The 57,008-nt window shown below is 69.3% G+C and carries 51 protein-coding genes (2 of these 51 running past the window's edge); 24 read left to right on the forward strand and 27 right to left on the reverse strand.

Annotated elements, in window-relative coordinates:
- A protein-coding gene (gene hisI, locus NVS89_RS12515) for a phosphoribosyl-AMP cyclohydrolase (protein ID WP_258733090.1) crosses the window boundary here: on the forward strand, positions 1-449 show its 3' portion. 43 nt of this gene lie to the left of the window's left edge; 449 of the gene's 492 nt are visible here — the last part of the coding sequence; the start codon falls outside the window, past its left edge; the stop codon is at positions 447-449.
- A gap of 135 nt (positions 450-584) precedes the next feature.
- Here hisI and NVS89_RS12520 read toward each other — a convergent pair whose 3' ends face one another.
- A complete protein-coding gene (locus NVS89_RS12520) occupies positions 585-1,016 on the reverse strand; it encodes a CBS domain-containing protein (RefSeq protein ID WP_258733091.1) in 432 nt (143 codons plus the stop codon).
- 178 nt (positions 1,017-1,194) lie between these two features.
- Positions 1,195-1,965, reverse strand: coding sequence for a rhomboid family intramembrane serine protease (locus tag NVS89_RS12525; protein ID WP_258733092.1), 771 nt, complete (start codon positions 1,963-1,965; stop codon positions 1,195-1,197).
- A gap of 252 nt (positions 1,966-2,217) precedes the next feature.
- On the opposite strand from NVS89_RS12525, the gene NVS89_RS12530 reads away from it, so the two are divergent.
- Positions 2,218-2,883 carry a transglutaminase-like cysteine peptidase gene (locus tag NVS89_RS12530; RefSeq protein WP_258733093.1) on the forward strand — a complete coding sequence of 222 codons (666 nt, stop codon included), beginning with the start codon at positions 2,218-2,220 and terminating at the stop codon, positions 2,881-2,883.
- Between the two features lie 73 nt (positions 2,884-2,956).
- Here the strand turns inward: NVS89_RS12530 and NVS89_RS12535 are convergent, their stop codons facing one another.
- The 6 genes from NVS89_RS12535 to NVS89_RS12560 form a co-directional block, all read right to left on the reverse strand.
- Positions 2,957-3,487 carry a gamma carbonic anhydrase family protein gene (locus NVS89_RS12535; RefSeq protein ID WP_258733094.1) on the reverse strand — a complete coding sequence of 177 codons (531 nt, stop codon included), beginning with the start codon at positions 3,485-3,487 and terminating at the stop codon, positions 2,957-2,959.
- A 15-nt stretch (positions 3,488-3,502) separates the two neighbouring features.
- Positions 3,503-3,718, reverse strand: a complete 216-nt coding sequence (locus tag NVS89_RS12540) for a DUF3126 family protein (RefSeq protein ID WP_258733095.1) — start codon at positions 3,716-3,718, stop codon at positions 3,503-3,505.
- 171 nt (positions 3,719-3,889) lie between these two features.
- Positions 3,890-4,738: a serine O-acetyltransferase gene (gene cysE, locus NVS89_RS12545; protein ID WP_258733096.1), complete on the reverse strand. Its 849-nt coding sequence runs from the start codon at positions 4,736-4,738 to the stop codon at positions 3,890-3,892.
- Between the two features lie 218 nt (positions 4,739-4,956).
- A complete protein-coding gene (locus NVS89_RS12550) occupies positions 4,957-5,709 on the reverse strand; it encodes an alpha/beta fold hydrolase (protein ID WP_258733097.1) in 753 nt (250 codons plus the stop codon).
- 48 nt (positions 5,710-5,757) lie between these two features.
- Entirely contained in the window at positions 5,758-6,771 is a 1,014-nt protein-coding gene (locus NVS89_RS12555; RefSeq protein WP_258733098.1) for a hypothetical protein, read from the reverse strand.
- Between the two features lie 65 nt (positions 6,772-6,836).
- Positions 6,837-7,535, reverse strand: a complete 699-nt coding sequence (locus NVS89_RS12560) for a hypothetical protein (protein WP_258733099.1) — start codon at positions 7,533-7,535, stop codon at positions 6,837-6,839.
- 154 nt (positions 7,536-7,689) lie between these two features.
- Between NVS89_RS12560 and NVS89_RS12565 the strand changes: the two genes are divergently transcribed.
- Both NVS89_RS12565 and NVS89_RS12570 read left to right on the forward strand, forming a co-directional pair.
- The gene (locus tag NVS89_RS12565) at positions 7,690-7,938 is read left to right on the forward strand and encodes a zinc-finger domain-containing protein (RefSeq protein ID WP_258733100.1); all 249 of its coding nucleotides are present in this window, start codon (positions 7,690-7,692) and stop codon (positions 7,936-7,938) included.
- A gap of 15 nt (positions 7,939-7,953) precedes the next feature.
- Positions 7,954-9,129: an FAD-dependent monooxygenase gene (locus NVS89_RS12570; protein WP_258733101.1), complete on the forward strand. Its 1,176-nt coding sequence runs from the start codon at positions 7,954-7,956 to the stop codon at positions 9,127-9,129.
- A gap of 5 nt (positions 9,130-9,134) precedes the next feature.
- Here the strand turns inward: NVS89_RS12570 and NVS89_RS12575 are convergent, their stop codons facing one another.
- Positions 9,135-9,449, reverse strand: a complete 315-nt coding sequence (locus tag NVS89_RS12575; RefSeq protein ID WP_258733102.1) for a DMT family transporter — start codon at positions 9,447-9,449, stop codon at positions 9,135-9,137.
- Positions 9,450-9,600: 151 nt separating this feature from the next.
- Between NVS89_RS12575 and NVS89_RS12580 the strand changes: the two genes are divergently transcribed.
- Positions 9,601-10,527, forward strand: coding sequence for a LysR substrate-binding domain-containing protein (locus NVS89_RS12580; protein WP_258733103.1), 927 nt, complete (start codon positions 9,601-9,603; stop codon positions 10,525-10,527).
- Between the two features lie 208 nt (positions 10,528-10,735).
- Complete coding sequence (locus NVS89_RS12585; protein WP_258733104.1) at positions 10,736-11,641, forward strand: DMT family transporter; 906 nt, start codon at positions 10,736-10,738, stop codon at positions 11,639-11,641.
- 27 nt (positions 11,642-11,668) lie between these two features.
- Here NVS89_RS12585 and NVS89_RS12590 read toward each other — a convergent pair whose 3' ends face one another.
- Positions 11,669-12,697, reverse strand: a complete 1,029-nt coding sequence (locus NVS89_RS12590) for an LLM class flavin-dependent oxidoreductase (protein WP_258733105.1) — start codon at positions 12,695-12,697, stop codon at positions 11,669-11,671.
- A 267-nt stretch (positions 12,698-12,964) separates the two neighbouring features.
- On the opposite strand from NVS89_RS12590, the gene putA reads away from it, so the two are divergent.
- Positions 12,965-16,822, forward strand: coding sequence for a trifunctional transcriptional regulator/proline dehydrogenase/L-glutamate gamma-semialdehyde dehydrogenase (putA, locus tag NVS89_RS12595; protein WP_258733106.1), 3,858 nt, complete (start codon positions 12,965-12,967; stop codon positions 16,820-16,822).
- Positions 16,823-16,906: 84 nt separating this feature from the next.
- Here the strand turns inward: putA and NVS89_RS12600 are convergent, their stop codons facing one another.
- Both NVS89_RS12600 and NVS89_RS12605 read right to left on the reverse strand, forming a co-directional pair.
- A complete protein-coding gene (locus tag NVS89_RS12600) occupies positions 16,907-17,764 on the reverse strand; it encodes an alpha/beta fold hydrolase (RefSeq protein WP_258733107.1) in 858 nt (285 codons plus the stop codon).
- Positions 17,765-17,934: 170 nt separating this feature from the next.
- Positions 17,935-18,777 (reverse strand): helix-turn-helix domain-containing protein, encoded by an 843-nt coding sequence (locus tag NVS89_RS12605; protein WP_258733108.1) that lies wholly within the window; start codon positions 18,775-18,777, stop codon positions 17,935-17,937.
- Positions 18,778-19,199: 422 nt separating this feature from the next.
- On the opposite strand from NVS89_RS12605, the gene NVS89_RS12610 reads away from it, so the two are divergent.
- From NVS89_RS12610 to NVS89_RS12630, 5 genes are all read left to right on the forward strand, one after another.
- Positions 19,200-20,666, forward strand: a complete 1,467-nt coding sequence (locus tag NVS89_RS12610) for a PAS domain-containing sensor histidine kinase (RefSeq protein ID WP_258733109.1) — start codon at positions 19,200-19,202, stop codon at positions 20,664-20,666.
- On the forward strand, positions 20,666-21,316 hold the full coding sequence (locus NVS89_RS12615; protein ID WP_374114570.1) for a response regulator transcription factor: 651 nt from the start codon (positions 20,666-20,668) through the stop codon (positions 21,314-21,316). The genes NVS89_RS12610 and NVS89_RS12615 overlap by 1 nt, the downstream gene beginning before the upstream one ends.
- A gap of 120 nt (positions 21,317-21,436) precedes the next feature.
- Positions 21,437-21,811: a response regulator transcription factor gene (locus tag NVS89_RS12620; protein ID WP_258733111.1), complete on the forward strand. Its 375-nt coding sequence runs from the start codon at positions 21,437-21,439 to the stop codon at positions 21,809-21,811.
- A gap of 90 nt (positions 21,812-21,901) precedes the next feature.
- Positions 21,902-22,417: a hypothetical protein gene (locus NVS89_RS12625; protein WP_258733112.1), complete on the forward strand. Its 516-nt coding sequence runs from the start codon at positions 21,902-21,904 to the stop codon at positions 22,415-22,417.
- Between the two features lie 169 nt (positions 22,418-22,586).
- The gene (locus NVS89_RS12630) at positions 22,587-23,105 is read left to right on the forward strand and encodes a Dps family protein (protein ID WP_258733113.1); all 519 of its coding nucleotides are present in this window, start codon (positions 22,587-22,589) and stop codon (positions 23,103-23,105) included.
- 81 nt (positions 23,106-23,186) lie between these two features.
- Here the strand turns inward: NVS89_RS12630 and NVS89_RS12635 are convergent, their stop codons facing one another.
- The 6 genes from NVS89_RS12635 to NVS89_RS12660 form a co-directional block, all read right to left on the reverse strand.
- Positions 23,187-23,732, reverse strand: coding sequence for a DUF924 family protein (locus NVS89_RS12635; protein ID WP_258733114.1), 546 nt, complete (start codon positions 23,730-23,732; stop codon positions 23,187-23,189).
- On the reverse strand, positions 23,729-25,534 hold the full coding sequence (locus NVS89_RS12640) for a monovalent cation:proton antiporter-2 (CPA2) family protein (protein WP_258733115.1): 1,806 nt from the start codon (positions 25,532-25,534) through the stop codon (positions 23,729-23,731). The genes NVS89_RS12635 and NVS89_RS12640 overlap by 4 nt, the downstream gene beginning before the upstream one ends.
- A gap of 525 nt (positions 25,535-26,059) precedes the next feature.
- A complete protein-coding gene (locus NVS89_RS12645) occupies positions 26,060-26,782 on the reverse strand; it encodes an SDR family NAD(P)-dependent oxidoreductase (protein WP_258733116.1) in 723 nt (240 codons plus the stop codon).
- Positions 26,779-28,047, reverse strand: coding sequence for a M20/M25/M40 family metallo-hydrolase (locus NVS89_RS12650; RefSeq protein ID WP_258733117.1), 1,269 nt, complete (start codon positions 28,045-28,047; stop codon positions 26,779-26,781). The genes NVS89_RS12645 and NVS89_RS12650 overlap by 4 nt, the downstream gene beginning before the upstream one ends.
- 2 nt (positions 28,048-28,049) lie before the next feature.
- Complete coding sequence (locus tag NVS89_RS12655) at positions 28,050-29,828, reverse strand: hydantoinase B/oxoprolinase family protein (RefSeq protein WP_258733118.1); 1,779 nt, start codon at positions 29,826-29,828, stop codon at positions 28,050-28,052.
- A 12-nt stretch (positions 29,829-29,840) separates the two neighbouring features.
- Positions 29,841-31,898, reverse strand: coding sequence for a hydantoinase/oxoprolinase family protein (locus NVS89_RS12660; protein ID WP_258733119.1), 2,058 nt, complete (start codon positions 31,896-31,898; stop codon positions 29,841-29,843).
- Between the two features lie 210 nt (positions 31,899-32,108).
- Between NVS89_RS12660 and NVS89_RS12665 the strand changes: the two genes are divergently transcribed.
- On the forward strand, positions 32,109-32,699 hold the full coding sequence (locus tag NVS89_RS12665) for a helix-turn-helix domain-containing protein (RefSeq protein ID WP_258733120.1): 591 nt from the start codon (positions 32,109-32,111) through the stop codon (positions 32,697-32,699).
- Between the two features lie 57 nt (positions 32,700-32,756).
- On the opposite strand, the gene NVS89_RS22940 is transcribed toward NVS89_RS12665, so the two are convergent.
- The 4 genes from NVS89_RS22940 to NVS89_RS12690 form a co-directional block, all read right to left on the reverse strand.
- The gene (locus NVS89_RS22940; RefSeq protein ID WP_309486547.1) at positions 32,757-34,550 is read right to left on the reverse strand and encodes an amino acid ABC transporter permease/ATP-binding protein; all 1,794 of its coding nucleotides are present in this window, start codon (positions 34,548-34,550) and stop codon (positions 32,757-32,759) included.
- Positions 34,551-34,668: 118 nt separating this feature from the next.
- Positions 34,669-35,532 (reverse strand): ABC transporter substrate-binding protein, encoded by an 864-nt coding sequence (locus NVS89_RS12680; RefSeq protein ID WP_258733121.1) that lies wholly within the window; start codon positions 35,530-35,532, stop codon positions 34,669-34,671.
- A gap of 219 nt (positions 35,533-35,751) precedes the next feature.
- Positions 35,752-36,771: a succinylglutamate desuccinylase/aspartoacylase family protein gene (locus NVS89_RS12685; RefSeq protein ID WP_258733122.1), complete on the reverse strand. Its 1,020-nt coding sequence runs from the start codon at positions 36,769-36,771 to the stop codon at positions 35,752-35,754.
- Between the two features lie 13 nt (positions 36,772-36,784).
- Positions 36,785-38,281, reverse strand: coding sequence for a 4-hydroxyphenylacetate 3-hydroxylase family protein (locus NVS89_RS12690; protein WP_258733123.1), 1,497 nt, complete (start codon positions 38,279-38,281; stop codon positions 36,785-36,787).
- A gap of 163 nt (positions 38,282-38,444) precedes the next feature.
- Here NVS89_RS12690 and NVS89_RS12695 point away from each other — a divergent pair, with 163 nt between their 5' ends.
- A complete protein-coding gene (locus tag NVS89_RS12695) occupies positions 38,445-38,975 on the forward strand; it encodes a MarR family winged helix-turn-helix transcriptional regulator (protein WP_258733124.1) in 531 nt (176 codons plus the stop codon).
- Here NVS89_RS12695 and NVS89_RS12700 read toward each other — a convergent pair.
- On the reverse strand, positions 38,972-40,420 hold the full coding sequence (locus tag NVS89_RS12700; protein WP_258733125.1) for a 4-hydroxyphenylacetate 3-hydroxylase family protein: 1,449 nt from the start codon (positions 40,418-40,420) through the stop codon (positions 38,972-38,974). The two genes, NVS89_RS12695 and NVS89_RS12700, sit on opposite strands and share 4 nt — an antisense overlap.
- A 118-nt stretch (positions 40,421-40,538) precedes the next feature.
- On the opposite strand from NVS89_RS12700, the gene NVS89_RS12705 reads away from it, so the two are divergent.
- Positions 40,539-41,435 carry a polysaccharide deacetylase family protein gene (locus tag NVS89_RS12705; RefSeq protein ID WP_258733126.1) on the forward strand — a complete coding sequence of 299 codons (897 nt, stop codon included), beginning with the start codon at positions 40,539-40,541 and terminating at the stop codon, positions 41,433-41,435.
- Complete coding sequence (locus tag NVS89_RS12710) at positions 41,432-42,388, forward strand: NAD-dependent epimerase/dehydratase family protein (RefSeq protein ID WP_258733127.1); 957 nt, start codon at positions 41,432-41,434, stop codon at positions 42,386-42,388. Before NVS89_RS12705 ends, NVS89_RS12710 begins: the two co-directional genes overlap by 4 nt.
- Here the strand turns inward: NVS89_RS12710 and NVS89_RS12715 are convergent.
- Positions 42,310-43,827 (reverse strand): 4-hydroxyphenylacetate 3-hydroxylase family protein, encoded by a 1,518-nt coding sequence (locus NVS89_RS12715; RefSeq protein ID WP_258733128.1) that lies wholly within the window; start codon positions 43,825-43,827, stop codon positions 42,310-42,312. The genes NVS89_RS12710 and NVS89_RS12715 overlap by 79 nt on opposite strands.
- 179 nt (positions 43,828-44,006) lie before the next feature.
- On the opposite strand from NVS89_RS12715, the gene NVS89_RS12720 reads away from it, so the two are divergent.
- The 8 genes from NVS89_RS12720 (at position 44,007) to NVS89_RS12755 (ending at position 52,738) form a co-directional block, all read left to right on the forward strand.
- Positions 44,007-45,173, forward strand: a complete 1,167-nt coding sequence (locus NVS89_RS12720; protein WP_258733129.1) for a M20 aminoacylase family protein — start codon at positions 44,007-44,009, stop codon at positions 45,171-45,173.
- A 25-nt stretch (positions 45,174-45,198) separates the two neighbouring features.
- A complete protein-coding gene (gene ggt, locus NVS89_RS12725) occupies positions 45,199-46,791 on the forward strand; it encodes a gamma-glutamyltransferase (RefSeq protein WP_258733130.1) in 1,593 nt (530 codons plus the stop codon).
- A 235-nt stretch (positions 46,792-47,026) separates the two neighbouring features.
- Positions 47,027-48,112 (forward strand): ABC transporter substrate-binding protein, encoded by a 1,086-nt coding sequence (locus NVS89_RS12730; protein ID WP_258733131.1) that lies wholly within the window; start codon positions 47,027-47,029, stop codon positions 48,110-48,112.
- Between the two features lie 44 nt (positions 48,113-48,156).
- Entirely contained in the window at positions 48,157-48,951 is a 795-nt protein-coding gene (locus NVS89_RS12735; protein WP_258733132.1) for an ABC transporter ATP-binding protein, read from the forward strand.
- Complete coding sequence (locus NVS89_RS12740) at positions 48,948-49,724, forward strand: ABC transporter permease (protein ID WP_258733133.1); 777 nt, start codon at positions 48,948-48,950, stop codon at positions 49,722-49,724. Before NVS89_RS12735 ends, NVS89_RS12740 begins: the two co-directional genes overlap by 4 nt.
- A 203-nt stretch (positions 49,725-49,927) precedes the next feature.
- Entirely contained in the window at positions 49,928-50,866 is a 939-nt protein-coding gene (locus NVS89_RS12745) for a heme/hemin ABC transporter substrate-binding protein (RefSeq protein WP_258733134.1), read from the forward strand.
- Positions 50,863-51,954, forward strand: a complete 1,092-nt coding sequence (locus tag NVS89_RS12750; RefSeq protein ID WP_258733135.1) for a FecCD family ABC transporter permease — start codon at positions 50,863-50,865, stop codon at positions 51,952-51,954. The genes NVS89_RS12745 and NVS89_RS12750 overlap by 4 nt, the downstream gene beginning before the upstream one ends.
- 4 nt (positions 51,955-51,958) lie before the next feature.
- Positions 51,959-52,738, forward strand: coding sequence for a heme ABC transporter ATP-binding protein (locus tag NVS89_RS12755; protein ID WP_258733136.1), 780 nt, complete (start codon positions 51,959-51,961; stop codon positions 52,736-52,738).
- Positions 52,739-52,759: 21 nt separating this feature from the next.
- On the opposite strand, the gene NVS89_RS12760 is transcribed toward NVS89_RS12755, so the two are convergent.
- The 3 genes from NVS89_RS12760 to gad all read right to left on the reverse strand — a co-directional run.
- The gene (locus NVS89_RS12760; protein ID WP_258733137.1) at positions 52,760-53,362 is read right to left on the reverse strand and encodes a biliverdin-producing heme oxygenase; all 603 of its coding nucleotides are present in this window, start codon (positions 53,360-53,362) and stop codon (positions 52,760-52,762) included.
- Positions 53,363-53,399: 37 nt separating this feature from the next.
- Complete coding sequence (locus NVS89_RS12765) at positions 53,400-55,517, reverse strand: TonB-dependent hemoglobin/transferrin/lactoferrin family receptor (protein ID WP_258733138.1); 2,118 nt, start codon at positions 55,515-55,517, stop codon at positions 53,400-53,402.
- A gap of 502 nt (positions 55,518-56,019) precedes the next feature.
- Positions 56,020-57,008, reverse strand: partial view of a glutamate decarboxylase gene (gene gad / locus NVS89_RS12770; protein ID WP_258733139.1) — the 3' portion only. The gene runs 418 nt beyond the window's last position; only the last 989 of its 1,407 coding nucleotides appear in the window; the start codon falls outside the window, past its right edge — the gene reads right to left on this strand; it ends in the stop codon at positions 56,020-56,022.

Here is a 57,008-nt window from a genome sequence, read left to right on the forward strand (position 1 = left end):
CCGCGGTCGAGGAAGGCGATCGCCTCGCGCCGAAATTCGATGCCGACGGGCTGATCACCGCCGTCGCCGTCGACGCGCGCGACGGCGCGGTGCTGATGCTCGCCCATATGGACGCGCAGGCGCTCGCCCTCACCATCGAGACCGGCTTCGCCCACTACTACAGCCGCTCGCGCCGCCGGCTGTGGAAGAAGGGCGAGGAAAGCGGCCATGTGCAGAAGGTGGTCGAGCTTTCCATCGACTGCGACCAGGACGCGGTGCTGATGCGGGTGGAGACGGCGGGCCCGGGCGCGGCCTGCCACACCGGGCACCGCTCCTGCTTCTTCCGCTCGGTGCCGCTGGGCGCTCCGCCCTCGCCCGAGCTGCAGCTCACGGTCAATGACGGCGGCAAGCTGTTCGACCCCTCGCAGGTCTACGCCGCGGCGAAGAAGACCGACACCCCGCGCTTCTGAGCGGCGACAGGCGCATTGCGGCACGCACCGGACGAGCACGCGGCGTCTAGCGCGCGAACACCCCTCGCGAGCATTCCGCCCTCGCACGCCGCCTGCCGGCGGCGCCGGAACCCGGTCCAGCGCCCGCGCGGGTCTTCAGGTCGACATGATGTATTCGCGCATGGCGACGCTCTCGCGCTCCATCTCGGCGAGGCGGTGCTTCACCACGTCGCCGATGGAGATGATTCCGATGAGCTTGCCGCCCTGCACCACGGGCAGATGGCGGAAGCGTCCGCCCGTCATGTGTTCCATCACCTGATGCACGGTTTCGTTGCCGTCGGCCGTAACCACCTTGGTGGTCATCACCGCGCTGACGGGATCGCTCAGCCGGGCCGGCCCGTCGCGGCCGATGACGCGCACCGCGTCGCGCTCGGACAGGATGCCCACCACGCGGCGCTCGCCATCCGTCACCACGATGGCGCCGATGCGCTTCTCGGCCAGCACTTCCACCGCTTCGCGCAGCGAGGCGTTCGGGCTGATGGTCTGAACGTCGTAACCCTTCTCGTCGAGTATCGACCTCACGGTCATGGTCTATCTCCTTCCCGCCGGGACGGGCGCGGCCAGCCCGGTTCGGGGCATCGGCCGCGTCGCCCTCACCATCCGTCTCCTTCCGCCATCGGTGTGCGGGAGTGCGGACATTTAGGGGATAATGATCGACCTTAACGCTACGGGAGGCAATAGGGTCCGCGCGGCGGCGCCGTCGGCCTCAGCCGCGCTGCCGTGCATAGGGCCCCTGGCCGGGAAAGCGGCCGATGGGGTCGAACAACGGGAACAGCAGCAGTCCGACGAGGAAGCCGCCAATATGCGCCTCCCAGGCAATGCTGCCGTCGACCAGCTGGCCGGGCGAAGCGAGGCCGACACCCAGATTGATGAGGAACCAGACCGCGACGAAGGCGATCACGCGGCGGTCGCGCATCACCGCCATCAGCGGCTCGGCCGGGTAGTTGACCGATTGGCCGAACATTTCCGGCCCCCAGGCGACATAGCGCTCGGAGGCGAACATGAAGCGGATCGCCGCCGCCATGCAGCCCGACACCGAGGCCGAGGCGCCGATCATCGGCACCACTTCGCCCTCATGGGTGAGCAGATGCAGCCCCGCCCCCGCCGCCGCCGTCACGGCGAAGAACAAGAGAAAGCGCACCGGGCCGAAGCGCCGCGCCACCGGGCTGCCGAAGGCCAGCAGCCATAGCAGGTTGAGCCCGACATGGGTCCAGCCGCCATGCAGGAAGGCATAGGTGACGAAGGTCCACACATCCGCGCCCCACCCGCCCGGCAGCACGCCCGCGGCCAGAACCGAGGGATCGAACCGCGCCGGGATGAAGGCGAACAGCGCCAGTATGTCGACGCCGGTCTCCGGGTCGAGATGGTCGCGCACCAGCTGGATGGCGAGCATCGTCACGGCCAGGGCGGTTATGACCGCCGGCACGTTCAGAAGCGGCTGGCCTTTCTGGTGGGAAAGCTGGGTCGTATCGAGCACTCCGATCACATAGGCGCCGGCGCGCGGCGGGGCAAGTCGGCAGGGCGCGACGCGGGCAAAAGGCTGCGGCCGGCAGACCTTGCGAGGGGCTTAAACGGCGTCGTGAACAAGTTGCCTATAGTTGTGGTTAATGCCAATAGAAAAGATATTAACAGGCTCTATCCGCTGTACTCGCGAATCTTCCGCATCGCTTAGATCAGAATAAAAATCTGTCTGCCATGATGTCTTTCATAGACAGGAATGAGGTGCGCGATGAAAAAGAGGCTCGAACGGGCCCTTCTCGCGGCGGCGGTGGCGGTCGTGGCAGGTACGATGGCAGGCTCGGTGGCGGGGAGCATCCCCGCCGAGGCGAATGACCGGCTGGCGATGCACGCCAACCTGTCCGCGAACATGATCGCGGGCGACAAGACCTCGACGCCGATCGGCTATGTCCAGTTCTGCACCGCCTTCCCCGGCGATTGCGGCGGCGGCAACCATCGCGGCGGCAAGATCGCGCTCAGCGAGGCCGACCTCGCCCAGCTCCGCGCGGTCAATGACGACATCAATGAGCGCATCAAGCCGATGACCGACATGGATCATTACGGCGAGGTCGAGCGCTGGACCTATCCCGAGGACGGCTATGGCGACTGCGAGGACTATGTGCTGCTCAAGCGCCGCACGCTGATCTCGCTCGGCTGGCCGCCGGAGACCCTGCTCATCACCGTGGTGCGCGACCATCAGGGCGAGGGACATTCGGTCCTCACCGTGGTCACCGACCATGGCGATCTGGTGCTCGACAATCAGGAATCGGCGATCATGCCGTGGCAGGAGACCGGCTATCGCTTCGTGAAGCGGCAGGCGCAGGGCAATCCGGACCAGTGGGTCTCGCTCGGCGACGTGCTGGCTCCGCTCACTGTGGGCCGCAACGGCACCCACTGAGCGGCCAGCTTCCCGGCCAGCCTTTTCGGCGGCCGGCGCCCGCGGGCCCTTCCGGCCGCGGGCGTCAGCGTGTTCAGTCGACCCGGCTCAGCCCGGTCGAGAAGCGCCGCCAGTTGCGCACATAATGCGCGGCGGTGCCGTGGATACGCTCCGCCCAGCTCTCGTCGAGCGTGCGGATCGCCTTGGCCGGCGCCCCCACGATCAGCGAATTGTCGGGGAATTCCTTGCCCTCGGTCACCAGCGCGCCGGCGCCGACCAGGCAGTTGCGCCCGATCTTCGCCCCGTTCAGCACGGTGGCGCCCATGCCGACCAGGCTGTTCTCCCCGATCGTGCAGCCGTGCAGAATCGCCTTGTGGCCGATGGTGCAGTCGTCGCCGATCATCATCGGGAAACCGGGATCGGTGTGCAGCACGCACAGTTCCTGGATGTTCACCCGGGCACCGAGCGTGACCCGCTCATTGTCGCCCCGGATGACCGAACCGAACCAGACGCTCGCCTCGTCGCCGATCAGCACATTGCCGATCACTTCGGCGGAGGGAGCGATCCAGCAGCGGCCGAGCGCCGGGAGGTCCGGCGCCACGCCGTCGAGAGCATAGATCGCCATGCCGCAGCCCCTTCCTCAGACCTCTTCGAGATCGGTGTCGAGGATGGCCATCTGGAAGTTGTAGGAGAGGTCGCCGTCCTCCTTGTCCTCGAACAGGACGCCGATGAACTCGTCACCGAGATAGACCTCGGCCGAATCCTTCTTCTTCGGGCGACCGACGACGCGAAGCTGCGTGTTGCTGAACAGGCGGCGCATATAGGTCTGGATGCGCTCGCAATCCTTCTTCTCCAAGGCGGATGCTCCCGGAACTGGTTTCAGTGGGCCGCAGGCTTGCCACGCCCGGCGCGCAGGCGCAACCGGGGTCGGGCACCATCCTCAGGCCGTATCGTCCCCGGGCGCTTGGCCCCGGACGGTTTCGACGGAGACCGATCCCGTGCGGGCGCCGGCCTCAAGCGTACGGGCTCAGCCCGGCTCGCCGGAGCCGCTCGGCTCGAAATTCTGGTTCATGCTGCGCGAGGGCTCGGCACAGCCCGCCTCCCCGACCACGCGCGCCGGCACGCCCGCCACGGTGGTGTTGTGCGGCACGGCCTTCAGCACCACCGAGCCGGCGGCGACGCGCGCGCAGTGGCCGACCTCGATATTGCCCAGCACCTCGGCCCCGGCGCCGATCAGCACGCCGCGGCGGATCTTCGGGTGGCGGTCGCCGTGCTCCTTGCCGGTGCCGCCCAGCGTGACGCCCTGCAGGATCGAGACGTTGTCCTCGATCACCGCCGTCTCGCCGACCACGATGCCCGTGGCGTGGTCGAAGAAGATGCCCCGCCCGAACGGCGCGGCCGGGTTGATGTCCACCTGGTGCACCACCGAGGAGCGGCTCTGCAGGTAGAGCGCGAAGTCCTTGCGCCCGTTCTTCCACAGCCAGTGCGCCAGCCGGTGGGTCTGGATGGCGTGGAAGCCCTTGTAATAGAGCAGCGGCTCGATCGCGCGCTGGGTCGCCGGGTCGCGGTCGCACACGGCGAGGATGTCGGCCCGGATGGCGACGCCGAGCTCGGGATCATCGGCCACCGCGTCGTCGAACGCCTGCCGGATCAGTTCGCCCGGCACGTCGACATGGTCGAGCCGCTGGGAGATGCGGTGCGCCACCGCGCGCTCCAGCGTGTGGTGGTAGAGCACCGTGGAAAAGATGAAGCTCGCCAGCGCCGGCTCGCGCGCGGCGATGTCCTCCGCCTCGGCGCGGATGCGGGTCCATACCGGATCGACCTTGTCGAGCGCGCGCCCCTGCGCGTCGACGCGATGAAGTGAGTTCTGCGCCATGGACGTATGTCCCTCCGCGCCGGCCCGGCCTTGGCTGGCAGGTGGCCGGCGCCCTGTTACGAGTTGCCCCGGTTTTAGCACAGGCCGCACGATGAGCCTATGTCCGCCGCGCCCGCGCGGGGCCGGGGAGGAGACCCGCGGAATCACTTTCTCAACACCGCCCGACAACCGATTCCGTCCGCTCGCCTTTCGGGCGCCCCGGACGGGTAACTGCGCGCTCAGGGCCGCCCGTCGAGGAAGGCCAGCGCGGCCTGCTTGAACACCTTGTCACCCACCGCACGCATGTGGTCGCGGCCGGGAATGTCGACCACCTGCGCGCCGGGGATCAGCGCCCCGAGCGGGGCCGCCGCGCCCGCCACGTCGTCGGTCGTTCCCACCGCGATCAGCGTCGGCACGGCGATGCGCGCCACCTCTTCGCGGCTGAGCGTGCGGCGCGAGCCGACGATGCAGGCCGCCAGCGCCTCGCGGTCGGCCCTGGTCTGGTCGGCGAAGGCGCGGAAGGTGCGCCCCATCGGGTCGGTGACGTCCTCGAGGCTCGGCGCGCGCATCGCGTCGGCAATGGTCAGCGGCAGGCCCGCCCCTTCCACCAGATGGATGCCGATGCCGCCGAGGATGAGCGAGCGCGCCCGCTCGGGCGCTTCGAGCGCCAAGCAGGCGCTGATCCGCCCGCCCATCGAATAGCCCATCAGGTCGGCGCGCGGCAGGCCGAGATGGTCCATCAGCGCCAGCACGTCGCGCGCCATGATCCGCGGGTCGTACGCCGCCGAATCGTAGATCTTGCCCGAGGCGCCATGGCCGCGATTGTCGAGCGCGATCACCCGCCGCCCGGCGCCGGTCAGCGTCGTCACCCAGCCCGGGCCGACCCAGTTGATCTCCTTGGTCGAGCCGAAGCCGTGGACGAGGATCACCGGATCGCCCTGCCCCTCGTCGAGATAGGCGAAGTCGATACCGTCGTGCTGGAAGGTCGGCATGGTCTCTCTCTGGCGTCCTTGCGGGTGTCCGCGCGAATTCGCGGGAAGCTAGACAGCCAGCATGCCCCTGCCAAGCGCCGCCAGCGCATGGGTGGCTCCCGTCCGCCGGCGGCGCCAGAGCGGGCGCACCATCGCCACTACCAGCGCGTTGAACGAGCTGACCAGCCCGAACGCGTTCACCGCCAGCGCGATGATCCAGAAGGCGAGCTTCCACATCGCCTCGGTGACGAACAGCGCCCCGCGCCCCAGCGTCTTGATGATCGCCAGCGTCTTCCCGCCCTTCGCGCCGGAAAGCCGCGCCAGCCGCGCCGCGCCGGCAGCATCGTCGACATGGCGCAGCCCGGCGAGGGTGGCGCGCGTGCCCGCCTTGGCGGCGGTGCGCCCGACATCGGCGACAACCAGCGCCGCCTCGGCGCGCCGGCCGCCGCGCAGCGCGGTGACGAGGTGGCCCGCGAGCCGCGCGCTCAGCGCCCCGGCCCGACGCGCGCCCTTGAGCAGGCTCAGCCCGGCCCGCAGCGTCAGCGGCGCGCCGAACACCGCATAGGTCGCCCCGGTCGCGACGATGCCGGCGCCGGCAAGGCCCAGCATCACGTCGTCCACCGGCTCGCCCCGCGCCCAGTGCAGCGCCTCGCGCCCCGCATCGCGCAGGTCGCCCCAGACGGTGAGGTCGCCCGCCGCCGCGCCGGCGAGCCCGGCCATGTCGTCGGCCGTGCCGGTGACGAAGCCTTCGCCGAACGCTCCCGCGCGCCGCGCCGCGACCACCGCCGTGCTGTTCGCCGCCGCGACGCGCAGCCGAAGCGACGTGTCGACCGCGATGTCGCGCGCATCCGCGAGCTCGACGAAGCTGGCCGCGAGCTCGCCATCGTCATTCGCCAGCGCGTCCTCGATCTCCTGCGCGACGCGCGGGGCGGTCAGCTCCCGGTCGAGCTGGAGATCGGCGATCCGCGCCGCATCGTCGCCCGCCGCCACCAGCTCATAGGCATAGCGCCCCGCCGGCACGACCCAATGGGCGGCGCCGGCGAAGGCGAGCAGAAATCCGGCGGCGGCAAGAATGCGATACATGAACGGTTCCCGGGGAGCCCTCCATATGGGGAGCCATTGTGGCGACGCGATGGGAGGCAGAGCGCTCAGCCACCTACCCGTTCGCGCAGAAACGCGTTGAGCTTCTGCCTGTCCTCGACGCTGATATGGGCCCCGCTCAGATGCAACACGCCCGTCGCCGGGCTTCCCCACAGCTCACCCGTCCGCCCGAGAACACGTCCTCTGTCCGAGACGAGCGCGTGGCGAACGGCAGCGGCTTCCGCCACGCCCACCACGCGCTGGAACGTTCCGAGCCCGATCACCACGATGTGGCGGGGCGCAAGAGCACGGACGATCCGGACGGCACGCGGCAGGCTGAATTCCTCGAGCTTCGCGCGGAGGGAGAGCGGAAGCCGCCGCCACTCGCCTTGGCTTGCCGACCTGAAGAAGTTGAGGTTGAGCCCGGTACTTTCTCCCATTGGCGGATCGTCCCACACGTTCCGGATTCGCTTCGCCAGTTTCCAGCAGGCGGTCGCATAGTCGCTCGTCTCCGGCCAGCTCTCGCGCTCGCCATCCGCCAGGCCCTTGCGATTGTCCTTCTCGCCGCCGCCGGGCTGGTCACCGAGAAACAGCAGCGGCGTCGCCACCCTGGGCGGCCCATAGAGAATGCGGAATCCGAAGTCAGCCTCTCCGAGTTCCATCGCGGTCCCGGCATGGAATGCGCGCGTTTCCTCATAGACCGACCGACAGATCGCCAGGGCCGATGTCGCCGCTCGCTCGGCCTCGCCTTCACCCCTTCCGCCCACGCTCCGCTATCCCTTTTCCCGCTGCCGCCATCTCTGTGACGGAACGGCATGATAGAGGAATCGCGGCTGCAATCGCCCTCTCGCCCCTTTGCCCCGGCGGTTTCAGCGGTTATGGTCCGCGCGGGTTTCAATTCGTGCGGACAGGCGAAAGATCATGGCGGGCCACGTCGTTCCCCATTTCCACAATTCGGCCGGCGTGCCGAGCATCGCCATCGGCGCGCGGAAGTTCATGTGCGTGGGCGCCCTGCCGCCCTACGACCATCCGCATGTCTTCCTCGACATGGGGGCGGACGACGAGATCATCTGCCCCTACTGCTCGACGCTCTACAAGTTCGACGCCAAGCTCCACGGCACCGATTCGACCCCGCCGGGCTGCCTCTACGAGACGCCGGTCGCGGCCTGACCGGGCAGCCGATCCATGCCCCGGGGCTCCATCGCCATTGCCGGTGCCGGTATTGGCGGCCTCACCGCGGCCATCGCGCTGGCGCGGGCCGGGTTCGAGGTCGCGGTGCTGGAGCGCGCCCATGCGCTGGAAGAGGCCGGGGCGGGTGTCCAGCTCGCCGCCAATGCCACGCGCTGCCTGCAATCGCTCGGCCTCTATGACCGCATCGCCGCTGACGCGGTGATTCCGGGCGCCTTCGCGGTGATGGACGGGCGCCAGGGCACCGGCATCACGCAGGCCGCAATGGGCGCCGAAGCCGAGGCCCGCTTCGGCGGCCCCTTCATCGTCATCCACCGCGCCGATCTGCAGGCCGCCCTGCTCACGGCCGCACGCGAGACGCCGGGGATCTCGATCCTTCTCGACTGCGCGGTGCACGGCTTCGAGCGGCAGGGCGACGCCCTCGCCATCCACGCCCATGGCGGGACCACGGTGCGCGCCGATGCGCTGATCGGCGCCGACGGGCTGCGCTCCTTCGTGCGCCTCCAGCTCTTTCCCGAGGCCAGGCCATCCTTCCGCCACCGCGCCGCCTGGCGTGCCACCGTGCCGACGGACGCCCTGCCCGCCGCCCTCGCCGACCCGGTGACGCGGCTCTGGCTCGGCCCGGGTGCCCATCTCGTCAGCTATCCGGTGAAGGCGGGCACGGCGGTCAATCTGGTCGCGGTCACACCCGACGAGCGCGAGGACCATGGCTGGAGCCAGGAAGGCTCGCCCGACGAACTCATCGCCCATTATCGCGGCTGGAGCCGGCAGGCCCTCGCGCTGCTCGGCGCGCCCGAGCGCTGGCTGCGCTGGGCGCTGTTCGACCTCGACCCGCTGCCCGGCTGGGGCGCGGCGACGGGGCCCGTCACCCTGCTCGGCGACGCCGCCCATGCGATGCCGCCCTTCCTCGCCCAGGGCGCGGCGCAGGCGATCGAGGACGCTGTCGTGCTCGCCCGCTGCCTTGCGGACGGCGCCGACATTCCCGCCGCGCTCGCCCGCTACGAGGCCGCGCGCCGGCCGCGCACCGCCGCCGTGCAGCGCGCCGCCCGCTCCATGGACCGCATCTACCACCTCTCCGGCCCGGCGCGGATGGCGCGCGATTTCGTCATGCGGGCCCGCTCGGGCAGCGCGGTGCTGGAGCGCTATGGCTGGATCTATGGCTGGACGCCGTAAGGCGCCTACACCGCCGCCTTCAGCCCGGAAATGCCGATCACGATCATGGCGAGGCAGACGAGCTTGGACACGCTCAGCGTCTCTCCCAGCATGAGCGTGCCGAACAGCACCGTGCCCAGTGTGCCGATCGCCGTCCACACCGGATAGGCGACGCTCACCGGCAGGTCCTTCAGCGCGAGGCCGAGGCAGATGAAGCCGGCGATGCCGGTGGCGCCGGTAATCAGGCTCGGCACCAGGCGGGTGAAGCCTTCCGCATTCTTCATGCTCATCGCGAACACGACTTCGAGCAGGCCGGCAATGCCGAGATAGACCCAGGCCACGATATTCGAACTCCAAGGACGACCCGACGCCGGACGATTCGTCCGCGCCGCGTGAAATGACTCAGGCTTCGTTTAGTCGATGCCGCCGGCACTGGACAAACGCCGATTTCTCACCTCATGAATGAGTTTCATTCATCCGTAGGATCTCCTCATGCGCCGCCTTCCGCCGCTCGGCTCGCTGCGCGCCTTCGAGGCGGCGGCCCGGCTCCAGAGCTTCAAGCGCGCCGCCGCCGAGCTCGGCGTGACGCCGACCGCCGTCAGCCACCAGATCCGCCGGCTGGAGGCGGAGCTGGGCGTAGCGCTGTTCGTGCGCCAGACCCGCAAGGTGGCACTGACCACGCAGGGGCGCGCGCTCCTGCCGCCGCTGCGCGGTGCGTTCGACGACATGGCCGAGGCGATCGACGCGCTGCGCCCGCGCACAGGCCGGCAGGTGGCGACGCTGTCCGCCACCACGGCGCTGAGCGCCCGGCTTCTGGTGCCGCGCATCGCCGGCTTCCGGGCGCGTTATCCGGGTTGGGACCTGCGGCTGCACGCCTCGGACGAACTGGTCGACCTTGCCGCGGGCGAGGCGGACGCCGCCATTCGCTACGGGCGCGGTCCCTATCCGGGCCTCACCGCCCTGCCCCTGCTGACGGAAGGCTTCGCGCCGGTCTGCAGCGCCCATCTCGCCGTCCGCCGGCCCGAGGACCTCGCCGGCGCGACACTCATCCATCTGCGCGGCATGCCGCCGGCGCTGGAGGCGATCCTGCCGAGTTGGGCCGCCTGGGCGCGCAAGGCCGGGCTGAAGACGCTCGACACCGATGCCGGCCTCTCCTTCAGCGACGAGACCAGTGCCATACAGGCGGTCATCGCCGGCCACGGCGTCGCGCTGCTGGGCCTTCCGCTCGTCGCGGCCGAGCTCGCCTCGGGCGCGCTGGTGCAGCCCTTCGGACCGCGGATCGAGGGACTGGCCTATCATCTCGTCTACCCGGCCAATGCGGCGGAGCGGCCGGCGGTCGCGGTGCTGCGGAGCTGGGTGATGGACGAACTCTCCGCCATCCGCACGCCAACTCCAGCATCCACGCCCGGCAATGGCTGAAAGATGCCGGACAATTGCGCTGGGTCACGCCCGCCCGGCGCGCGGAATGCTAAACGGTCCAGAGGCTTGGATTCAGACGACCGGCATTGAATCGTCTTTGCTCATGGCGGCCATGAAAACATCTCGTTTTCCGATCGAAGGCGGCAACGATAACATGCGTGCATCGCGTCGGCACTCAACCTGCCCGCGCGCTCCCGGAGATTGACCCATGCCCGCCGCCGCACCCGCGTTTGCCGCGCCACGCAGCTTTTTGCCCTTGCCGCTGCTGATCGCGCTGTTCTGCGTGCTCTGGTCGGCGGCCTTCGCCGGGGCCAAGCTCGCGCTCGGCGACTGCCCGCCGCTGATCCTGCTCTCGGCCCGGCTGCTGGTGGCCGGCGTGATCATGATCATTCTGGCCTGGTGGGTGGACGGGCGGCCGGCCATCGGGCGGCGCGACCTGCTCGCGCTCGTCTTCGTCGGCCTGCTCAACAATTCGCTCTATCTCGGCCTCAACTGGACGGCGCTGACCTTCACCTCCTCCGCCTATACGGCGGTGCTCACGAGCTGCCTGCCGCTGGTGGTGGCGCTGTTCGCCGGGCCGCTGCTGGGCGAGCGCATGACGCTGGTGAAATGGGCCGGCATCGGCCTCGGGCTGGTCGGCGTGGTGATCGTGCTGCGCTCGCGCCTTGCCGGCGCGCATGAGAGCCTGGCCGGCACTCTGCTCGTCGCCGGCGGGGTCTCGGCGCTCGCGGCCGGGACGCTGGCCTTCAAATATCTGCGGCCGCGCGGCGGGGTGTGGACCGGCAACGCCATACAGTGCCTCGCCGGAGGGCTGGCGCTGGTGCCGATCGCGCTGATGACGGAGAACATGGGCGATATCCGCCTCACCGCCAACCTGTTCGCCGGCTTCGCCTATCTCGTGATCGGCGTGTCGATCGGCGGCTACGGGCTGTGGTTCTACCTGCTCACCCGTTCCAGTGCGACGGCGGCCTCGAGCCTGCACTTCCTGATGCCGCCGCTCGGCCTGTTCTTCGGCTGGCTGCTGCTCGGCGAGGCGGTGCCCCCACTCGACATTCTCGGCATCGTGCCGATCGCGCTCGGCATCTGGCTGGTCACCCGCCCGGCACGCACCTGAGGCGCGGCCCGGCGGGGAAGGTCGCGCTCAGGCCGCCACGTGCGCGGCCTGCAGCGCCTTGACCAGCGTGTAGGAACGCTTCTTGGCGGCGAGGTCGTGCACCGGGGTGGTGATCATGATCTCGTCGGCCAGCGTGGTGTCGAGGAAGTTCTCCAGCCCTTCCGCCACCTTCTGCGGGCCGCCGACCAGCACCTTGGAGCGGTTGCGGCGGATGAAGGAGCGGTCGGCCTCCGTATAGGGATAGGCGGCCGCCTCCTCCGGGCTCGGCACCGGCCCGTAATCGCCATGCATGCGCCGCAGATGCGAGAGATCGACGCTGCCGGCGAGCCACTCGGCCTCCTCGTCGGTCGGCGCGCACACCACCGACAGGGCGAGGATCGCGTGCGGCTTGTCGAGCCGCTCGGAGGGCTGGAACGCCTCGCGATAGCCCAGCATGGCGTCGAGCACGTCGTGCTCGGCGAAATGATGCGCGAAGGCGAAGCCGACGCCGACCTGCGCCGCCAGCCGCGCGCTGTAGCCGGACGAGCCCAGCAGCCAGATCGGCGGCAGCTTCACGTCGACCGGCATCACCTTGATGTTGCGGAAGGGATGATCGGCCGGCCAATTGCCGGTGTCCCAGGCCGTCAGTTCGCGCAGGCGATCGAGGAAATCGTCCGCCACCTCGACGTCGCGCCGCCGGCGCAGCGCCAGCGCCGTGAGCTGGTCCGTGCCCGGCGCCCGCCCGAGGCCGAGATCGACCCGGCCGGGATAGAGCCCCTCCAGCACCTTGAAGCGCTCCGCCACCATCAGCGGCGCATGGTTGGGCAGCATCACCCCGCCCGACCCGACGCGAATCCGCTCGGTGGCGGCGAGGATCTGCCCGGACATCACGTCCGGCGCCCCCGAGGCGACCGACGGCAGGTTATGATGCTCGGCAACCCAGAACCGGGCGAAGCCGAGCTGATCGACATGGCGGGCAAGCTCGACCGTCCCGCGCAACGCCTGCGGCCCGGTGCCGCCGGAGATCACGAAGGAAAGGTCGAGCACGGAGAGCGGGACGGAGGAGAGACGGGTCATCGGCCTGAGATGGGCAGCCTACGCGCCTTTGCAAGCATGTCGGACGACGCGGAGAGGACGTTGAACCGATGACGGATGATGACGTTGCGTCACTGCTGGCCTTCGCCACTTGTGGCCCGCCCCGAGCCGGACGGCGCGGCGGAAGGTCGTGGTCACCCAAAGTATAACCTCACACGAGATTAGGTTGTACCTTGTCGAAATGCGGTTTCACCGATAAGGAGAACCCGCCCTGAACGGGGCGCAACCAGGTACGGCGGAGAGCGGGTCATGGCCAACACGACCATCGGCGTGAAGATCGACGAGGAGCTGCGCGACCGCCTGAAGGCCGCCGCCGGACGCGAGGGCCGCTCCGCCCACGCCCTCGTCAAACAGGCCCTCATCACCGCCATCGAGCGCGTGGAACACGGCCTGCCGCCCGCCACCGGCACGGGCGAATGGGAGGCCGCGGCGCCGGAAGGCGCGGATGCGGCCGATGCCGCCGCCAGCCCCTTCCTGCCCTTCGCCCGGGGCGTGCACCCGCAGAGCGTCCTGCGCGCGCGCATCACCGGCGCCTATCGCATGCCCGAGACCGAGTGCCTGCCGCTGCTCGTCGGCCCCGCCACCCTGCCGGGCCCGCGCGCCGAGGCCGCGAAGGAGCGCAGCCGCGCGCTGGTGGAGGCCCTGCGGGCGAAGGGCCAGAAGGGCCCGGTGGAAGGGCTGATCCACGAATATTCGCTCTCCAGCCAGGAGGGGGTAGCGCTGATGTGCCTCGCCGAGGCGTTGCTGCGCATCCCCGACCGGGCGACGCGCGACGCGCTGATCCGCGACAAGATCGGCCATGGCGACTGGCAGGCGCATCTGGGCCACAGTCCCTCGCTGTTCGTCAATGCCGCGACCTGGGGCCTCGTGCTCACCGGCAAGCTCACCACCACTTCGAGCGAGGCGGGCCTCTCCGGCGCGCTGACCAAGCTGATCGGGCGCGGCGGCGAGCCGCTGATCCGCAAGGGTGTCGACGTCGCCATGCGGATGATGGGCGAGCAGTTCGTCACCGGCCAGACCATTTCCGAGGCGCTCGCCAATTCGCGCCGCATGGAGGCGAAGGGTTTCCGCTATTCCTTCGACATGCTCGGCGAGGCCGCCACCACCGAGTCCGACGCGCAGCGCTACCTCGCCGATTACGAGCAGGCGATCCACGCCATCGGCAAGGCCTCGGCCGGACGCGGCATCTATGAGGGGCCGGGCATCTCGATCAAGCTCTCGGCCCTGCACCCGCGCTATTCGCGCGCCCAATATGACCGCGTTATCAACGAGTTGCTGCCGCGTATTATCACGCTGGCCAAGCTCGCGCGGCATTACGACATCGGCATCAATATCGACGCCGAAGAAGCCGACCGGCTGGAGCTGTCGCTCGACCTTCTGGAATCACTTTGTTTCGAAGAGTCTCTAAGTAGCTGGAACGGCATCGGTTTCGTCATCCAGGCCTACCAGAAGCGCTGCCCCTATGCGATCGACTACCTGATCGACCTCGCCCGGCGCTCCGGTCACCGGCTGATGATCCGACTGGTCAAGGGCGCCTATTGGGACAGCGAGATCAAGCGGGCGCAGCTCGACGGGCTGGAAGGCTTCCCGGTCTATACGCGCAAGGCGCATACCGACGTCGCCTATCTCGCCTGCGCCCGCAAGCTGCTCGCCGCGCCGGACGCGGTGTTCCCGCAATTCGCCACCCACAACGCGCAGACGCTCTCCACCGTCATGGAAATGGCGGGGCCCAACTACTATGCGGGGCAATATGAATTCCAGTGCCTGCACGGCATGGGCGAGCCGCTCTACGAGGAGGTGGTGGGCCGCGAGAAGCTGGGCCGGCCCTGCCGCATCTACGCGCCGGTGGGCACGCACGAGACGCTGCTCGCCTATCTGGTGCGCCGCCTTCTGGAGAACGGGGCCAACTCCTCCTTCGTCAACCGCATCGCCGACAAGGCCGTCCCGCTCGAGGAGCTGATCGAGAGCCCGGTCGAGGCCGCCGCGCGTATCGAGCCGCTGGGCGCGCCGCACCCGCGCATAGCCGCCCCGGCGGAGATGTTCGGCGAGGTGCGGCGCAATTCCGCCGGCCTCGACCTCTCCAACGAGCAGCGCCTCGCCTCGCTCGCCGCCGCCCTGCTCGCCGGCAGCGCCGCGCCGCTGAAGGCCGTGCCGCTGCTCGGCGACGGCCCCGCCGCCGGCATCGCCCGCCCGGTGCTGAACCCGGCCGACCATCGCGACGAGGTCGGCACGGTCGAGGAAGCGACGCCGGAGATCGTCGCCCGCGCCATGGATCTCGCCCATGCCAGCGCGCCGATCTGGCAGTCGACGCCGCCGCAGGAGCGCGCCGCCTGCCTGCTTCGTGCGGCCGAGATCATGGAAGCGCGCATGCCGGCGCTGATCGGCACCATCGTGCGCGAGGCCGGCAAGTCCTATCCCAACGCCATCGGCGAGGTGCGCGAAGCGGTCGATTTCCTGCGCTATTACGGTGCGCAGGTGCGCGACGGCTTCTCGCTCGACACTCACCGCCCGCTCGGCCCGGTGGTGTGCATCAGCCCGTGGAACTTCCCGCTCGCCATCTTCACCGGCCAGGTCGCGGCCGCGCTCGCCGCCGGCAATGCGGTGCTCGCCAAGCCGGCGGAAGAGACGCCGCTGATCGCCTGCGCCGCCGTCGAGATCCTGCGCGAGGCGGGCGTTCCGCCCGGCGCGGTCCAGCTCGTGCCGGGCGCGGGCGAGGTCGGCGCGGCGCTGGTCGGGGATGCGCGCACGCGCGGCGTGATGTTCACCGGCTCCACAGAGGTCGCCCGCCTCATCCAGCGCCAGCTCGCCGAGCGGCTGAACCCGGATGGCGGCGTCATCCCGCTCATCGCCGAGACGGGCGGGCAGAACGCGATGATCGTCGATTCCTCGGCGCTGGCGGAACAGGTGGTGGCGGACGTGCTGACCTCCGCCTTCGATTCCGCCGGCCAGCGCTGCTCGGCGCTGCGCATCCTCTGCCTTCAGGAGGACGTCGCCGACCGGATGCTGGAGATGTTGCGCGGCGCGCTCAAGGAGCTGTCGGTCGGCAATCCGGTGCACCTGTCCACCGATATCGGCCCCGTCATCACCGCCGAGGCCAAGGCCGGCATCGAGGCCCACATCGCGCGGATGCGCGAGGCCGGCCGGCGCGTCGAGCAGCTCGCCCTTGCCGAGGCCTGCCAGCACGGCACCTTCGTGCCGCCGACCCTGATCGAGATCGACCATATCGGCGAGCTGACGCGTGAGGTGTTCGGCCCGGTGCTGCATGTCGTGCGCTATCGGCGCGAGGCGCTCGGCGAGCTGATCGAGGCGATCGACGCCACCGGCTACGGCCTCACCTTCGGGCTGCACACCCGCATCGACGAGACCATCGCCCAGGTCACCGCGCGCATCGAGGCCGGCAATATCTATGTGAACCGCAACGTCATCGGCGCAGTGGTCGGGGTCCAGCCCTTCGGCGGGCACGGCCTGTCGGGCACCGGGCCGAAGGCGGGCGGGGCGCTCTATCTGCTGCGCCTGCTGTCGCAGCGCCCGGCGGCCAGCCTCGCCGCCTCGAACGCCTCGGATGAGGCGCGGCTTTGGGTCGACTTCCAGTCCGATCCCCTCACCCGCGACCTCGCCGGCGCGGCCGTGGGCTGCGCTCCCTACGGCCATCAGGCCGAGCTCGCCGGGCCGGTGGGCGAGCGCAACGTCTACGCCCTCGGCCCGCGCGGCACGGTGCTGTGCCTCGCCGCCACCGAGCGCGGCCTCGCGGTGCAAATCGCCTGCGCGCTCGCCACGGGCAACCACGTGCTGCTGGAAGGCTCGAGCCTGCCGCCGCTGCCGATCGGGCTGGAGGGCTGGATCTCGCTCGCCGAGGCTCCGGAGGGTGGCGACCTTCAGGGCGCGCGCTTCGACGCGGTGCTGTTCGAGGGCGACGGCGACGCGCTGCGGCGCCTCAACCAGGACATCGCCGCCCGGCAGGGCGCCATCGTCCTTGTGCACGGGCTCACGCCCGAGGCGCTGGAATCCGGCGCGCTCTACCCGCTCGACATGCTGATGCTGGAACGCTCGATCAGCACCAACACGGCGGCGGCCGGCGGCAATGCCAGCCTGATGAGCATCGGCTAGCCGCAGCCGCGCCCGCTCCGCCACGAAAAAGGGACGGCAGTCGCCCGCCGTCCCTTCCTGCGTATGTCGTGTCGCGCGATAGGCTTACGCGGCCTGCGCCAGCGGCTTGCCCTCGACGAAGGCGAGCAGGTCCGGGTTGAGCACGTCCGCATGCACGGTCAGCATGCCGTGCGGATAGCCGGGATAGGTCTTGAGCGTGCCGTTCTGCACCAGCTTGACCGAGAGGCGGCCGGCATCGTCGATCGGCACCACCTGGTCGTCCTCGCCGTGCAGCACCAGCGTCGGCACGCTGATCGCCTTCAGGTCCTCGGTCTGGTCGGTCTCGGAGAACGCCTTGATGCCCTCGTAATGGGCCTTGGCCGAGCCCATCATCCCCTGCCGCCACCAGTTGCGGATGACGCCCTCGGAGATCGTCGCGCCCGGCCGGTTGAAGCCGTAGAACGGCCCGGTCGGAACGTCGAGGAAGAACTGGGCACGGCTGGCCGCCAGCGCCGAACGGAGGCCGTCGAACACCTCGATCGGCAGGCCGCCCGGATTGGCCTCGGTCTTCAGCATCAGCGGCGGAACGGCGCTCACCAGCACCGCCTTGGCGACCCGGCCCTGCGGCTCGCCGTGCCGGGCGACATAGCGCGCGACCTCGCCACCGCCGGTGGAATGGCCGATATGCACCGCGTTGCGCAGGTCGAGATGCTCCATCACCGCCGCGGCGTCGGCGGCGTAATGGTCCATGTCGTGGCCTTCGGAGACCTGCGCCGAGCGGCCATGGCCGCGCCGGTCGTGGGCGATCACGCGGTAACCCTTGCCGAGGAAGAACAGCATCTGGGCGTCCCAGTCGTCGGCCGAGAGCGGCCAGCCGTGGTGGAACACGATCGGCTGGGCGTCCTTCGGACCCCAGTCCTTGTAGAATATCTCGACACCATCCTTGGTTGTAACGTAGCCCATGGTGAAATTCCCTGTGTTTGCGGAGCGTTCAGTCTGGAAGGATGCCCCGATCGCCATGCCGCGGACGGCGCGGTCGAGGGACGGGACGGGCGCTCACGGGCGCCCGTCGAACGTGGCCGGCTTCGTCGCGGAACCGGATGCGTCGCGGCTGCGCGGCGAAGCCCGCCCGGTCAGCCCCGCATGCGGTTGGCGCTGCGCCACTGATAGGGCGTCTCGCCGACGATCTTGCGGAACACGGTAGTGAAATGTGCCTGCGTCTGGAAGCCGACGCCGAGCGCGATCTGGATCAGCGAGTCGCCGGTCTCCAGCATCATCTGCTGGGCTGCCTCGATCCGCTGGCGCAGCAGGTAGTCGTGCGGACGCATGCCGGTCGAGACCCGGAACTGGGCGGCGAAGTGCATGCGGCTCAGCCCGGCCGCGGTCGCCATGTCGGCCAGCGTGACGCTTTCGGCCAGGTTCTCGGCGACATAGGCGGCGACGCGCTTGAAGCGCCACTTGGGAAGGCCGGACTTGGGCCGGCGCGTTTCCTTCGGTTGCACCGGCGCGTCGGCCGGAGCCTCGAGATCCGCGGTGCGGGTTTCACCGCCGGGCAGACCGAGCAGCCGGGTGAGGATGGCGAGCCGCAGCGCGTCGGCATAAAGGCCGGAATATTCGCTGCCATTGCCCTGCGCGGCACCGAGCGCGAGGGTCAGCCGGTCGATCACCGGATCGCCGCGGCCGGAGAGGTCGCCATCCCGGCCGGACAGCATGCCGACCACGCGCTCATATTCGCTGCGGGGCATGGCGAGGCGGACGACGTCCGCGTCGGGGCCCTCCGGCGTCCGCCCGTTCTGCGGCGAGACGGCGACCGACATGCCGACATGGTCGAGGCGGACGGAGAGACTTTCATTCGCGCCGTCCCATGCGTCCGGACCGCTCCGAGGCGCCCGGCCATGGGCGGCGGCCGGCTGGATTTCGACGATACGGGGGGTGACGGCGAGGCCTTCGAAAGGCGGCGAGACATGGAGCGACATGGGCCTGATCCTCTGATCTTCGAAGCTGCAGAAGCCGCTGGATGCTGCCTTCAGGAGAGATCCGCAGATCGGGGGATGGTGCTTTGCCCTCCCCGCGACATCGGTTGGTTCTCTCGATCCGGCGATGCGTTCCGCTCGTTGCTGGCGATGTTCGAAGGATGATCGAGCCGCGTCCCGCCCTCCATTCTACGTGGGTTTGGCCGCCTATATGATGAGTTTGGCCGACCGATACCTTGGTATGGTGCCGACCGCACGGACGAGGAGAACCGGGCGAGGACGGCCGCCGGGAAGCGCCGCTTCGCGCCCGGTGCGTGCGTTTCGGATAGACTGCCGCGCGCCGACGCGGCGTTGATGGGCCCGCATGGCATGCGGAGGATGGCGCGCGGCAGACAGGCGCCATCGGGGGATCGGCAGGCTGGGACATGGACGATCGCGGTGATGCGACGGGGCACGAGGATACCGACATCGAACCGGGGAAGAACTGGCAGATGGCCGTGCTGGCCACCATCCTCGCCGCGGCGATCTTCGCGCTCGACACCTTCTCGCCGGTCGACATGGCGATCGCGGTTCTCTACGTCGTCGTCGTCCTGCTGGCGGCGAACTATGTGGAGCGGCGGGGCCTGCTGGCCATTTCCGGCCTGTGCGTCGGCCTGACGCTGGCGAGCTTCTTCATCATCCATGGCGACAGCTTCGATCTCGGCTCGGTCATGCGCTGCGCGGTCAGCATCGCGGCGATCACGGTCACCACGCTGCTGTCGCTGCGCAACCAGGACGCCACCGATTCCCTGAAGGAGCAGGCCGCCCTGCTCGACCTCACCCATGACGCGATCTTCGTGCGCGATACGGAAGACGTCATCCGCTACTGGAGCCAGGGCGCGCAGGAGCTCTATGGCTGGACGCGGGCCGAGGCGGTCGGCCGCAACGCCGCCGATCTGCTGAAGACCGCCTTCCCCCATGCGCTCGCCACCATCCGCCGCGAGCTGCTCCAGACCGGCCGCTGGGAAGGCGAACTGACCCATACCCGCAAGGACGGCAGCCGGGTGACGGTGATGAGCCGCTGGTCGCTGCAGCGCGACGAGCGCGGGCGGCCCGCGGCCACCATGGAAACCAATAGCGACCTCACCGAGCGGCGCCGGGCCGAGGACGCGCTGCACCAGACCCGCACCCAGCTCACCCACGTCACGCGCATCACCACGCTCGGCGAGCTGACCGCTTCCATCGCCCACGAGATCAACCAGCCGCTCGCCGCCGTCGTCACCAACGGCGCGGCGTGCCTGCGCTGGCTCGACCGGCCCGAGCCCGACATCGGCGAAGCCAAGGCCAGCGTCGAGCGCATGATCAGCAACGGCCGCCGGGCGAGCGACGTGGTGGCGCGGCTGCGCGCCCTCGCCCGCCGCAGCGAGCCCCAGCACACGCCGCTCGACGTCAACGAAGTGGTCGAGGAGATGCTGCAATTGCTGGAGCGCGAGCTGGCCCAGCACCGCATCGCGCTGGAGCTGGCGTTCGACCGCCACGTGCCGGCGGTGGCCGGCGACCGGGTGCAGCTCCAGCAGGTACTCATCAACCTCTCGCTCAACGCCATGCAGGCGATGGACGCGGTTCCGCCGCGGGGCCGGCGTCTCGGCATCGTCACCCGTGCGGAGCAGGACGAGGAGGGTCGAGCGGTCGTCATCGAGGTGCGCGACCGCGGGCCGGGAATCGCGCCGGAGAACCTGCCGAAGCTCTTCAACGCCTTCTACAGCACCAAGCAGGACGGCATGGGGATGGGCCTGTCCATCTCCCGTTCCATCATCGAAGCCCATGGCGGGCGCATCGCCGCCGCGCCGAACGAAACGGGCGGCATGACCTTCGCCGTCAGGCTGCCCGTGCCGGAGGATGAACCGACGTGATCGCCCCGCCCTCTCAACCCGCCTCCCCGACCGACGAGCCGCTGGTGATCGTGGTCGACGACGACGCCGAACTGCGCGAGGGCCTTTCGAGCCTGTTCCGCTCCATCGGGCTCCGGGTCGAACTGTTCGGCTCGGCCGGCGAGTTGCTGGCGGCCCGCCTGCCCGACGTGCCGCGCTGCCTCGTGCTCGACATCCGGCTGCCGAATGTGAGCGGCCTCGATTTCCAGAGCCAGCTCGCCCGATCGGACGTCGAGATGCCGATCATCTTCATGACCGGCCACGGCGACATCCCGATGTCCGTGCGGGCGATGAAGGCGGGTGCGGTCGACTTCCTCACCAAGCCCTTCCGCGACCAGGACATGCTCGACGCGGTGTCGGCGGCTCTGCAGATGGACCGCGAGCGGCGCGCGGCCCAGAAGAGCGTTTCCGACGTGCGCGCGCTGTTCGACACGTTGACCGCGCGCGAGAAGGAAATCATGACGCTGGTGACCACCGGCCTCATGAACAAGCAGGTCGCCGCCGAAGTCGGCTTGAGCGAGATCACGGTCAAGATCCACCGCGGCCATGTAATGAAGAAAATGGGCGCGCGCTCGCTCGCCGATCTCGTGCGCATGGCCGAGACACTCGGCCTGCATGATGCCAAGAGATAGGCTGGCAAACCTGCGTATAATTCGAATTCGATGGGGACCGGCCTATATTCCGACCAGAAACGGCGCCCGGCGCCGCATTGGAATTCAACCCCGAGGTATAGTGAAGTGTCCCCTCTACCGATGATTTCGATCATCGACGATGACGAATCGGTTCGCGTCGCGACGGAAAGCCTGGTGCGCTCGCTGGGTCTTGCCGCCCGCACCTTCGCCTCCGCCGAGGATTTCCTGAAATCCTCGCTGGTGGAGGAGACGGCCTGCGTCATCACCGATGTGCAGATGCCCGGCATGAGCGGGGTCGAGCTGCAGAGCGTGCTGCGCGCCCGCGGCGCGGATACGCCGCTCATCTTCATCACCGCCTTCCCCGAGGAACGCGTCCGCCGGCAGGCGGATGCGGGTGGCGCCATCGGCTTCCTTGCGAAGCCCTTCGACGGCTCCGCCATGATCGAATGCATCGACCGCGCCCTGACCGCGCGCGGCGCCGCGCCCCGCCCCTGAGCGGGACGCGGAGCGCCGAAGCTTCCGACGACCGAAGGCCGGACGGCGGAAGTCCGGGACAGCGGCCGGCAGATCGGCTCTAATGTCGACATGACCCGTTCTCCAGTCCCGCCGGCGCGCGCGAGGCGCCGGCCGCTACGCGCCGGACTGCTGTTCCTGCTCCGGCTCCTGCTCGCGATCATCATTCTCGCCGACGAGCTGTTCCGGCCGTTCTATCGTCCGCTGATCGACCGCCTCGCCGCGCTCAGGCTGATGCAGGCCTTCGAGCGCTGGGTCGGCGCGCGCTCGCCCTTCACCATTCTGGTCCTGCTCGCCATTCCCTACCTCACGGTCGAGCCGTTCAAGTTCATCGCGCTGATCTGGATCGCCGACGGCGCGGTGCGCACGGGGACGCTGGCGCTGGTGCTGGCCTATCTGATCAGCTTCGTCGTGGTCGAGCGCATCTTCACCGCCGGCCGACCGAAGCTGATGACCATCGCGTGGATGGCCTGGCTGATCGAGACCGCGACTGCGGTGCAGCGCCAGCTCTTCGCCTGGCTGCGGATCGACCTCATCAAGCAGGAGACGCTGCGTCAGCTTCGCCGGCTGCGAGCCTCGCTCCGCTGAGCCCAGCAAACGCAGGTATGAGCGATCTAGACGAGCGGTCAATTCTCAAGCGCGGGGCAGCGCCCTAGATCATTGTCGTGGGACGGGCCTCTCGCCTGTGCCCCTCTACGGGTGTACCGTCGCACCGGTCTCCCGGGTCAATCTCGATCGTCAGCCATGGAGCGCGACAATGGACTCAGCCTCGGCAAAGAGCCGCCAGAAGGCCCCTCTCTCCACCCCCACCGATCTCGGCTCGAACGCCACGCGTGACGTCGCCGCCGCGCTCACCGGCGTTCTCGCCGACATGTTCGCCCTGTACCTGAAGACGAAGAACTTCCACTGGCACATGTCCGGCCCGCATTTCCGCGACTATCACCTGCTGCTGGACGAGCATGGCGACCAGATCTTCGCCACCACGGACGACCTCGCCGAGCGCGCGCGTAAGGTCGGCGGCACGACGCTGCGCTCGATCGGCCATATCAGCCGGCTCCAGCGGCTCGAGGACAACGACGCCGAATACGTGACCCCCGAGGACATGCTGGCCGAGCTCGCCGAGGACAACCGCCGCATGGTCGGCTTCCTGCGCGAGGCCCACAATGTGTGCGACGAGTACGAGGACGTCGCCAGCGCCAGCCTGATCGAGAACTGGATCGACGAGGCCGAGCGCCGCGCGTGGTTCCTGTTCGAGATGACCCGCAAGCCCAAATAGGCAGCAAGGCGAGGCACGCCCGAGTGCCTCGGGCCAGCACGCGAGACCGGCCGGCGCCACGCCGGCCGGAATGATTCCCGCCTATCCCGAGAAGCCGCCGGCGGCGAGGAAGGCCGCCTCTTCCGCCGTCGTCACGCGGCCCAGCACGGAATTGCGGTGCGGGAAGCGGCCGAAGCGGCGGATGATGTCCCGGTGCCCGTCGGCATGCCTGAGCACCTCCTCCCCGATCCCGGCGCAGATCGAGACCGAGATGTCCTGGTCCGCCATCTGCTCGGAGTGGGCGAAGGGCAGGCTGAAGAACACGCGCAGCGCCGGCTCCACCTGCCCGTCGAGCCCCGCGAGCCGCGCATGGCGGGCATAGAAGCGCGCCAGCGGATCGGTCGCGTACATGTGGCCGGTGCCGCGAAAGGCGTTGCGCGGAAACTGGTCGGTGAGGATCAGCAGCGCCAGCGTGCCCTCGGCCGTCGCCATCCAGCCATCGTGCCGGCGCGCGGCCACCTCCATGTGGAGATCGAGGAACAGGTCGCGGAACTGCCGGTCGAACGCGTCGTCCTTGGCGAACCAGGGCTCCTCCCCGGCCGCGCGCCAGAACGCGACCACGCCCGCGCCATCGCCATCGGCGCTCACGAGGAAGCCCCCGGCGGCGCGGTGCCGTCCGGCTTGTTGCCGTGAATGAAGTCGAGGCCGGCATAGATGCCGCCGGTGAGTTCCTCGGCGAACCGCGCCGCGTCGCGGCGCCTGACATCCTCCATCACCCGCGCGCACTCCTCCTCGTCCACGCCCATCAGCCGCAGCGCCTGCTCGCCGAGGGCGAGCGCCGATTCGAACGTCTCGCGGATCTGCCAGTCCGCGCCGGCATGGACGAGCGCCACCGCGTGCTCGCGATTCATGGCGCGGGCGAGCACCGGCACCAGCGGGAACTCGGCCTTCACCAGTTCGACGATCCGCACGATCGACTCGGGATCGTTCGCCGCCACCACGATCAGCCGCGCCTCTGGCGCGCCGGCCGCGTGCAGGATGTCGAGCCGCGTGCCGTCGCCATAATAGACCTTGAAGCCGAAATCGCGCGCGTCGCGGATCATGTCGGGGTCGGATTCGATGATCGAGATCGAGCAGCTGCGGGCCAGCAGCGGCTGGCTGACGATCTGGCCGAAGCGGCCGAAGCCGATCAGCAGCACGCTGGCGGACAGGTTCTCGGCCGCGTCGATGCCGTCCATCGAGGGCGCCACCTTCGGCATCAGCCGGTCGTGCGCCATCATGAGCAGCGGCGTCAGCGCCATCGAGACGATGATGGTCGCGGTCAGGATCGCGTTGGCCTCGCCGTCGATGATGCCCACCGCCGACGCGGCGGCGTAGAGCACGAAGGCGAACTCGCCGCCCTGCGCCATCAGCACCGCCCGCTCCAGCGCCTCGCGGTTGCTCGCCCGGAACAGCCGCGCGACGGCGTAGATGCCGATCATCTTCAGGACCATGTAGGCGACGACGGATATGGCGATCAGCGCCCAGTTGGCGGCAATGACGTCGAGGTCCAGCGCCATGCCGACGCCGAGGAAGAACAGCCCCAGCAGCACGCCGCGGAACGGCTCGACATCGGCCTCGAGCTGGTGGCGGAAGGAGGATTCCGACAGCAGCACGCCTGCCAGGAAGGCGCCCATCGCCATGGACAGCCCGCCGAACTGCATCGCCAGCGCCGCGCCGAGCACCACGAACAGCGCCGCCGCCGTCATCACCTCGCGCGCCCGCGCCTTGCCGAGGATGCGGAACATGGGATCGAGCAGATAGCGCCCGGCGATCACCAGCGCGGCGATCGAGGCGAGCCCGATGCCGATGCTGGTGAGCCGGTCGGCCAGCGTCGCGTTTTCACCGCCCGGCGCGAGGAAGGCGACCAGCGCCAGCAGCGGCACGATGGCGAGGTCCTCCAGCAGCAGGATGGCGACGATGCGCCTTCCCTTGGGCAGGGCGAGCGAGCGCCGCTCCTCCAGCATCTGCATCACGATCGCCGTGGAGGTGAGCACGAAGCCGGTGCCGGCGACGAAGCTCTGCGCCACCGGATAGCCGAGCGCGAGGCCGACGCAGGTCAGCACGCCGATGCACACCAGCACCTGCGCCAGCCCGAGCCCGAAAATCTCCCCGCGCATCGCCCACAGCCGCGAGGGCTGCATCTCCAGCCCGATGACGAACAGGAACATCACCACGCCGAGCTCGGCGACGTGCAGGATCGACTGCGGGTCGCTGAACAGGCCGAGGCCGAACGGCCCGATGACGAGGCCGGCGGCGAGATAGCCCAGCACCGAGCCGAGACCGAGCTTCTTGAACAGCGGCACCGCGACCACCGCCGCGCCCAGCAGCACGACGACGGGAACGAGATTGAAGCCGCCATGCGCGGCGGCCTGGCTGGCGTGAACGGCTTCGGCGGCCTCGGCGACCATGCTTTGTCCCCCGGGGAATCACAGGAACCGCATCCGCGGCCTTACGCAACGCTACCGCAGAAAAGCGGCCGCGTTTCACCCCGCCGCCGCGCAGGCCCCCTTCCGGCCTTCCCATTTGGTCGTATAGCCGCCATCGGCGGGGAAGGTCCCGCCCCTCATTCAACAGCCTTCCGACATCGGGAACCGGATGAAGGAGACGATGTCGTCGATATCGGTCGGCCCGGTCCTGGCGAACAACGACCGCGCCGCCCGCTCGGCGAACGGGTGCGGATCGACGCGGCAGGTGCCGCCCGTCTCGCCGCCAACTACGCCTCGCTCTCAACCGGCAGAGTCAAGCCGTCGAATGGGAGGCGAACGACCCCTGCGCACGCGGCAGTGCCCGCACGGGTCAGTGTCAACAGATCCCGGCCTACGACGTGGGCGGCCCATAGAAGCGGGCGAGCCGGTCGAGATGCTACCCACCCATCGTGCGGCGGCGATGCCGATGCCGCACTGCCCGCACCGCCGGCATCGCACGCGCCCGCCTCAGCCGGTCAGGTTCTCGCCGCCGTTGAGGTGCATCACAGTGCCGGTCATGTAGGCCGCGGCGTCAGAGGCGAGGAAGGCGGCGATCTTCGCCACCTCGTCGGTGCGCCCGTGCCGGCGCAGCGGGATGCCCGCCAGCCGCTCCGGGCTGGTCTCCAGTAGCGCGGTCTCGATACCGCCGGGCGCAATCGCGTTGACCGTGATGCCCCAGGGCGCGAATTCCAGTGCCCAGGACTTGGTGAGGCCGAGGATGGCCGCCTTGGACGCCGCGTAGATCGACGAATCCGCGTGGCCGAACACGCCCCAGTTCGACGAGGTGTTGACGATCCGCCCGGCGCGGCGCGCCTTCATGCCGGCGATCACGCCGCGCGTCGCGGCGATGGTGCCGCCGACATTCACCCGGAAGACGAGATCGACGAAATCGGGCGTCACGGCGTCCATCGGGCCGTCGCCGGCGATGCCGACATTGTTCACCAGCACGTCGATCGCCCGCGCCGCGTCGAGCGCGCGCACGCCTTCCTCGAAGCGGTCGGCTTCGCACACGTCGCAGGCGAAGGGCGCAGCCTCCGGCACCCGCGCCAGCGTGCCGGCGAGCGCCTCGTGCGAGATGTCGTGCGCGATCACGTGGCAGCCGAGCGCGGCGAAATGGACCGCATGCGCCTGGCCGATGCCCGACCCCGCGCCGGTGATCAGGACCGTCCGGCCGGCGAGGTCCGCGCTCATGGCCGCGCCGCGAGATAGTCGAAGGCGGTCAGCACGTAGATCCGGCCGAGCGCCACCAGTTCGTCGATGGCGACGTGCTCGTCGGCCGCGCCCATGTTCACCGGCGTCAGCCCGCACACCACGGTCGGCACGCCCGCCGCCCGGTAATGGCGCGCGTCCGACGCGCCGACCCGCATGTTCAGCACCGGGTCGATGTCGAGCACCTTGCGCACGTTGCGCGCCAGAAGGCCGATGACCGGATGCTCCGGATCGGTCCAGCTCGCCTCGTAGCGCCGCGTGATCTCGACCGAGACGCCGAGCTCGGCGGCGATGCGCAGGATCTCGGCCTCGATCGTGGCGACGCTGATTCCGACCGGGATCCGAACGTCCGCCGTCGCCTCGGCATGGTCGGCGACGAGGTTCGACAGCCGCCCACCGCTCATGGTGCCGAAGGTCACCGTCACCTTGCCGAGCACCTCACTCTCGCCGGCGCCGGAAAGTTCCTCGGAGACCGGGCCCGCCGCCGCGATCGCCTCGACCACCTTCTGCGGCGCCGCCACCGGCAGGTCGCGAATGGCGCGCAGCGCGGCGATGGCGTCGATCAGCTTCTCCAGCGCGCTCTCGCCCTTGTGCACATGGGCGGCATGGGCGGAGCGGCCGCGGGCCGACAGCTTCATCCAGATCATGCCCTTCTCGCCGAAGCGCAGCACGCGCGGCGAGCCGGCATCGGCGCTGATCATCACGTCGCCGCCGGCATGGGGCACCGTGTCGAGCAGCAGGCGCGAGCCAAGCACGCCCATGGTCTCCTCGTCGCCGGCGAAGGTGGCGACGAGTTCGCCCGCGAACTGCTCGCGGATCGGCGCGAGGCGGCGCAGCGCGAACAGGATCGCCGCGATGCCCGCCTTCATGTCCGAGACGCCGAGGCCGTAGAGCTTGCCCTCACGCGCCTCCCCGGTCGGGTCGGCGGTCCATTCGTCCGCGTTGCCGAGCGGGAACGTGTCCATATGGCCGTTGAAGACGAGACGCGGGCCGGGCCTGCCGCCCTTCAGCCGCAGCACGAGGTTCATCACGTGCTCGGCGCCGGGATGGCGCTCGATCTCGATCCCCGGCAGGTCGGCGATCAGGGCGACGATCTCCTCGGTCATCGCCCGCGTGTCGCCCGGCGGTGTCCCGCTCGGGCACGCGACGAGACGCTTCGTTGCCTCGACCAGCCAGTCGGCATCCGCGCCGGCGGCCTCGTCCGGCAGATCGTTCGTCGTCGCGTCGCTCGTCATCGTGTCGCCCATTCTCAGCCCGCCCTCAGCGCGGCGGTCGCCGCCTCGTCGACCACGCCGTCCGGCGTCAGCGCCACCCGATAGACGTCGCGCGCCCGGGCGGGGCTGATCCAGCCCTCCTCGACGTCGCGCGCTACGCGATGGGGATCGCGCGTCAGCGCGTCGCCATAGCCGCCCCCGCCATTGGTCATGGAGACCACACGCTGGTCGCGCCGCACATGGACGTGCTCGGAGGTCGTCATCTCGGTGATCTCGCCGGCGTCGGATTCGAGATATTGCCGCGCCGGACGGGCGTCGCCGCCGCCGCGCGTGCCGAGCGAGGGGTTCACCGTGCCGTCGGAGCAGAAGCCGAGCTCGAAATCGCAGTCGATCGGGCGGAACGCCGTCACGATGCCCGGCGCCCCGCGATGCGCCCCGGCGCCCTCGCTGTCGGTCAGGATCTTGCGGGTCTCGATCATCATCGGGTGCAGCATCTCGTCGATCTCGACGCTGTCGTAGAACGGCATGCCGGCATTGCCCATGCAGAACAGCGAGAGCCAGCCATCTTCCACCGGCGTGCCCGGCCCGCCGCCGGCGGCGAGGATCACCTCGTTGACGAAGGCATGGCCGTTGCGCGGGTCATGGCCCGAGATCACGCCCGCCGCGGGCGGCAGCGCCGCGCCGCCTTCCGCCATGCCGACCTTCGGATCGATCGCCGCCATGGCGAGCTGCACCGCGTTGGAGACGCGGTCGCCCAGATTGGTGGTGGCGACCGAAGTGGAATGGGGATGGCGGGGAATGCCGACGCAGCAATTCTCGCGCAGCTTCACCTCGATCCGGCGCAGGCTCCCCGCGTTCGGCGTCACCGGCCTGGGCAGGCTGTTCAGCACCCCGACCAGCGCCGCCGTGCGGGCGCAGGCATGAGAGAGGTTCACCCCCACCGGCAGGCAGTCGATATTGTCGGTCAGGTCGACCGTGATCATGCCGTTCGCCGCATCCACCGTGACGTCGGCATTGGCGGGAATGCCGCCCGCCGGCGTGCCGGGCAGCGGGTCGTGCGTGCAGGTGCCGCGCGCCGAGCCGGAGGCGATGGTCGAGATGATCTCCACCATCTGGCGCTCGGTCATGTCGAACCACTGGCGGGCATGCTCGGAGAGCGCCTCCCAGCCCAGCTCCGCGCCCATGCGCATGATCTCGCGCTCGCCGATCCGCGCCGCGCCCAGCATGGCGAGGTAGTCGCCGCGCCACTGCTCGGGCACGCGGATGCGCATCATGCACATGTTGATGATGTCGCGATTATCCGTGTAGTCCGACTGCACCTTCACCGCCGGGAAGATCAGCGCGCCTTCCTCATACACGTCGCGGGCGTTGCCCATATAGGTCGTGGGCAGCGAGTTGCCACAGTCCGCCTGGTGCGCCTTCGCCACCACGGTGAAGCGGTGCACGTCGTCATCGTCGAACACCGGCACCAGTATGGTGTGGTCGGCCGCGTGCGAATTGCCGTGATAGGGCGAGTTGTGCAGGAAGGCGTCGCCGCGCTTGAGGTCGGGATGGATGTCGAGCATCGCCCGCGCCATCAGGTCGGCGCCCCCGATCACGTGGATCGGGTAGCTGTCGGCGGCGGTCAGCAGCTCGCAATCGGCGGTCACCAGCGCGCAGGAGAAGTCGCGCGCGGTGTTGATGACGCCCGAGCGCGCCGTGCGCAGCAGCGTGTTGGCCATCTTGCGCGTCACGCCGTCGAAGCGCTTCTGCATGATGGCGAGCTTGACGCCGCTGGCGAGCGGGGCCGTGTGGGTCTGGGTCTGGACGTTCATCGGCCGGTCTCCTCAGGCTGCGCTGCGCACGACGAGGTGCCCGCCGGGCCGGCGCACGGCCCGCGCCCCCGGGTTCACGACGATGGTGGTGAAGTTGCTGTCGACGATGGCCGGGCCGGCGATCTCCTCGCCCTCCGCCATGTGCTCGAGCCGGTAGGCCGGCGCCTCGGTGAGGCCGGTCTCGCGGAAATACATCGGGCGCCGGGTGGAATCGGCCACCGCCCCCTCCTGCGCCAGCCGGATCGAGGTCGGGTCCGACAACCGGCAGCGGGCGAGTGCGCGCCAGCTCATGATCTCGATCGCGTCGCCATCGTCGCGGAACGAGAACAGCTCGGTGTGGCGGGCGTGGAAATCGGCGATCAGCGCCGCCACGTCCGCTTCGCGGGCGAAGCCGTCGCCGCGCAGCGGCACGTCGATCTCCCACACCTGGCTCGGATAGCGGCCCTCGATGGAGAAATCGATGCGCTTGTCGCGCGCGTGCGGCCCGGCCTTGGCGAAGAAGCCCTGCGCCTGCGCGGCCAGCTCGGCGATGATGGCATTGGCCTTCTCGCGGTCGAAGGCGGTCGTCTTCATGAAGGCGGTGCGGGCGAACTCGGTGGTGAGCTCCGACATCATCGCCCCCGCCGCGCTCAGCGCCGCGCCGACATCGGGGAAGATCACCGTGTCGCAGCGCAGCCGCCGCGCGATCAGCACCGCGTTGATGCCCGCCGCGCCGCCGCCGCCGATCATCGCCGTCTCCTCCGGGTCGATGCCCTGCTTGACGGTGATGTCCTCGATTGCGTGCACCATGCTCTCGGTCGCGAGGTCGAGCACCGACAGCGCCGCCTCCTCCACGCCGATGCCGAGCGGCCCGGCGACCTCGCGCGCGATGGCCTCGCGCGCCGCCTCGCGCCCGAGGCTCATCTGCCCGCCGAGGAAGAAGGCCGGGTCGATATAGCCCAGCACCACGGCCGCGTCGGTGACGGTGGGCCTGGTGCCGCCGCGCCCGTAGCACACCGGCCCCGGCGTCGAGCCGGCGCTCTCCGGCCCGACATGCAGCAGCCCGGCCGCGTCGACGCGGGCGATGCTGCCACCGCCGGCGCCGACACTCTTCACATCGACCGAGGGGAAGCCGGTGAGGTTGCCCTGATAGATCGGGCCGAGCCAGGTCTCGCGGGTCCAGGGCAAGGCGCCCTCGCGCACCAGCGAGACGTCGTAGGTGGTGCCGCCGGCATCGGTGACGATGGCCGTGCGCGCGCCTTCCGCCTCGGCGAAGAACCGCCCGGCGACCGGCGCCATGGCCGGCCCGGAATTGAGCGCCAGGATCGGGCGCTCGGCAAGGTCGGCGACGTCGACCAGCCCGCCCTGCGAGGTCACCGCGAAGATCTGGCCCTTCAGCCCGCGCCCTTCCAGCCGCGCCTTCAGCGTGCGCAGATAGTCGCTCATGATCGGCTTCAGCGAGGCGTCGATGGCGCAGGACGAGGTGCGCCGATACTCGCGCACGGTCGGGTTCAGCCGATGCGAGAGCGTGTAGGGTACGCCCGGCAGGTGCTCCTCCAGCAGCTCGGCCACCCGCTCCTCATGCGCCGGATTGACGATCGACCAGATGAGCGCGACCGCCACCGCCTCCACCTTGTTCGCCTTCAGCTCGGCGATGATGGCGAGCACCGCCGCCTCGTCGAGCGGCTTGTGGACGCGCCCGTCGGCCCAGATGCGCCCGGGCACCTCGAAGGTCAGCGCGCGCGGGATATAGGGCGCGGGATAGGGAACGCGGTAGTTGAACGGGTCGGTGCGCCCGCCCTCGCGGATCAGCAAGATGTCCGGGTGACCCTCGGTCGCCAGCAGCGCGGTGCGCGCGGCGTTGCCGGTGATCACCGCGTTGATGGCGCGGGTGGTCGAGTGGAACAGGATCTCGGTCTCGCCGAGAAGCGCCTCGACCCCGACGCCGCGGGCCTGCGCGGCGAGCTCGATCGCGCCGAGAATGCCGCCGATCGGATCGGGATAGGTGGTCGGCGACTTGAACATCGTCGCCGCCCTGCCGGGCTCGTCCACCATCAGATCGGTGAAGGTCCCGCCCACGTCGATCGACATTCGCATTTTGCCCAACTCCCATACGGTGATATTCATCTTATGCAAGAGAGTTGCATATAAGACAAGTTAATTTGCTTTAACGCCAGTGATCCGCCCTAACTTGCGTGGTGCACAAGCGAAAAGGGTTCTGCTAGACAGGCAAATAAGCCAGCCGGGAATCGGAAGCGGGCAGCATGCCGACGGCTGGCGGCAGAGGGAACGAACGCGCCCATGGCCAATTCGGATGGCGAGAAGCTCGACGAGGGACTGGCGGCGGTCGGGCCGCGCGTGCGCTATCTGCGCCGGCTGCACCGGCTGCGCCTCAAGGACCTCGCCGCGCTCGCCGGCTGCTCGGAAAGCCTGCTCTCGCGCATCGAGAACGCGCTGGTCGTTCCCTCGCTGAGCACGCTGCACCGGCTCTCCAAGGCCCTCAACGTCAATGTCGCGGCGCTGATCGACCCCAAGGAAGAGCAGATCTGCACCATCTACGGGCCCAATGACCGGCCGCGCTACACCCGCGCCGCCGAGGAAGGCGACGGCAGCACGGCGGAGATCCTCACCCCTTTCTCCGAGCATCGCCAGCTCGAGGGGCTGCTGCTGGAAATGCCGGCCCACGGGCCGATGTGCGGCCCGTTCCAGCACGCGGGCGAGGAGGTCGGCTATGTCCTCGCCGGCGAGCTCGAGCTCCATGTGGAGGGCGAGCAGTACCGCGTGCCGACCGGCTACAGCTTCTTCTACCAGTCGGACCGCATCCACAGCTACCGCGCCTCCGGCGACGAGAATTGCCGCGTCATCTGGATCAACACCCCGCCGACCTTCTGAAGGCCGCCGCCGGGCCGGCCCTCCCCGTCGGTTCGGCGCCCGTCAGGCCGGCACCGCTCAAGCCGGACTGACCGCCCGCAGGAAGCGCTGCGTGCGCTCCTGGCGCGGATTGTCGATCACCGCCTCGGGCGTGCCCTCCTCGACGACCACGCCGCCATCCATGAACACCACCCGGTCCGCCACCTCGCGAGCGAAGCGGATCTCGTGCGTGACGACGATCATGGTCATGCCGGCCTCGGCCAGCTTGCGCATGACGGTCAGCACCTCGCCGACCAGCTCCGGGTCGAGCGCGGAGGTCGGCTCGTCGAACAGCATCACCCGCGGCGAGGTCGCGAGCGCGCGGGCGATCGCCACGCGCTGCTGCTGGCCGCCGGAGAGCCGGTGCGGCAGGTGGTTCACGTGGTTCTGCAGCCCCACCGCCGCCAGCAGCCGCAGCGCGGTCTCGCGCGCCTGGGCCTGGGGCACGCCGAACACGCGCACCGGCGCCTCCATCACGTTCTCCAGCGCCGTCAGGTGGTTGAACAGGTTGAAGTGCTGGAACACCATGGAGAGGCGCGCCCTGGCGCGAGCGCGCGCCAGACGGCCGGTCGGGCGCGGTTGGCCGCCCGCCACCGGCTCGTAGCCGACGAACTCGCCCCCGACCGTGATCGTGCCCCAGTCGACCGGCTCCAGATGGTTGATGGTGCGCAGGAAGGTGCTCTTGCCCGAGCCGCTGGGGCCGAGCAGCACCACCACCTCGCCGCGCTTGACCGTCAGGTCGACGCCGCGCAGCACCTTGTTGGACCCGTAGTCCTTCTGCACGTTGTGGCAGACGACCAGCGGCTCGCCGCGCGGCACGGGATCGGCGTCGGCATTGACAATGGTGCGGAACAGGTCGTCGGAATCGCGCGCCGCGACCGCCGCCGCCTCGGCCGGGGTATCGATCGACGAGCGGTCCTCGCCTGCCTCGACGCCGGCTGCGGCGATGGCGGCGGCATCGGGCACCGCCTCCTCGCGGCTCAGCCGGAAGCCGAGCAGGCGGCTCATCGCGCCGCCATCCGTGCGGGTGTCCTTCTCGAGGTCGAAGCGACGCTCGGCCCAGGCCTGCGCCACCGAGATGATGCTGACCATGACGAGATAGATCACCGAGGTCGCCGCGAAGACGGTGAAGAACTTGTTGTTCTGCCCGACGATCTGCTGCGAGCGGAAGGTGAGCTCGTTGACGAACACGATCGAGGCGATCGAGGTCAGCTTGAGCATGCTGATCGTGTCGTTGCCGATGCCCGGCAGGATGGCGCGCATCGCCTGCGGCAGGATGATCCGGCGCAGCGTCAGGAACGGCCCCATGCCGAGCGAGGTCGCGGCGATGGACTGGTTGCGGTTCACCGACAGGATGCCGCCGCGGATGGTCTCGGCGCTGAAGGCGGCCTGGTTCAGCGAGAAGCCGACCACCGCCGTGGTGAAGCTGTCGAAGCGCAGGCCGACATAGGGCAGCGCGTTGAAGATGAAGACGAGCTGCAGCAGCTGCGGCGTGCCGCGGGTGAAGAAGATGTAGAGCCAGGCCGAAGCGTTGAGCAGCTTCTGCGAGGAGAGCCGCATCAGCGCCAGCACCAGCCCGAGCAGCAGGCCCAGCGTCATCGAGATCGCGGTGATCTGCACCGCCACCCACGCGCCCTCCCACAGGAAGGTGGAACGGCAATAGTTCAGAAACTCCCAGAACCAGCCGAACGCCATGGCGGCGTAGGGGTCCTGCATGCTCAGGCCGCTGGCCTGGTCCTCGATCGACTGGCCCTGCGCCTGGGCGAAGGCCACGGCCGTGCCGACCATGAACAGCACCGCCACGCCCGCGAGCAGCTTGGCAGATCGTTTCATCGGGAAGTCTCCGTTTCAGGGGCCGGCCGGGGGCGGCCCGAGACGAGATCATGCCGGAACGGGGTCCCGTCCCGGCATGCTCGAAGGGTCGTCAGGGCGGATTATGCCGCCCGTGCCGTCACTTGGTGCGGATTTCCGCCGGGATCATCAGCGCCGGGTCGGTGTTGTACTTGGCGAAGATCTTCTTCTGCGTGCCGTCCGCCTGGATCACGCGGATGCCGTCATAGATCGCCTTGACCAGGTCTTCCTTGCCCTTGCCGATGCCGACGCCGATCTGGAAGCCGGAGACGATGCTGAAGGCGCGGCTGTACTTGGTGGAGTTGTTCTTGGCCATGAAGTCGATATAGCCGAGGTCCCACATCAGCGCGTCGGTGCGCCCGCTCTCCAGCAGGCGCAGGCCCGCGGCGAGGTCCTGGAACGGCATGGTGTTGATGGCGGCCTTGCCCTCGCTCTTGCAGACCTCCTGCTGCTTCAGCGTGGCGGCCTCCTCGATCGAGCCGATGCCGTAGGCGACGGTCTTGCCGCAGAAATCGTCGAGCTTCTCGATCTTCTGCGGGTTGCCGGCGGGCACGAGCACGCCGGTGCCGGCGCCCATATACATCACGTAGTCGACGTTCTTGGCGCGGTCGGGCTTGTAGTAGAGATCGTCCCACATCGCATCGATCTGGCCCGAGCTCACCGCCGGCAGGATGCCGGACCACGCACCCAGCGTGAACTTGTACTTCACGCCGGCGCAATCCATCACGGCCTTGGCCATGTCGACGGCGATGCCGTTGAGCTTGTTCAGGTCGGCGCCATCGCGCACCACATAAGGAGGCGTCTGCGGATCGGCGCCGAAGGTCACGGTCTTGCCGGCGAGGGAGGGATATTTGGTGGCGACCTTGTCCGGCTCGCAGGTCGGATCGGCGGCGAAGGCACTGCCGGCCACCAGCAGGCCGGCGGCCAGGGCCGCAGCAGCCGTGAGGGATAGGCGAACACTCATTTCCGTCTCCTGGAAGTGCGGCCACGGCCCGAACCGCCGGCCTGTTTTTGGCAATTGATTTCAGCAATATGCAAGTCAACTTGCATACTACGCAAATAAAGCAATTCGCATGCCAATCCAGAAGCCCGCTTCGGCCGAGGGTTTCCCGATCAAGGCGGCGGCGGCGTGCCCAACTCGCAGGCACTTCACCGCCCATTGCCCACAACGGCGCCAGCCGGCCTAGACCACGCCGAGCGTCGCCACCCGCTCCCCGCGCGAGACGGTGCCCAGCGTCGTCGCCCGCACGAACAGGCCGTCGACCGGCGCCACCACCTCTTCAACAACGTCGCCAAAGACGTCGAATATGCGGCACAGGCGCTGGCCCTTGCTCACCGCCTGGCCGAGCTCGACCTCGGTCACCAGCACGCCGCCATGGGTGGCGCGGATGCCGACGAAGTCGCGCATGACATGGGTCACCTTCGGCTCGACCCGCGCACCGGGGATCATGCCGAGCCCCTTGAGCAGGTTCAGCACGCATTGCGCGCCGGTCTCGACGAAATCGAGGTCGAGCCGCCCGCCCTCGCCGATCTCGAAGGTGAAGCACGGCACGCCCGCGCGGGTCGCCTCGACGCACAGGATGCCATCGCTCACATACATGCCGCGCTCGCCGCGCACGATCCATCCGGTGCCGAGCTCATGCGCGAGCTGTTCGGCGCGCTTCGCATGCGCGCCCATGCCGTGATGCGGGAGGATCGCGATCGGCACGTATTTGCCGCCGCGCGTGGGGGTATGGACGTCGAGCGCGACGTCGCACTGCGTGATCAGGCCGAACAGCCGTGCGGCCATCACCTGGGCGATGTTGCCGTTCGCGTCGCCCGGGAAGCAGGTCCAGGCGTCGGCCGGCACCTGGTCCAGCGGCGATTTGAGGTACTGCGCCAGCGGCAGGCGGTGGTCGGCCTGCAGCGCCAGCGGCTGCTGCACCGGCACGCAGACGATGCTGCCGGCGAGATCGCCCGGGTCGACCGCCGCCAGCGCCTTCGTCACCAGCGCGACGCTGTTCACCTCGTCGCCATGGATGCCGGCGCCGATATAGATGCGCGGGCCCGGCCGCACGCCGTTGATCAGGATCAGCGGCAGGCTGATGAGCGTGCCGTCGGCGAGCTCCAGCGCGGGAATGCGTGTCTTCAGGCGCTGGCCGGGGCCGACGGTGAAGCCTTCGATGGTCAGGTCGTCCATCACGTCGTCCATCTGATCGTCCATTGGTTCCTCGAACTCAGCCGGCGCGCGCGGCGGGAGCGTGCGGCTCCGCGCGGGCGATGTCCGGCGTGGGGTAGCTGGCGAGCATGGCGTCGACGGCGCCGGTGGCGCGGCTCCAGTCGAAGGTGCGGAACGCCATGCCGGTCGTCACCGGGCGCGGCCCGGAATAGAACATCTCGTACTGGGTGTGGCGCGAGGCGAACTCCGAGCCGACCGCGTCCCAGGCGAGCTTGAACAGCTTCACCCGCTCCTGCGAGCTCAGGCTCGGCGAGTACTGGGTGCGCCCGATCAGCGCGGCGATCTCCGGATTGGCGAAGTCCTCCACCGATGAGGGCAGCATCAGCACGCCCCCGCCCGACAATTCGCGCAGGAAGTGGATGATCTTCGGGTAGAGGAGCTGCGACTGGATCTGCGCGGCATAGACGAGGCCGGCATCGGGCATGAAGTAAGGCCCGCGATGGCGCCCCTTGGCCTCCATGCCGTAGACGAAGGCCTCGATCATGCCGACATGGCCGGCGAGCTCGCCCAGCGTCTCGCGCACCTGCGGGAAATTGAAGGTGCCGATGGTCTCGGTGATCTTGCGCGCCAGCCCGACCAGGAAGCGCATCTTCACCAGCAGCCGGATCTCGGCCTGGTAGTTCTGGTAGGCATGGGCCGGCGTGTCGTGCCACTGGGCGAGCTGGCAGGCCGGGTCGCGGTGCACGAAGACGCGGTCCCACGGGATCTTCACGTCGTCGAAGAAAAGCAGCGCGTCGTTCTCGTCGAAGCGGCTCGACAGCGGGTAATCGAAGGTCGAGGGCGAGGCCCGCTCATAGGAGCGGCGCGAGAGCAGCGACATGCCGGCAAGGTTCAGCGGCACCGCGGCGGTGAAGGCGTAGCGCCCCTCATCCGGCTTCAGCGGCCGCAGCGTGGTCACCAGGATCTCGTTGGAGAGCACCGCGCCGGTGCCCAGCATCTTCGAGCCTCGCACCGTTATGCCGCCGGCATCCTCGTCGACGATGGCGACCGCGAGGTCGGCATTGCCCTCCGCGCTCGTCGCCTTGGAGCGGTCGCCCTGCGGGTCGATGATGACGTAGGAGATGTAGAGGTCGTTGTCGCGGGCATGGGCGTAGTAGTCGCGCACCACGCCCGGCCGGCCGCCCTCATATGCCTCGTAGACGTCGAGGCCCATATACATGGCGGCGATGGTCGAGGCGACGTGGTCGGGCGAACGGCCCATGAAGCCGTGATGCAGCTCGGCCCAGGCCACCAGCGCCTCGCGCCGCGCGACCAGTTCCTCATAGGAGGTCGGGAGCTGCCAGGCACGGCTCACGCGCCGCCCGTTGCCGGGGTCGAAGGTCATCTTCTCCCGCTGCGCCGGCTCCGCCTGGAAGTCGTACAGGCCCGCCACCGACCGCGCCGCCTGGCGGAAGGCCGGGTGCTCCGTGACGCGCTCCACGCGCTCGCCGTCGATGAAGATGCGCCGCCCGTCATCCAGGCTGCGCAGATGGCTCTCGGCTGTCTTATGCCCCATGAGGGATGCCTCCACTACATCCTTTGGATTAAGGATAAGTCACTTAGGTTTGTCAATTACCTATTATGGACACGAGGATTACGATTTCGTCGGGCTTTGCGAGTGACGCCGCATCGGTTACTCAGGTTTGGGGCATTGCGGCTGACGTTAGGAAGGACACTGAATGGACGAGGTTGGGCGCCCGCGGCCATTGACGACATCCCGCTCCGCGCTGCTCAGCGAGGGCACCGACCAGGCCTTCCGCGAGATGATCGGCGAGCTCATCGCCTTCTCCGGCCGGCTTCAGGAGATCCGCGAGGCGATCGCCCGGGCCATGGGCGTGACGCCGCCGCAGTACAACATCGTGATGACGCTCTCGCAGCTCGGCGACGAGGTCACCGTCACTGACCTCGCCGAACGCCTGCGGGTCAGCGTGCCCTTCATCGTCACCGAGACGCGCCGGCTGGAAGAGCTCGGCCTGCTTGAGAAGCGGGGCGATCCGGTCGACCGGCGCCGGGTCAAGCTGGTGCTGACCGACGAGGCGGCGGCGGCTCTCGACGAGATCGCGCCGGTGCAGGTGCGGGTGAACGACGTCCTGTTCCAGACGCTCGGCCCGCGAGACCTGAAATCGCTCAGCCGCCTCACGCGCGGCCTGCTCGGCTCGTGCGACGCGGCGCTGGAGGAAGCCCGCTCGGCCGGACGGGCCGAGGTCTAGCCGGGCACCGCCGGCGGCGGCAGCACGCCGTCCACCAGCGCGCGCGCCGCGCCCCAGTCGAAGGTGCGCATCATATGGGCGTGGTTCACATAGGACGCACCGCCATAGAACATCTCGTACTGGGTATGGCGCGAGGCGTATTCCGAGCCGAGCGCGTCCCAGGCGAGTTTCATCGTGCGCACCCGCTCATCGGCGTCGACGATTGATGACACCTGCGTCGCCTCGACATAGTGGCGCGTGTGCGGGCTCGTCATGTCCGCAACCGAGGACGGCAGCATGATCACTCCGCCGCCGGCGAGATCGCGGATCGCCATCACAAATTGCGGGTAGAGCTCCTGCGTCAGGGTCTGCGCGGCATAGAGCAGGTGCGCGCTCGGCACGTAGTGCTCGCCGACCATGCGCCCCTCCGCCTCCATGCCGGCGACCAGCCCCTCCACCATCGAGGCCTGCGCCGCCAGCCGGCCGAGCACGCCCTTGACCTGCGGGATGTCGATCGTGCCGTTGATCTCGGCGACGCGCCGCGCGAGCCCGGTGAGGAAGCGCATCTTCACCATCAGCCGGATCTGCGCCTGGTAGTTCTGCATCACATGCGCCGGCGTGCCGTGCCACTGCGCCCCCGCGGCAGCCGGATCGCCGCACACGAACACGCGCTCCCACGGCACCCGCACTTCGTCGAAGAACACGACGGCGTCGTTCTCGTCGAACCGGCTGGAGAGCGGATAGTCATAGACCGAACTCGCCGCCTGCTCGTAGGAGCGGCGCGAGAGCAGGCGCACACCGGGATGGTTGACCGGCACGGCGAAGCTCAGCGCATAGCGCTCCTCGCCCGGCCGCACCGGCTGGATCGTGCCGACGAGGATCTCGTCCGCCATCACCGAGGAGGTGCCGAGCATCTTGGCGCCGGAGACGACGATGCCCTGCGAATCCTGCGACACGAGATGGGCCACCACGTCGCGCGCCTGCTCGGAGGCGGAGCGCGCCTTGTTGGCCTGCGGGTTCTGGATCACGTAGGTCACGAACAGGTCGCGCGCGCGCACCTCCTCGAAATACGCCGCGAAGGCCTCCGCCCGCGCCGGATCGAAACCGCGCATCACCGGAAGGCCGATCATCATCCCGGTCAGCGTGGTCGCGAGATGGTCCGGCGAGCGCCCAAGGAAGCCGCAATGGGGCGCGGAGGATTCGGCGATGGCGTGGCGCCGGTCCACCAGCTCGGCATGGTTGCGCGGCAGCGACCACGCCTTGTGGACCCGCGCCTCGCCGACCGCGAAGGTCAGCCGCTCCCGGTTGGCCGGGTCGGCCTGCTGGTCGTAGAAGCGCGCGAAGGAGGCGACCGCGTTGCGGAAGGCCGGGTGGGTGGAGACGTCCGCGACCGGCTCGCCATCGATCAGGACCCGGCGGCCATCATTCAGCCCGGCACGATAGGCCGCTCCGTCGCGCACGCGCATCTTGCGTTCTCCACTCCCGTAAACGCCTTGCAGCTAACACCGTCATTGCATAACGTGCAAGTCACTTGCATGTATCGCTCGCACGCCTCCTTCCGCCCCTCCGAACCATGAGAGCCTCATGTCCGACCGCGATTTCGTTGGCTATGGCGCGCACCCGCCGAAGGCCAACTGGCCGAACGGCGCGCGTCTCGCGCTCAACATCAACCTCAATTTCGAGGGCGGCGGCGAGCGCTCGATCATGGAGGGCGACGGCTGCTCGGAAGGCATGCTCAACGACATCGGCCAGCCCGCCATCCCCGACCGGCGCAGCCCGCTGGTCGAGAGCGTGTTCGAATACGGCTCGCGGGTCGGCGGCTGGCGGCTGCTGAACCTGTTCCGCGAGCGCGGCATCAAGGTGTGCCTGCTCGCCGTCGCCAAGGCGGCCGAGGCCAATCCCGAGCTCACCCGCGCCTTCGTCAATGAGGGCCACGAGCTGGTCTCGCACGGCTATCGCTGGATCGACTACCAGGTGGTGCCCGAGGAGATCGAGCGCGAGCACATCCGCCTCGCCGTCGAGACGCTGGAGGCGATCACCGGCGTGCGGCCCACGGGCTGGATGACCGGCCGGCCGGGGCAGAACACCCGGCGCCTGCTGGTCGAGCATGGCGGCTTCGCCTATGACCGCGACTCGCTCAATGACGAGTTGCCCTACTGGCTAACGGTCGAGGGCCGATCGCACCTCGTCGTGCCCTACTCGTTCGAGACGAACGACAACCGCTTCAACGAGAACAGCGGCTTCAGCACCGGCGACGACTTCGCCCGCTACATGTGCGACTGCTTCGACGTGCTCTATGCCGAGGGCGCCCGCACGCCGAAGCTGATGTCGCTCGCCATCCATGACCGCCTGATCGGCCGGCCGGGGCGCGTCACCGGGCTGATGCGCTTCCTCGACCATGTGGCCAACCATTCCGACGTGTGGATCGCCACCGGCGCCGAGATCGCCGCCCACTGGCGCGCGGAGCACCCCGCGCCATGATCGGCATGCTCGGCATCAGCATGGGCGCGGCGCCCGCCGGCCCGCACGTCCACATCACAGGCGCCAACGGCTTCATCGGCCGCGCGGTCGCGAACCGCCTGCGCGCGGAAGGCTGCGAGGTCAGCGGCAGCGACCTGCGCGCGAGCGGGGACGAAGACGTCGCCGCGCTCGACCTGCGCGAGCGGGCGGCGGTCATCAGGCACATCGCCGCCCTCGCGCCCGACATCGTCATCCATGCCGGCGCGATCTCAGGCGCGATGCTCGCCGCCGACGATCCCGCGCTGATGTTCGACGTGAACGTCACCGGTACGCTGAACCTCGCCGAGGCGATGCGCCTTGCCGGCGTCCCGCGGCTGGTCTTCCTCTCCTCCAATGCGGTGTACGCGCCCGCCCCCACGCGGGCCCCGGTGCCGGAGAGCGCGCCTCTCGGCGCGGCGGACGCCTATGGCGCCTCCAAGCTCGCCGCCGAGGCGGTGCTGCGCAGCTATGCCGAAAGCCAGGGCATCGCCACCATCGCGCTCAGGGTCTCCTCGGTGTTCGGGCCGGGCCGGGTGACGCCCTACCTCGTCTCGCAGACGCTGGAGGCGATCCGCGCCGGCGAGCCGCTGACCGTGACCGACGAGCGCTCCAACATGCGCCAGTTCGTCCATGTCGACGACGTGGTCGAGGCGGTCTGGCGCGCGGTGGAAGCCGACCTTCCCGGCTTCACCCCGATCAACATCACCGGCGGCACCTATCTTTCCGAGGAGGCGATCGTGCGCCTGCTCGCGGGCGAGCCGCCGCGCGTGCCGATCACCGTCATCGGCGAGCGCGGGCGCGAGGATGACGGGCATGTCGGCCCGCTCGACATCGCCCGTGCCCGCGAGCTGCTCGGCTACGAACCCGCCGTCGACATCGCCGCCGCGCTGGGCGAGATGGCGGGGCCGATCGTCGCCGGCTCCTCGCCGGCCTGATAGCTCGCCAGCAGCTCGTCGAGCGGGGCCAGCACGCCGTCCCAGTCGGTCTCGCGCCCGACATGCTCGCGCACCACGAAGGCCGGCCCCATGTAGAAGCGCTCATACTGCGCATGGCGGCCGGCGAAGTCGGTGCCGAGCAGGTCCCAGGCGAGCTTGAACAGCTTCATCCGTTCGCGCGCGCTCCAGCCATTGCCGGCCCAGTTGGCCTCGAACACGCGCGCCGTCTCCTCGGCGTCGAGCACGCCGATATCGGCCGGCATCTGCAGCACGCTGCCGCCCATCAGCTCACGCAGGCGGGAGCAGATCTTGTCGTAGTTCTGCGTCGCCCAGTAGATCGAGGCGTACATGGCGCGGCGGTCGAAGCAGGTGAAGCCGCCCGGCAGCGTCTCGTAGCCCTGGATCTGCCCGTTGATCAGCGTCGCGATCAGCGCGTCCTGCGCCGAGAGGTGGTTCAGCGCGTCGCGCACTGCCGGCACCTTGTCGGTGCCCATGCATTCGGTGATGCGCCGCGCCAGCGCCAGCATCAGCCGCGTCTTGGCCCGGTAGCGCACGCTCGACTGGTGGTTGGAGAGCGTGTGGGCGGGGGTGTCGAAATAGATCGAACGCGACCACGCCACGTCGTCGAGGGTGAAGACCCGCTCCCACGGCACCTTCACGTTCTCGCACACCACCACGCAGTCGGATTCGTCGAAATGGGTGGTGAGCGGGTTCTCGAACGTCCCCTCCCCGTGCGCCGCATAGGGCTTGCGCGACCACAGGCTGAGCCCCGGCGCGTTGACCGGCAGCGCGCAGGTGATGGAGGCAGCCTTCTGCTCCGGCGCCAGCGGCAGGATGTTGCCGATCCACAGCTCGTGGGCGAAGGCGGCGCCGGTCGCCAGCATCTTCATGCCGTTGACGATAACGCCACCCGAATAGCTCCCCGTCACCTGCAGCGTCGGCACGGCCTCGCTGTCGCGGCCGAACTTCGCCGGGTCGCGCGTGCCCTGCGGCGGGGCCACGGCATGGGCGAGATAGAGGTCGTTGCGGCGGCAATGCTCGTAATAGGCGGTGACGTTGGCGGAGAAGTCATGCCCGTTGCGCGCGAAGCGGTCCGGCTGCATCGCCGCGCCGGTGATGTAGCCGCCGACGAAGTCGGGCGAGCGGCCGAGCAGGCCGCAGGAAAGCTCGGCGATGACCGCGCTGCACCGGCTGCGCTTCTCGAGGTCCTCGCGGCTGCGCGGCATCAGATAATAGCCGGCGAAGCTTTCTCCGCCCTCTTCGCTCACCAGATGCGGGCGGTAGCGCGGATCGCGGCGCGCGTCCCAGATGCGGGCGAAGGAGCGGGCGGTGGGCGCGAAACCGGGATGGGTGGTGACGTCTTCGACACGCTGCGAGCCGACATGGATCACCCGCCCGTCGCGCAGGCTCTCGAGATATTGCGCCCCGGTCATCAGCATCGGCGGTCTCCTGAACGTCTCTCAAGGTGGCGCGCACGAAAGGTACATGTTCGCGAAAGAGACTTGCATAAAATGCAAACACGTTCACAGATGACCCGAGACGGGCGCCGATTGCAAATGCCAATTGGCGTCCCCATCCCTTGCGCAGCCCACCCGCGCCTTCGCCAGGAGCCTTCCGCATGCCGCTCGTCGACGAGATCGCCGGTTTCCACCCCGAGATGAAGGCATGGCGCCGCGAGCTGCACAGCCATCCCGAGACCGCCTTCGAGGAGAACTGGACCGCGGCCTTCATCGCCGACAAGCTCACCGCCTTCGGCCTGCCCTTCGAGAGCGGCATCGCCCGCACCGGCATCGTCGCGACGCTGAAGGGCCGGCTTGGCGAGGGTCCGGCGATCGGCCTGCGCGCGGACATGGATGCGCTCGACATCACCGAGATGACCAACCTGCCCTACCGCTCGACCATTTCCGGCAAGATGCACGCCTGCGGCCATGACGGGCACATGACCATGCTGCTCGGCGCCGCGCGCCACCTCGCCGCCAACCCCGACTTCGCCGGCACGGTGCATTTCATCTTCCAGCCGGCCGAGGAGATGAACGGCGGCGGGAAGGTGATGGTCGAGGAAGGCCTGTTCGAGCGCTTCCCGATGGAGCGCGTGTTCGGCCTGCACAACTGGCCGGGGCAGGCCTTCGGCAGCTTCTCGGGCAAGCCGGGGCCGATGCTCGCCTCCTCCGACCTGTTCGAGATCACGGTGAAGGGCCGCGCCGCCCACGCCGCCATGCCCCATCTCGGCATCGACCCCGTCACCGTTGCCGGCGAGCTGATCGGAGCGCTGCAGACCATCGCCAGCCGCACCGTCGACCCGCTCGAGGCGGCCGTGGTCAGCATCACCCAGGTCCATGGCGGCGACGCGTGGAACATCATCCCCGACGAGGTGGTGCTGCGCGGCACGGTCCGCACCTTCCAGCCCGCCGTGCGCGATGCCGTCGAGGCGCGCGTGAAGGCGATCGCCACCGGCGTCGCCGGGCTCCACGGCGCCACCGCCTCCGTCTGGTACGACCGGCGCTATCCGCCCACCGTCAACACCGCGGCCGAGGTCGCGCTCGCGCTGGACGCGGCCGGTGCGGCGGCGGATCAGGACCACGTCATCCCCGATCCCGCCTCCTCCATGGCCTCGGAGGATTTCGCCTACATGCTGGAGAAGGCGCCCGGCGCCTATCTCTGGCTCGGCAGCGGGCCGGGGGCCGCCCTCCACAGCTCGGGCTACGATTTCAACGACGAGCTTCTTCCCCTCGGCGCCAGCTACTGGGTAAGGCTGGTGGAACGTATCCTCGCGCCCACGGCGTGAGTCCCGATCAGGTGAGGCAACGCCGATGAGAGATTTCGAAACCCCCGGCCGCTCGCTCGTGATGGCGACCAACGGCATGGCCGCGACCTCGCACCCGCTGTCGAGCCTGGTGGCGCTCAACGTGCTCCAGTCCGGCGGCAACGCGATGGACGCGGCGATCGCCGCCTGCGCCGTGCAGGGCGTCGTCGAGCCGGGCTCGACCGGGCTCGGCGGCGACTGCTTCGTGCTCTACGCCCCCGGCGGCACCGACGACATCGTCGCCTATAACGGCTCGGGCCGCGCTCCCGCCGCCGCCAATACCGACTATTACGCCGACCACGGCATAACGGCGCTGGAGCGCCAGTCCCCGCATGCCGTCACCGTGCCGGGGGCGGTGGAAGCCTGGGCGCGGCTGTCGCAGGACCACGGCACGCGTCCGCTCGGCGATCTGCTCCAGCCTGCCATCGGGCTGGCGCGCGGGGGCTATGCCGTCGCGCCACGCGTCGCGCTCGACTGGCGCGAGCAGGCCGGCCTGCTGGCCGGGGACGCGAACACCGCGCGCGTGTTCCTGCCCGAGGGACACAGCCCCCATGCGGGCACGCTGCACCACCAGCCCGAGCTCGCCGCCACGCTGGAGCGCATCGCCGCCGAGGGGCCGGACGGCTTCTATCGCGGCCCCGTCGCCGAGGACATCGTCGCCTATCTGCAGAGCCTCGGCGGCCTCCACACACTGGAGGACTTCGCCACCGCCCGGGGCGCCTATGTGACGCCGATCTCCACCCGCTTCCGCGACCTGCGGGTGCATGAATGCCCGCCCAACGGGCAGGGCATCATCGCGCTGATGCTGCTCAACATCCTGTCGCACGGATCGACCCGCCCGGACCCACTCTCGGCCGAGCGGGTGCATTTCGAGATGGAGGCGGCACGCCTTGCCTATTCGGTGCGCGACGCCGTGCTGTGCGACCCCGACCATATCGAAGTGCCGATGCGCGAGTTGCTCTCGAGCTCGCTGGCGAGCCAGCTCGCCGGCATGATCCGGCCCGACGCCCGCCTCGCCGAGCTGCCCGCGATCGACCTGCCGAGCCACAACGACACGGTCTACATCGCGGTGGTCGACAAGGACCGCAACGTCGCGAGCTTCATCAACTCGATCTTCAATCCCTTCGGCAGCGGCCTCGTCGCCCCGAGCTCGGGCGTGCTGCTGAACAACCGGGCGCAGGGCTTCTCGCTGAAGCCCGGCCACCCCAACGCCATCGCCGGCGGCAAGCGGCCGCTGCATACCATCATTCCCGGCCTGACAACGCGCGACGGGCGCGTCGAGCACTGCTTCGGCGTGATGGGCGGGCAGTACCAGGCGCTCGGCCAGGCCTATTTCCTCGCCCGCGTGCTCGATTACGGGCTCGACATGCAGAGCGCGATCGACATGCCGCGCGCCTGCCCGCTGTTCGGCACCGACGCGCTGGAGGTCGAGGGCAGCATGCCGGACGCGGTGCGGCGCGACCTCGCCGCGCTCGGCCACCGCATCGTGCGCCCCTCGCGCCCCATCGGCGGGGCACAGGCGATCCGCATCGACTGGGCCAACGGCGTGCTCACCGGCGCCTCCGATCCGCGCAAGGACGGCTGCGCGCTCGGCTACTGAAGCCAAGTGCCGGCAAGAGGCCGGCACCCTGCCCAAGCACGCTGCCCACGAATCGGGCGCCCGCGTGCAGGAGCAGGCGGGAGGACGGTCGCGAGGACTGGTCCGCCCACGGTAACCCGCGCTTGGCGGCACTCTTGCATGCTGCTGCGCCTCCCGTGCCCCCTGCGCAGCGCCCCTTGCGCACTGCCCTGCGCAGAGGGCCATACTGAGCGTCCCCTTGCCGGAGGTCACCGTCATGATCCGCCTGTTCAGCCGTCTCGCCACCCGTTTCAGATCGAGCCCCGCGCGCCAGCGCACCGGCGGCACCGCGCATCTGGCGGGCGCGACCAGCCTCGCGGCCATGATCGCCCTCGCCGCGGTCACCGGCGCCCATGCCGACACGCCGGTGAAGTTCACCCTCGACTGGGTGTTCCAGGGCCCGACCTCACCCTTCCTCGTGGCGCTGGAGAAGGGCTACTACAAGGATGAGGGGCTCGACGTGACGATGGACCCCGGCCAGGGCTCGGCCGGCGCGGTGCAGCGCGTGGCGTCCGGCGCCTACGACATCGGCTTCGCCGACGTGAACTCGCTCATCGAATACAACGCCAAGAACCCGGGAAAAGAGATCCTGTGCGTGTTCATGGCCTATGACTTCCCGCCCTTCGGCGTCTACGCGCTGAAGACGTCCGGCATCAAGACGCCCGCCGACCTCGCCGGCAAGAAGCTCGGCGCGCCGGTGTTCGACGCCTCGTTCCGCCTCTTCCCGGCCTTCGCCAAGAAGGTCGGCATCGACCCGAAGAGCGTCGAGAGCGTCAACCTCACGCCCCAGCTTCGCGAGCAGTCGCTGGTCCAGGGCACGGTCGACTTCATCTCCGGGCACTACTTCTCCTCGGTCCTCGACCTCGAGGCGCGCGGCGTGAAACTCGACGACCTCGTCGTCTTCACCTACAGCGACGCCGGCATGGACGTGTACGGCAACGGCATCATCGTCTCGCCGCAGATGGCCGAGAAGCCGGAAGTGGTGAAGGGCTTCCTGCGGGCCACGATCAAGGCGTGGAAGGAGGTCGCGGCCAATCCCGAGATCGGCGTCGCCGCCGCCAAGAACCGCGACCCGCTGATCGACGAGGCGCTGGAATTGCGGCGGCTCAACATGTCGCTGCAGATGAACGTGCTGACGCCCTATGTGAAGGAGAACGGCATGGGCGACGTAGACCCCGAGCGTTTCGCCCGCTCGATCAAGGACGTCGCCGACGCCTTCGGCCTGCCCGACGCGCCGGCGCCGGAGAAGGTGTTCACCGACTACTACCTCCCGCCCAAGGCCGACCGGATGGTCGCCCCCTGACGGCCCGCCGTCCGAATGCCCCTTCGCCTGACACCGAAGCCTGCATGCCCTCACCTCCCCTCGTCGAACTGAAGAATGTCAGCCTCGCCTATGGCGAGGGCAGCGAGCGCATGCTGGCGCTCGGCGACGCCACGATGAGCATCGACGATGGCGAGTTCGTCGCCGTCGTCGGCCCCTCGGGCTGCGGCAAGTCCACACTGATGAAGCTGGTCACCGGCCTCCTGCCGCCCACCGGCGGCGAGGTGAGCGTGCGCGGCCAGCCCGTCACGGGCCCGATCAAGGGCGTCGGCATGGCGTTCCAGAACGCCACCCTCATGCCCTGGCGCACCACCCGCGACAACATCATGCTGCCGCTCGAGGTGGTGGAGCCGCACAAGCGGCGCCTGCGCGCCAACCGCGCCGAATACATCGCCCGCGCCGAGGCCCTGCTCGCCTCGGTCGGACTCGGCGGCTTCGGCGACAAGTTCCCCTGGCAGCTCTCCGGCGGCATGCAGCAGCGCTCCAATGTCTGCCGCGCGCTGATCCACGAGCCGCAGATCCTGATGCTCGACGAGCCCTTCGGCGCGCTCGACGCCTTCACCCGCGAGGAGCTGTGGGGGATCATGCAGGCGCTGTGGCTGGAGCGGCGCTTCACCGCCGTGCTGGTGACGCACGACTTGCGTGAGGCGGTGTACCTCGCCGACACGGTCTATGTGATGAGCCGCCGGCCGGGCCGGATCGTGAAGGTGCGCACGGTGGACCTGCCCCGCCCGCGCACGCTGGAGACCACCTTCGAGCCCGCCTTCGTCGATATCGTGCACGAGCTGCGCGAACGCATCCAGCAGGAGCACGCCGAATGAGCGCCCTGCAGCGCCGCGCCATCCGCCTCGCCATGCCGTGGCTGACCCTCCTCGCCCTGCTGGTGCTGTGGGAGGTGGCCTGCATCGTGTTCCATATTCCCGAGATCGTGGCGCCGCGCCCCACCCGCGTCTTCGAGGTGGTCATCCAGCGCTGGGACCTGCTGCTGCGCTTCTGCCTCGAGACGCTGTGGACGACGCTGATCGGCTTCTTCCTCGCCATCGGCTTCGGCCTGCTGCTGGGCCTCGCCATCGGCGCCTCGCCCTTCATCTATTCCGGGCTCTACCCGCTGCTGATCGCCTTCAACGCCATCCCCAAGGTCGCCATCGTGCCGATCCTGATGATCTGGGTTGGCATCGGCGCGCTGCCGGCGATCATCACCGCCTTCGTCATCTCCTTCTTCCCGATCGTGGTGAACGTCGCCACCGGCCTCGCCACCATCGAGCCGGAGATGCGCGACCTGATGCGCTCGCTCGGCGCCAGCAATCGGGAGATCCTGGTCAAGGTCGGCATTCCGCGCGCCATGCCGTACCTGTTCGCCAGCCTCAAGGTGGCGGCGACGCTGGCCTTCGTCGGCTCGGTGCTGTCGGAGACGGTCGGCGGCAATCGCGGCATCGGCTTCCTCATGCTCTCGGCGAGCGCGCGCAACGATTCCGCGACCACCTTTGCCGGGCTGTTCGCCATCGCGGTGATGGGCGTGGGCGTCTATGCCGCCTGCGCGCTGATCGAGCGGCGCATGACCCGCTGGGCCTTCCGCGGCGAGCTGGTGCGGTAGATCGCGCCCGCATCGCCGCAGTGAAGATTGCCGACGACCATCAATATTTTCGTGAACTTGCCCGCGAATACTTAATTCAACCAATTCCAATCGAGCCTATTGACCGAATTATCGTTTCAATTCCGTCCGGCCAGCGGATATCTGCATAGGTGACTGCCGCGCCCCTGCGCGAGCTCCCTCGTCGCCACTGCGGAAGAACGTCCATGTCGAGATCCCGCCCCGGTTCGCGCGCCGCCGCCATGCTGCTGGCCGCCCTGCTCGCCTTCACCCTCGCCCCGGCCGCCCGCGCCGACGACGCCCCGGCCCCCGCGCAGGCCCGCCACGTGGTCGCCATCGGCGGCGCGGTGACGGAGATCCTGTTCGCGCTCGGCCTCGGCGATCGGGTGATCGCGGTCGACACGTCGAGCACCTACCCGCCCGAGGCGCTGGCGAGCCGCCCCAATGTCGGCTACATCCGCGCGCTTTCGCCGGAAGGCGTGCTCTCCGTCGGGCCCGATCTCATCATCGCCCAGGAAGATGCCGGCCCGCCGGACGCGGTCGCCGTGCTAAAGGGCGCCGCCATCCCGTTCGAGACCATCCCGCTCGCCCGCGATCCGGCGGATGTGAGCGCGAACGTCCGGGCCGTCGCCAAGCTGATCGGCGTGCCCGCGCGCGGCGAGGAGCTGGCCGGCGCGGTGGAGCGCGACTTCGCGGCGCTCGCCGCCATGCGGGCGAAGATCACCTCGCCGCGCAGCGCGACCTTCGTCCTCTCCGCCTCCGGTGCCGCGCCCGTGGTGGGCGGCTCGGGCACCAGCGCCGACGCCATGTTCCACCTCGCCGGCGTCGAGAACGCGATGGCCGGCGTGCACGGCTACAAGCCCGCCGTCGACGAGGCGATGCTGGGCGCCGACCCCTATCTCATCATCCTGATGAAGGACCGCGGCCACGGCCTCACCGACGCGGCGGTCGCGCAGATGCCGGCCTTCGCCGGCACGCAGGCCATCGCCGCCGGGCGGCTCCACCGCATGGACGGCGGCTATCTCCTGAATTTCGGCCCGCGCACGCCCGAGGCCGCCCGCGACCTCGCCGCGCTGGTCTATCCCGAGCTCGACCTGCCGGCGATGCCGTCCCATCCCTGGACGCGGGGCTCCGACACGCCGTGAGCGAGACCGCCCTGCCTCTCGCGGCCACCCGGGGCGCGCGAGCGTCCCGCGCCGGGCTCGGCATCGCCCTGTGCGGCGCGCTGCTCGTCCTCGCCTTCCTCGCCTCGCTGGCGGTCGGCCCGGTGACCATCGCCCCGGGACAGGTGGCGACGATCCTGATCGACGCGCTCGCCGGCAAGCGGGCGAGCGGCGGCGCGGCGCTGCGCGAGGCGGTGATCGTGCTCGACATCCGCCTGCCGCGCACCCTGCTCGGCCTGCTGGTCGGAAGCGGCATCGCCACCGTCGGGGCGATGATGCAGGGCATCTTCCGCAACCCGCTCGCCGATCCGGCGCTGATCGGCGTCTCGAACGGCGCGGCACTGGCCGCCGTGATCTGGATCGTGCTCGGCGCCCATCTCGCCCTCCTGCTGCCGCCCGTGCTCGCCGATGCCGGGCTGCCACTGATGGCCTTCCTCGGCGCGCTGCTGGCGACGCTGACGCTCTATGCCATCTCCACCCATCAGGGGCGCACCTCGGTGCCGACCATGCTGTTCGCCGGCATCGCCATCGGCGCGCTGGCGGCGGCCGGCACGGGAGTGATGATCTTCATGGCCTCCGACCAGCAGCTTCGCGACTTCACCTTCTGGTCGTTCGGCAGCCTTGGCGGGGCGACCTGGCGCAAGGTGCTCGCCGCCCTGCCCTTCATGGCCGCGCTGGCGTTCGCCGCCGCGCGCCTCGGCCGGCCGCTCGACGCGCTGGCGCTGGGCGAGGCGGAAGCCTTCCATGTCGGCGTCGACGTGCAGCGCACCAAGCGGCTCGCCGTCGCCGGCATCGCGGCCGGCGCCGGCGCGGCGGTGGCGGTGGCGGGAGTGATCGGCTTCGTCGGGCTGGTGGTGCCGCACCTCATCCGGCTGGTGATGGGCCCCGGCCACCGCACGCTGCTGCCCGCCGCGGCCCTGCTCGGCGGCGCGCTGCTGCTCGGCGCCGACGTCATCGCCCGCACCGTCGCCAGCCCGGCCGAGCTGCCGCTCGGCGTCGTCACCGCCGCGCTCGGCGCGCCCTTCTTCATCGGGCTGCTGCTGAAGCGCCGCGCCGCCCTGTTCGGCTAGCGCCATGTACGCCGCCCTCGACATCGAGATGACCGCCTCGGGACGCACGCTGCTCGCGGGCGCGAGCGCCGCGATCGCGCCCGGCCGCATCACCGTGCTGATCGGCCCCAACGGCGCGGGCAAGTCCACCCTTCTCAAGGTCACCGCCGGAGAACTACGCCCGCAGCGCGGCCATGTGCGGCTCGAAGGCTCCGACATCGCGACGCTGCCGCCGGCCCGCCTCGCCCTGCGGCGCGCGGTCGTGCCCCAGCATGCACAGGTCGCCTTTCCCTTCACCGTCGCCGAAGTGGTCGCCATCGGCACGCCGAGCGGGCGGTTCGACCCCGCGCCGGTCGCCCGCGCGCTGGCCGAGGTCGAACTCTCCGGCTTCGAGCATCGTGCCTATGAGAAGCTGTCGGGCGGCGAGCGCCAGCGCGTGCAGCTCGCGCGCGCCCTGGTGCAACTCGACCCGGGCCGCCCCGATTCACACCATGGGGCCGGCTACCTCCTGCTCGACGAGCCCACGGCGAGCCTCGACCTGGCGCAGCAGATCCTCGTCGTGCGGCTGATGCGCAAGCTCGCCGCGACGCGGGGGATCGGCATTCTCGCCGTGCTGCACGACCTAAACCTCGCCGCCATGGCGGCCGACCAGATCGTGGCGCTGAAGGAGGGGCGCGACGTCGCCAGCGGCACGCCGCGCGAGATCATCACCGACGATGTGCTGGCCGCGCTCTACGGCGTCGCGGCGCGGGTCGGCTGGGCGCCGGGCACGCCTTTCCTGCTGCCGCAGTCGCTCGACCGCTGACGAGGAAGGCCGCGCCAGCGGTCAGCGGCTGCCTGCGCCTTCCCGGCCCAGTTCGTCACCAATCAGGCCGAGCACATGGTCGAAGGCCGCGCAGGCGGCCTGCTCGGCCGCGCGCTCGCTGTCCTCGTCGAGTTCCACCGCGTCGAGCGCGGCGGTGAAGCGGCGCCAGTGCAGCCCCCGCCCTTCCGGGTGGCCGGCGAGATGGCGCGCCCCGAACGTGTCCGAGAAGCCGATCTTCGCCGCATCCTTGGCGAGGAAGGCGGCGCCCATGTTCGAGCCCTCGACCACATAGAGCCAGCCCAGCGCCTCGGCCTGCGGCAGGCGCGACCCGAAGGCGGCGTCCGGCGGCGCGAGGCCGAGATCGGCGAGATCCTGCTCCAGCGCCGCGAGACGCGAGCGCACTGAGAGGTCCGGTAGCAGCGCGTGCATCGCCGGGTCGGCATAGAGCGGCTCGACATGCCGGTGCAGACGGAACTGGAACCGCAGGAAGCGCGCATAGCTCTCCCGGTCGGCGAAGGGGTTCGCCGCCATCACCGCATGGTCCACCCGCTCATGGGCGGCGCTGGTCGCCGCCCGCAGCCGCTTCGCACGGGTCTCAGGTCCCGCATCCGTCGCGATCGTCATCATTCGTCCTGCTTCAGGAGTTCCGCCTCGGCGGTCGTCACTTGGTGATCAGCGCCGGCTCGGCCTGCGCGACCTCGCCACCGCCGAAGCGGACCGTCAGCCCCGCCTTCACCGTCAACCCCGCGCTCGGCAGGAAGTTCTGATACTGGGTATATTGCTCGTCGAGAAGGTTCTCGACCGAGAACCGCACAAGCGTGTTCTCGTTGGGCTGGTAGCCCGCATAGAGGCTGACGAGGTTGAAGCTGTCGGTCGCGTCGTAGACCGAGTTGGTCGGCAGGTCGCTCGCGGTCACAGCCGCCACCGCCGTCCAGCGCGCCGCAACCGTGAGCTTGCCCTCCCAGAAGCGGAAGCCGAGCGTAGTGGTGATCTGGTCGGGCTGCACGGTGGAGAGCGGCTGGCCTTCGTCCGGCCCCGCCGTCACCTCCCCGGTCATCGTCTGGCCGGACAGGCCGAGGAACCACTTGCCGGCATCGTAGGTGCCCTCGAACTCGAAGCCGCGCAGCCGCGCCTCGTCGACGTTCTGGTACTGGGCGAGCGAGTAGTCGTTATAGGCGACGCAGTATCCGCGCACTGAATAGATGCAGGCCGGGCTACCATAGGTCACGAGCTCGATATAGTTCTCGACATCGTTCTGGTAGTAGTTCGCCTTGATGCGGAGCCGGTCCCCGGTGACGAACAGATTGTCCTGCTTGATGTTGACGCCGACTTCCTTGTTCTTCCCGATCTCGGCCTCGAGATTGGGGTTCGGCACGAAGCTGAACGGGGTCAGGCCGCCGGAGAAGACCGCCGGATGCGGGCCGGCCACCAGCGCCTCGGTCACGCTCGGCGCGCGGTAGCCTTCGGCATAGGTGCCGTAGACGGTCAGCCACGCGACCGGCGTGATGCCGAGGGTGAACTTCGGCGACAGCCGGTCGCCGCTGGTGCCGCCATCGGCCGAGCTGAGCGAATAGGCGTCGTAGCGCAGCGCCGCGATCGCCTCGAGCCAGGTCGAGTAATTCGCCTTCCACTGCACGAAGGCGCCGCCCACGCCGCGCTCGCCCGAGGGGTTGTAGCCCTCGCCGAAGCCGTAGTCGTCCGTGTTGTCGACGTCGTCATGGAAGTAGTCGCCACCATAGGTAATCGCGTTCTCGACCGCGCCCAGGGCGAAGCGGCTGGTGTTGTTGGCGTCGAAGCCCACCGTATCGATGACGAAGCTGCGCGGATCGCCGACGTCGCCGGTGATCAGGCTGGAGCTACCCACGACCTTCACCTGATCCTCGTCCACGCGGTTCCAGTAGACGGAGGAGCGCCAGTCGAACAGGTTGTCGTCGGGGTTCGAGTAGTTCCAGCTCGCCGTGGCGGTCGTGTTGGTCACGTCCGTCGCATATTGCGTGGCGGTCGAGGAGGCAGAGCTGCCGGTGGTGAACTGGCTCTCATAGTTCATCACCTCGAACTTCAGCTCATGGAAGTCCGCCGGCCGGATGGTGGCCTTGGCAATGCCGGTCCAGGTCTCGTAGCCCGTATAGGCCACCTCGTTCCCGTCGCCGTCCTTGTAGTCGTCCTGGTTGCGGTAGGTGCCGCCGACGAACAGGTCGACGTTCTGGCCCACCCGCGCCGCGCCGAGCAGCGAGCCGTAGCCCATCGGCCCGTTGCCGGCGAACTCGCCGTCCGCCTCGACGCCCCAGGTCTCGTTCGGCCGCATGATGTCGTCGGCGTCCTTGGTGCGCATCGTCACCACGCCGCCGATGGCGCCCGAGCCGTAGATGTTCGAGACCGGGCCACGCACCACGTCGACGTCGGCGATCAGCCCCGGCTCGACGAAGAAGGTGCCCGCCCCGTCGCCATGGCCGAGCTGGGTGAAGTTCTGCCGCGCCCCGTCGACGAACACCGCCACGCGGCCGAAATCCTGCAGGCCGCGAATGTTGATCGCGGTCTGCGGCGAGTTGCCGTTCTGGATCGCGGTCACGCCCGGCATGCCCTCGAACAGGTCCTGCGTGCGCATGGGCATGAGCATCTCGATCTGCTCGGGGCGCACTACGCTCACGGCGGCGAGCGTGTCGATCCAGCTCTGCTGCGTGCGCGTGGCGACGACGGTGATCGGGTCGAGCTCGACCATCTGGTCGGTCAGCACCACCTCGGCGGTGGACGCCGGCGTCGCGGCCGGCTGCTGCGCCAATGCCGGCGCCGTTGCCGTTGCCGCGGCCAGGGCGAGCAGCGAAACGCCCCATCCGGCGCTACGGGCGGAGAGAACCGAAGAGAGCCCGGGCAAACGGCGGATCACGCGTGTCATCATCTTCCCCTGACAGAACGAAGCATCGGTCGCGGAACGTCACCGCTCCGCGCCGGAAATCGATCAGGACGAAGAATCCCCCAACGTCCCGTACAGGGATTTGAGTAGATTTGCTTAATATCCGAGTCAACGGGTATGTTTTTACAGTATAAAAGTTCAAAACTGCGATTATTTGAATGATTTTAAACCATGAACGACTCGCAATCCCGCAGACGTTTTCGGCAATTTGTGCAATTTATACGAATTAAAAGAAGGAACCCCCTTGCTGTCTCCAGCGCATGCCGCAACTGACGCTGGCAACGACCATCGCCGGAAGCGACACGCCCACAAACGAAGGGCGCCGCCCGCGCACTGGCGGACGGCGCCCCTTCAGCGATCATCGCTCGGGTCAGTTGTGGTTGAAGCCGGCCGCCTCGTCCGGGGTCATGGGCAGCGTCACCGGATGCTGGGCGAAGAACTCCACCGAGCGGCGGATGTCGTCGATCAGCAGGCAGGCGAGGTCGTAGCTGACGCCGTGCCGCACGAGGATGCGCTGGATCACCAGGTCCTGCCGGTCGGCCGGCATGGAATAGGCCGGCACCTGCCAGCCGCGCGAGCGCAGCCGGTCGGCCAAATCGTACAGCGTGTAGCCGCCGATCCCCTGCTCCTCCTTCAGCTTCCAGCACAGCGCCGGAATGCCGTCCCGGCTGTCGCCGTCGAACAGGATCTCGAACGGGCCGATCTTGCCGATCTCCTTGGCGAGGAACTGCGCCGTCTCGTAGCAGGCGGTGTGGATCTTGCGGTAGCCCTCGCGGCCGAGCCGCAGGAAGTTGTAGTACTGCGCGATCACCTGCCCGCCCGGGCGCGAGAAGTTGAGCGCGAAGGTCGGCATGTCGCCGCCGAGATAGTTCACGTCGAAGATCAGCTCCTTCGGCAGGTCGTCCGCCTCGCGCCACACCACCCAGCCCACGCCGAGCGGGGCGAGGCCGAACTTGTGGCCGGAGGTGTTGATCGACTTCACCCGCGGCAGCCGGAAGTCCCATTCGAGGGCCGGAACGCAGAACGGAGCGAGGAAGGCCCCGCTCGCGCCGTCGACATGGATCGGGATGTCGAGCCCGGTCTCGCGCTGCAGCTCGTCCAGCGCATCGCTCACCGCCTTCACCGGCTCGTACTGGCAGGTGAAGGTCACGCCCAGCGTCGGCACCACGCCGATCGTGTTCTCGTCGACCCGCTTGAGCACCTCTTCCGGGTTCATGATCAGCCGGTCGCCCTCGAGCGGGATCTCGCGCAGCTCGACGTCGAAATAGCGGGCGAACTTGTGCCAGCAGATCTGCACCGGGCCGCAGATCATGTTCGGCTTGTCGGCGGGCAGGCCGGCCGCCTTGCGCTTCGCGCGCC

Origin of the sequence: Ancylobacter mangrovi, assembly GCF_024752355.1 — a bacterium.
GTDB classification, from domain to species: Bacteria; Pseudomonadota; Alphaproteobacteria; order Rhizobiales; family Xanthobacteraceae; genus Ancylobacter; species Ancylobacter mangrovi.

Bases quoted from the DNA above. Each gene is read 5' to 3' on its own strand.
- NVS89_RS12610 (WP_258733109.1), top strand. From the start codon at position 19,200: ATGGACGATCGCGGTGATGCGACGGGGCACGAGGATACCGACATCGAA.
- NVS89_RS12620 (WP_258733111.1), top strand. From the start codon at position 21,437: ATGATTTCGATCATCGACGATGACGAATCGGTTCGCGTCGCGACGGAA.
- NVS89_RS12665 (WP_258733120.1), top strand. From the start codon at position 32,109: ATGGCCAATTCGGATGGCGAGAAGCTCGACGAGGGACTGGCGGCGGTC.
- NVS89_RS12660 (WP_258733119.1), bottom strand. From the start codon at position 31,898: ATGTCGATCGACGTGGGCGGGACCTTCACCGATCTGATGGTGGACGAG.
- NVS89_RS12740 (WP_258733133.1), top strand. From the start codon at position 48,948: ATGAGCGCCCTGCAGCGCCGCGCCATCCGCCTCGCCATGCCGTGGCTG.
- NVS89_RS12605 (WP_258733108.1), bottom strand. From the start codon at position 18,777: ATGTCGCTCCATGTCTCGCCGCCTTTCGAAGGCCTCGCCGTCACCCCC.
- NVS89_RS12590 (WP_258733105.1), bottom strand. From the start codon at position 12,697: ATGACCCGTCTCTCCTCCGTCCCGCTCTCCGTGCTCGACCTTTCCTTC.
- putA (WP_258733106.1), top strand. From the start codon at position 12,965: ATGGCCAACACGACCATCGGCGTGAAGATCGACGAGGAGCTGCGCGAC.
- NVS89_RS12650 (WP_258733117.1), bottom strand. From the start codon at position 28,047: ATGGGCGACACGATGACGAGCGACGCGACGACGAACGATCTGCCGGAC.
- NVS89_RS12685 (WP_258733122.1), bottom strand. From the start codon at position 36,771: ATGGACGATCAGATGGACGACGTGATGGACGACCTGACCATCGAAGGC.
- cysE (WP_258733096.1), bottom strand. From the start codon at position 4,738: ATGGCGCAGAACTCACTTCATCGCGTCGACGCGCAGGGGCGCGCGCTC.
- NVS89_RS12565 (WP_258733100.1), top strand. From the start codon at position 7,690: ATGGCGGGCCACGTCGTTCCCCATTTCCACAATTCGGCCGGCGTGCCG.
- NVS89_RS12690 (WP_258733123.1), bottom strand. From the start codon at position 38,281: ATGGGGCATAAGACAGCCGAGAGCCATCTGCGCAGCCTGGATGACGGG.
- NVS89_RS12720 (WP_258733129.1), top strand. From the start codon at position 44,007: ATGCCGCTCGTCGACGAGATCGCCGGTTTCCACCCCGAGATGAAGGCA.
- NVS89_RS12655 (WP_258733118.1), bottom strand. From the start codon at position 29,828: ATGAACGTCCAGACCCAGACCCACACGGCCCCGCTCGCCAGCGGCGTC.
- NVS89_RS12760 (WP_258733137.1), bottom strand. From the start codon at position 53,362: ATGACGATCGCGACGGATGCGGGACCTGAGACCCGTGCGAAGCGGCTG.
- NVS89_RS12705 (WP_258733126.1), top strand. From the start codon at position 40,539: ATGTCCGACCGCGATTTCGTTGGCTATGGCGCGCACCCGCCGAAGGCC.
- ggt (WP_258733130.1), top strand. From the start codon at position 45,199: ATGAGAGATTTCGAAACCCCCGGCCGCTCGCTCGTGATGGCGACCAAC.
- NVS89_RS12640 (WP_258733115.1), bottom strand. From the start codon at position 25,534: ATGGTCGCCGAGGCCGCCGAAGCCGTTCACGCCAGCCAGGCCGCCGCG.
- NVS89_RS12535 (WP_258733094.1), bottom strand. From the start codon at position 3,487: ATGGCGATCTATGCTCTCGACGGCGTGGCGCCGGACCTCCCGGCGCTC.
- NVS89_RS12680 (WP_258733121.1), bottom strand. From the start codon at position 35,532: ATGAGTGTTCGCCTATCCCTCACGGCTGCTGCGGCCCTGGCCGCCGGC.
- NVS89_RS12625 (WP_258733112.1), top strand. From the start codon at position 21,902: ATGACCCGTTCTCCAGTCCCGCCGGCGCGCGCGAGGCGCCGGCCGCTA.
- NVS89_RS12715 (WP_258733128.1), bottom strand. From the start codon at position 43,827: ATGCTGATGACCGGGGCGCAATATCTCGAGAGCCTGCGCGACGGGCGG.
- NVS89_RS12585 (WP_258733104.1), top strand. From the start codon at position 10,736: ATGCCCGCCGCCGCACCCGCGTTTGCCGCGCCACGCAGCTTTTTGCCC.
- NVS89_RS12580 (WP_258733103.1), top strand. From the start codon at position 9,601: ATGCGCCGCCTTCCGCCGCTCGGCTCGCTGCGCGCCTTCGAGGCGGCG.
- NVS89_RS12555 (WP_258733098.1), bottom strand. From the start codon at position 6,771: ATGTATCGCATTCTTGCCGCCGCCGGATTTCTGCTCGCCTTCGCCGGC.
- NVS89_RS12570 (WP_258733101.1), top strand. From the start codon at position 7,954: ATGCCCCGGGGCTCCATCGCCATTGCCGGTGCCGGTATTGGCGGCCTC.
- NVS89_RS12735 (WP_258733132.1), top strand. From the start codon at position 48,157: ATGCCCTCACCTCCCCTCGTCGAACTGAAGAATGTCAGCCTCGCCTAT.
- NVS89_RS12745 (WP_258733134.1), top strand. From the start codon at position 49,928: ATGTCGAGATCCCGCCCCGGTTCGCGCGCCGCCGCCATGCTGCTGGCC.
- NVS89_RS12710 (WP_258733127.1), top strand. From the start codon at position 41,432: ATGATCGGCATGCTCGGCATCAGCATGGGCGCGGCGCCCGCCGGCCCG.
- NVS89_RS12700 (WP_258733125.1), bottom strand. From the start codon at position 40,420: ATGCGCGTGCGCGACGGAGCGGCCTATCGTGCCGGGCTGAATGATGGC.
- NVS89_RS12550 (WP_258733097.1), bottom strand. From the start codon at position 5,709: ATGCCGACCTTCCAGCACGACGGTATCGACTTCGCCTATCTCGACGAG.
- NVS89_RS12600 (WP_258733107.1), bottom strand. From the start codon at position 17,764: ATGGGCTACGTTACAACCAAGGATGGTGTCGAGATATTCTACAAGGAC.
- NVS89_RS12645 (WP_258733116.1), bottom strand. From the start codon at position 26,782: ATGAGCGCGGACCTCGCCGGCCGGACGGTCCTGATCACCGGCGCGGGG.
- NVS89_RS12755 (WP_258733136.1), top strand. From the start codon at position 51,959: ATGTACGCCGCCCTCGACATCGAGATGACCGCCTCGGGACGCACGCTG.
- NVS89_RS12520 (WP_258733091.1), bottom strand. From the start codon at position 1,016: ATGACCGTGAGGTCGATACTCGACGAGAAGGGTTACGACGTTCAGACC.
- NVS89_RS12730 (WP_258733131.1), top strand. From the start codon at position 47,027: ATGATCCGCCTGTTCAGCCGTCTCGCCACCCGTTTCAGATCGAGCCCC.
- NVS89_RS22940 (WP_309486547.1), bottom strand. From the start codon at position 34,550: ATGAAACGATCTGCCAAGCTGCTCGCGGGCGTGGCGGTGCTGTTCATG.
- NVS89_RS12630 (WP_258733113.1), top strand. From the start codon at position 22,587: ATGGACTCAGCCTCGGCAAAGAGCCGCCAGAAGGCCCCTCTCTCCACC.
- NVS89_RS12695 (WP_258733124.1), top strand. From the start codon at position 38,445: ATGGACGAGGTTGGGCGCCCGCGGCCATTGACGACATCCCGCTCCGCG.
- NVS89_RS12530 (WP_258733093.1), top strand. From the start codon at position 2,218: ATGAAAAAGAGGCTCGAACGGGCCCTTCTCGCGGCGGCGGTGGCGGTC.